The organism is Nonomuraea africana, assembly GCF_014873535.1.
Classification (GTDB): Bacteria; Actinomycetota; Actinomycetes; order Streptosporangiales; family Streptosporangiaceae; genus Nonomuraea; species Nonomuraea africana.
On the sequence record NZ_JADBEF010000001.1, the window covers coordinates 4,347,567 to 4,404,580 of the forward strand.

A 57,014-nucleotide genomic window follows, 5' to 3' on the forward strand; every position below is an offset into this window, starting at 1 on the left:
TGACGACCGCCGCGGCGCACAGCAGGACGGCCCGCGAGATGTACGACAGGTCGGGCGTGCCCGACTTCAGTCCCGTGTCGATCGTCTGCTGGACCGCGATGGGGACGATGATCTTGCCGATGGTGGCGACGATCGCCAGGACGAGCGTGCCGGCCAGTCCCTTGCGGAACTCCGGCGTGAACGACAGGCCCCTGCGCACGGTGGCCAGCGCCGACCTGTCGGCACCCTGGAACGCGACGCTCATGCCACGACCTCTTCCTCTTCCGCCGCGATCGCGGCCCTCTCGGCCTCTTCGCGCTCGTAGGCGGTGACCAGGTTGCGGTAGCCGGGGCAGCGCTCCAGCAGTTCCTCATGGGTGCCACGGTCGACCACGCTGCCGCGGTCGAGGTAGACCACCTCGTCGGCCAGCGAGATCGTGGCCAGCCGGTAGGCGACGACCACGACGGTCGAGCCCTCCTCGCCCTGGCCCGACTCCGTCTCTCCCACGTTCAGCGCGTCCCGCAGGCCGTGCAGGATCTTGGCCTCTACCTGCGGGTCCACGCTGGAGGTGGCGTCGTCGAGGATGAGCAGGCGCGGGCGGCGGACGAGCGCCCGCGCCAGCGCGATGCGCTGGCGCTGCCCGCCCGACAGCGTGGTGCCGCGCTCGCCCACCTTGGTGTCGAGGCCGGAGGGCAGCTTGGCGACGAACCCGTCGGCCTGCGCGAGGCGCAGCGCGGCCCAGACGTCCTCGTCGGAGATGTCGAGGCCGAGCGTGATGTTGCCGCGCACGGTGTCGTCGAACAGGAACGTCTGCTGCGGGACCAGCGCGACCATGTCGGGCAGGCCGCCGTAGGCGATCTCTCTCAGGTCGACCCCGTCGAGCAGCACCTCCCCCTTGTCCGGGTCCACCAGGCGCACCAGGGTCTGCACGAGCGTGGACTTGCCCGATCCGGTGGGCCCGACCAGCGCGACCGTACGGCCCGCAGGAACCTCGAAGGTGACGTCGTGCAGCACCTCGGCCGCGCCGTAGGCGTAGGACAGGCCGGAGACGCGCAACGCCGCGGGCGCGCCGCCGCGCAGGCTCGCCTCGCCGTACTCCATGGAGCCCGTCGCCTCAAGAACCGCCTGCACGCGCTGCCAGCCGACGACGCTGCGCGGCAGCTCGGCCAGCACCCAGCCGAGCGCGCGGATCGGGAAGGAGAGCAGCGTGAAGAGGTAGGCGACCTGGACCAGCTCGCCGGAGTTGATGGAGCCGCCCGACAGCCGCATCGCGCCGATCATCAGCACGATCAGCACGCCCAGAGTGGGCAGCGCCTCCAGCATGGGGTCGAACAGGCCGCGGACCCTGCCGACGGCGATGTTGGCGTCGCGCAGCTCGTGCGCGCGGCGCCGGAAGCGCTCGGTCTCGAGGTCCTCGCGGCCGAGGGTCTTGACGACGAGCGCGCCGTCGAAGCTCTCGTGCGCGATCTCGCTGACCTCGGCGCGCAGCTGCTGGGCGTGGGTGGCCAGCGGGCTCAACCTGCGCTGGTAGACCAGGTTCAGCACGGCGATCGCCGGGAAGATCAGGAAGCCGACGAGCGCGAGGACGGGGTCGGTGATCAGCATCGCGACGGCCGCGGTGAGGAGCATCACGACCACACCCACCGCCATGGGCAGCGGCGCGAGCGGCGCCCACGCCGCCTCGGCGTCGGCGCTGGCGTTCGACAGCAGCTGGCCCGTCGGGTGCCGGTGGTGCCACGCCAGGGGCAGGCGCAGGTACTGCTTGGTGACGTCGCGCCGCGACCTGGCCTGCATGCGGTACTGCAGGATGCCCGCCAGGATGCGCCTGCCCGCCACGCCGATCGCCTTGAGCAGGGCGGTGCCCACGATGAGCAGGACTCCCGTCCACAGCGCGGCGGCGGTGACGTCCCTCTGGCCGAAGGCGGGCAGCACGACGTTCTCGGTGGCCCAGCCGAGCGCCCACGCGGACGCGACGGTCATTCCCCCGTAGACGCTGCTGCTGATGACGGCGGCCGCGAAGACGGCCTTCTCCGTGCGGATGGCCACCCCAAGGACGCGGAGCCCTTGACGCATGACGGCTGAGGTGACCTTGGTCGCCACTCTAGGGAAGTCCTTCCAACGGGGAAATTTCTACTTAAGTCCCTATCATGGTCGATCATCTTGTTATTCCCTCGCCCCAGTAGAATCGTCTGGTGACCCACGCCCGCAGCGAACGCACCGCTCTGTGCGACCTGTTCGACCGGCTCGGCCCCGACGCCCCCACGCTGTGCACGGGCTGGAGCACCTACGACCTGGCCGCCCACCTGGTGCTGCGCGAGCGGCGGCTCGACGCCGGCGCGGGCATCGCCGTGCGAGCGCTGTCCGGCTACACCGACTCCGTCCAGCGGGGGCTGAAGGCCAAGCACCCCTTCCCCGAGCTGGTCGGCCTCGTGCGCACCCCCGGCGGCCTCTATGGCCTGCTGCCGGTGCTCGACGAGGCGGTCAACACGCTGGAGTACTTCGTCCACCACGAGGACGTGCGCCGCGCCCAGCCGTCATGGGAGCCCCGCGAGCTGCCCGACGACCTGGAGCGGCTGCTCTGGCGGCGCCTCGACATGGCCGCCAGGCTCATGCTGCGCAAGTCGCCCGTGGGCGTGGTGCTGCACCGCCTGGGCGGCGGGGTGGCCATCGGCGGCGCCAAGGACGGCCCGAAGGTGGAGGTCACCGGCAGGGCCAGCGAGCTGCTGCTGTTCTGCTTCGGACGGCAGGAGCACGCCAAGGTCGACCTCACGGGCGACCCCGACGCGATCGCCCGCCTCACCCACGCCCCGCTCGGCATCTGAGGCGCTTTACCTTCCGGTGCGCGCGTCTCCGCGCCAACTCATGCCGATGGCCGTACGATGGCCGGGTAAAGACGCCCCCCGGTTATGATCAAGAACATCTTCATAGAAGATGCCAGTGATCGCCCAGATCCGGGTATATACGGCTGGGAATGGACTGCAGGAGGCCCCCCATGCAGGTCAAGAAGGTCGTCACGTATCTGCTCGTGGCGTTCGTCGTCTTCTACCTGTTCACCCAGCCGAGAAACGCGGCGGCGGCGGTCAACAGCGTTTTTGACGGCATCGTGAACGGAGCCAACCAATTGGCCGTCTTCTTCACCAACGTCGTGACCTGACAGAGCCAACGGTCCGCCCTGCCGGCGGGTCGTGCGAGTTGACCGTCCACCTGGGATCGAAGAGCGTAGAGTCGGTCAGGTGGGGTGCCTATGAGAGATGTCATCGAACGGGCCGAGATCGAAGGGATCGAACTCGTCCGGTTCCTCTACGCCGACCATGGCGGGGTGATCCGCGGCAAGGCGACCTCACGCACGCGCCTGGCCGAGCGGCTCCACTCGGGCATCGGTCACACGGTGGCGATGATGGCGATGAACATGCTCGACCAGCTCCAGGAGGTCGAGCACTTCGGACCCGTCGGCGAGGTCCGGATCATGCCGGACCCGTCGACCTTCGTGCCGCTCCCCTACTCTCCCGGCGCCGCGGCCATGGCCTCCGACCTGGTCCAGCTCGACGGGTCCCCATGGGGCGCGTGCCCGCGCACCTTCCTCAAGGAGGCGATCGCCGCGCTCGAGTCCGAGGGCTACGCGCTGGAGGCGGCCTTCGAGCCCGAGTTCACGCTCGGCCACCGCGTTCCCGGCCCTGACGGCGGGCTCGACAGGTTCGCCCCGCTCGACGACAGCCTCTGCTACTCCACCATCGGCTTCGACGTCGCCCACGACTACGCGATCCGGCTGGTGCGCACGCTCGAGACCCAGGGGCTGCGGGTCGAGCACTACCACCCCGAGCTGGGCCACGGCCAGCAGGAGCTGTCGATACGGCACGCCCCCGCCCTCCGCGCCGCCGACAACCAGCTCCTCTACCGCGAGACCGTCCGCGGGGTGGCGCTGCGGATGTCCATGTGGGCCTCGCTGGCCCCCAAGCCCCTCGCCGACCAGGCGGGCAACGGCGCCCACCTGCACCTGTCGCTGTGGGATCCCGAGCATCACGCCAACCTCTTCGTCGGCGACCCCGACCTGATGGCCGCCTTCGTGGGCGGCCTGATCGCCCACCTGCCCGGCCTGACGGCGCTGACCTGCGGCACCGTCAACAGCTTCCGGCGGCTGGCGCCCCGCATGTGGGCCGGCGCCTACGCCGTCTACGGCCCCGACAACAGGGAGGCGGCCGTCAGGGTCTGCTCGCCCCTGGGGCAGACCGGCTCGGTCAACCTGGAGCTCAAGCCCTCCGACTCCTCGGCCAATCCGTACCTGTCGCTCGGCGCGGTCATCCACGCGGGGCTCGACGGGATCCGCCGCAAGCTCGACCCGGGCGACCCCGTGCTCGTCGACCCCGACACCAGGCCGGGCGCCTATCCCAGGCTGCCGTCGTCCCTGGACGAGGCGCTCGACGCGCTCGAGGCCGACGCGCTGCTGATGTCCGCGCTCGGGCCGCTGCGCAGCAGCGCCTACCTGGCGGTGAAGCGCTCGGAGGCGGCCGCCTTCAAGGAGCGCGACACCGCCTTCGAGCTCTTCCACCACCTGCGGGTCTTCTGACGACGGCTACCTGACCGGGTGGCCCGCCGCCCGGAGGGTCTCCTTCACCTCGGAGATCTTCAGCGTGCCGAAGTGGAACACCGAGGCCGCGAGCACGGCGTCGGCTCCGGCCGCGACCGCGGGAGGGAAGTCCTCCAGCCGTCCCGCGCCGCCGCTGGCGATCACCGGGACCCTGACCGCGGCCCGCACCGCGCGCAGCATCTCGAGGTCGTAGCCGTCGAGGGTGCCGTCGCCGTCCATCGAGTTGAGCAGGATCTCGCCGACGCCGAGCTCCTCTCCCCTGGCCGCCCACTCCACCGCGTCGATGCCGGTGCCCCTGCGCCCGCCGTGGGTGGTGACCTCGAAGCCCGACGGCGTGCCCTCGGCCCTGCGGGCGTCGACGGACAGCACGATGCACTGCGCGCCGTACCTGCGTGAGGCCTCGGTCAGCAGCTCGGGGCGGGCGATGGCGGCGGTGTTGAGCGACACCTTGTCCGCGCCCGCCCGCAGCAGCCTGTTGACGTCCTCGACCGAGCGGACGCCGCCGCCCACGGTGAGCGGGATGAAGACCTGCTCGGCGGTCCTGCGGACCACGTCGAACATCGTCTCGCGCTCGCCCGAGGAGGCGGTGATGTCGAGGAAGGTCAGCTCGTCGGCGCCCTCCTCGTCGTAGCGGCGGGCGAGCTCGACGGGATCGCCCGCGTCGCGCAGGTTCTCGAAGTTGACGCCCTTGACCACGCGTCCCGCGTCCACGTCCAGACACGGGATGACTCGAACCGCGACCGTCATGCCCGAAACGCCTCGATCTCGATCTCGACCAGCATGCGCGGGTCGATCAGACCCGCCACCTTCACGCCCGTGCAGGCGGGCCTGACGTGCCCGAGCACCTCGGACAGCGCGCTGCCCACCGCGTCGTAGTGGCTGTCGTCCACCACGTAGTAGCGCACCATGACCACGTCCTCCCTGGCCAGCCCGGCCGTCTCGACCGCCTCGAGCGCGATCTCGAAGGCCGTCATGGCCTGCTGGTAGGCGTCGCCGACATGCCGTACCTCGCCGTCGACCGTGGCGGTGCAGCCGGAGACCACGACTCTCGGGCCCGCCACCACCGCCCTGGCGTAGCCGTACTTCTCCTCCCAGACGCCGCCCGAGAAGATTCTTGTCCCCTCGCGCACGCAGCTTGCCTGGCCCATCACGCGTCCCTCCCTTGGGCCCTAGCCGCGAACCGCGGCGAGGGCGTCTTCCAGCGTGAAAGCCTGCGCGTACAGTGCCTTGCCCACGATCGCGCCCTCCACGCCGAGGGGCGTGAGAGAGGAGAGGGCGATGAGGTCGTCGAGAGAGGACACTCCTCCGCTCGCGACGACCGGCTTGTCCGTTCGATCGCAGACCTGGCGCAGCAGGTCGAGGTTCGGGCCGCGCAGTGTTCCGTCCTTGGTCACATCTGTCACCACGTACCGCGGGCAGCCGTCGGCTTCGAGCCTGTCGAGCACCTCCCACAGGTCGCCGCCCGCCTCGGTCCAGCCGCGTGCCGCCAGCGTAGTGCCTCGCACGTCGAGCCCGACGGCGATCTTGTCACCATACTCAGCGACTATCCTTCGGCACCAGTCCGGCTTCTCGATGGCGGCGGTGCCGATGTTCACCCGCCTGCACCCTGTGGCGAGCGCGGCCTCCAGCGAGGCGTCGTCGCGGATACCGCCGGACAGCTCGACGTTGATGTCGAGCTTGCCGACCACGTCGGCCAGCAGGCTCCTGTTGGATCCCCTGCCGAAGGCCGCGTCGAGGTCCACCAGGTGGATCCACTCCGCGCCCGCCTCCTGCCAGGCGAGCGCCGCGGTCAGCGGATCGCCGTAGCCGGTCTCTGTCCCGGCCTCTCCCTGCACGAGGCGTACGGCCTGGCCGTCGACGACGTCCACGGCGGGCAGCAGTACGAGCGACATCTTCTTCAGGTCCTCCGGTCAAAGGCGAGCGTGACGATCACAGGGACGAACAGCAAGGAGAGCACGAACACGGCGAGGCTGATCAGCCACGACGACCACAGCAGCCAGGCCAGGAGCTGGACGATCACGAAGAGCAGGGCGACGGCGCCGTTCTGGGCGCGCTGGCGGCGCGCGATCAGGCCGCCCTGCCTGGCGAAGCGGACGGGGCGAGGGGTCAGCCTGGCGACCAGCGCCCTGCGGCGGGACCTGCGGGCCATCCGCTCGGCGTTCAGCCGCGCCGCGCGCTCCCTCTCGGCCTCGCGTACGGCCCGCCGCCGCGCCCGCTCCTTGCTCAAAGCGTGCCGACCCAGTTCTTCAGCAGCACCGCGCCCGCGTCACCCGACTTCTCGGGGTGGAACTGGGTGGCCATGAGGGGGCCGTTCTCCACGGCGGCCACGAACGGCACGCCGTGCTCGGCCCAGGTCACCAGCGGGACGGCGAAGCCGTCGCCCGGCTTGAGCTCCCACTCGCGCACGCCGTAGGAGTGGACGAAGTAGAAGCGGGTGGCGGCGTCGAGGCCCGCGAACAGCACGCTGTCGGCGGGCGCCTTGACGGTGTTCCAGCCCATGTGCGGCAGCACCGGGGCCTCCAGGCGCTCGACCGTGCCCGGCCACTCACCGCAGCCCTCGGTCTCGACGCCGTGCTCGACGCCGCGCTCGAACAGGATCTGCATGCCGACGCAGATTCCGAGCACCGGACGGCCGGCCGACAGCCGGCGGCCGATGATCCGTTCGCCGCCCACGCTCCTCAGCCCCGCCATGCACGCCGCGAAGGCGCCCACGCCCGGGACGACCAGGCCGTCGGCGGCCATCGCCGCGTCGTAGTCGGCGGTGACCGTCACCTGGGCGCCGGTCCTGGCCAGCGCGCGTTCGGCCGAGCGCAGGTTGCCCGAGCCGTAGTCGAGGATGACGACGTTCTTGCTCACCACCAGAGCACCCCCGCTGTCAGCGCCATCGCGGCGCCGATTCCGCAGATCACCGCGCCGAGCTTCAGGCCCTGCTTGAGCAGCGAGACCACCCCGCCGATCAGGAAGAGCCCGATGAAGACCATCGCGACGGCCGTCCAGTTGCTGCTCATGCGGACTCCTTCGGGGTACCCCTGAGCAACTCGCCTGCTGTGCCGTTCACAGCACGCCCTTGGTGCTCGGCACGCCCGTGGCGCGCGGGTCGGGCTCGCTGGCCTCGCGCAGGGCCCTGGCCAGCGCCTTGAACTGGGCCTCGACGATGTGGTGGGCGTTGCGCCCGTACGGCACCCGCACGTGCAGGCAGATCGCCGCCTGCGCCACGAACGACTCGAGGATGTGCCTGGTCATCGTGGTGTCGTACTCGGGGCCGATCATCGGAGCCATGCCCTCGGGCTCGGCGTGCACCAGGTAAGGACGGCCCGACAGGTCGACCGTGACCTCGGCGAGCGCCTCGTCCAGCGGGCACGACGCGTTGCCGTACCGCCTGATGCCCGACTTGTCGCCCAGCGCCTCACGGAAGGCCGCGCCCAGCGCGAGCGCGGTGTCCTCGATCGTGTGGTGCGAGTCGATGTGCAGGTCGCCCTCGGTCTTGACGGTGAGGTCGAACAGACCGTGCTTGCCGAGCTGGGCCAGCATGTGGTCGTAGAACCCGACCCCGGTGGCGACGTCGACCAGCCCGGTGCCGTCGAGGTTCACCTCGACCAGAACCGACGTCTCCTTCGTCGTACGCTCGACGCGACCGATCCGGTGCCGGCCTCCTTCGTCGGCCACCCCCGGAACCAGGCTGTGCTGACTGGTTCGCTCCCTGCGCTCGCTCACAGAACCCCCTCCAGGGCGGCACGGAATGCCGACATCTCCTCGCTGGTGCCGATCGACACCCGCAGCCACTCGGGCGGCCCGACCTCGCGGATCAGGACACCTCGCTCGAGCAGCTTCTCCCAGATCGCGCGCCGGTTGGCGAATCGCCCGAACAACACGAAGTTGGCGTCCGAATCGGCCACCGTCAAGCCGAGGCCGCGTAGCCAGGCCACCGTGTCGTCGCGCTCGCGCCTGAGCGCGTCGACCGTGCCGAGCAACTCGGCCCGGTGCCGCAGCGCGACCCTGGCCGTCGCCTGCGTGACCGTCGACAGGTGGTACGGCAGGCGCACCAGCAGCATCGCCTCGACCACCGCGGGGTGCGCGGCCAGGTAGCCGAGTCGGGTGCCCGCCATCGCGAACGCCTTCGACATCGTCCGCGTCACGATCAACCTGGGGTGCTCGGGGAGCAGCGTCAGCGCGCTCGGCGTGCCGGTGCGGGCGAACTCGGCGTAGGCCTCGTCCACCACGACCATGCCGGGCGCCGCCGCCACGACCCTGGCGATCGTCTCCAGCGGGAGCGCGGTGCCGGTCGGGTTGTTCGGCGAGGTCAGGAAGACGATGTCGGGCCGGTGCTCCTCGACGGCGGCGACGGCCTTCTCCACGTCGAGGGAGAAGTCGTCCTCGCGCGCGCCCGAGACCCACTCGGTGCTGGTGCCCGTGGTGATGATCGGGTGCATGGAGTAGGAGGGCTCGAAGCCGAGCGCGGTGCGGCCGTGCCCGCCGAAGGCCTGCAGGATCTGCTGGAGCACCTCGTTGGAGCCGTTGGCGGCCCACAGCTGCTCGGTGGTGAGCCCGTGACCGAGATAGCCGGCCAGATCGGCGCGCAGGGCGAGGGCGTCCCTGTCGGGATAGCGGTTGAGGCTCGCCGCGTCGCGCCTGATCTCCTCGGCCAGGTCGTCGACCAGCGCCTTGGAGGGCGGGTACGGGTTCTCGTTGGTGTTGAGCTGGACGGGGACGTCGAGCTGGGGCGCGCCGTACGGCTTCTTGCCTCTGAGGTCGTCCCTGATGGGAAGGTCGTCGAGATTCACTGGTTCGGAATCTCCCAATCGAATCGGGCGCGGATCGCCGCGCCGTGCGCGGGCAGGTCCTCGGCGTCGGCCAGGACGCAGGTGTGCGCGGCGGCGCCCGCCAGCGCCTCGCGGCTGTAGTCGACCACGTGGATGCCGCGCAGGAACGACTGCACCGACAGGCCGCTGGAGTGGCAGGCGCAGCCGCCGGTGGGCAGCACGTGGTTGGAGCCCGCCATGTAGTCGCCCAGGCTCACCGGGCTGTAGGGCCCGACGAAGATCGCGCCGGCGTTCCTGACCTTCGCCGCCAGCTCGGCCGCGTTCGCGGTCTGGATCTCGAGGTGCTCGGCGGCGTAGGCGTCGACCACCCTGAGACCGGCGGCGAGGTCGTCGACCAGCACGATGCCCGACTGCCTGCCTGACAGCGCCTCGGCGATGCGCTCGGAGTGGCGCGTCGCGGCGACCTGGCCCGGCAGCTCCTTCTCCACGGCCTCGGCCAGCTCCACGCTGTCGGTCACGAGGACCGCGGCGGCGATGACGTCGTGCTCGGCCTGGCTGATCAGGTCGGCGGCCACGTGCCTCGGGTCGGCGGTGGAGTCGGCGAGGATGGCGATCTCGGTGGGGCCCGCCTCGGAGTCGATGCCGATGACACCCTTGAGCAGGCGCTTGGCGGCGGCCACCCAGATGTTGCCGGGACCGGTCACCATCGTGGCGGGGCGGCACTCCTCGGTGCCGTAGGCGAACATCGCCACCGCCTGCGCGCCGCCGACGGAGTAGACCTCGTCGACGCCGAGCAGCGCGCACGCCGCCAGGATCGTGGGGTGCGGCAGGCCGCCGAACTCCTTCTGCGCGGGGCTGGTGACCGCCAGCGACTCGACGCCCGCCTCCTGCGCGGGGACCACGTTCATGACCACGCTGGAGGGGTAGACCGCGCGCCCGCCCGGCACGTAGAGGCCGACGCGCTCGACGGGCACCCAGCGCTCGGTGACCGTGCCGCCGGGCACCACCTGGGTCGTGGTGTCGGTGCGCCGCTGGTCGCGGTGGACCATCCTGGCCCGCCTGATCGACTCCTCGAGAGCGGCCCTGACCTTCGGATCGAGGGTCTCCAGCGCCCGCTGGACCGTCTCCACGGGCACGCGGGCGGACTCGATCTCGACACCGTCGAACCTGGCGGTCAGCTCGCGTACGGCTGCCGCCCCGCGATGGCGCACGTCCTCGCAGATGGGCCGCACCTTCTCCAGGGCGGCCTCGACGTCGAGTTCGGCGCGGGGCAGCACGTCGCGCAGGTCCTCGGGAAGAGAGCCGCGCAGGTCGATACGGGAAATCACCCGTTCAGTCTACGGAGTCCCACCAGCGAATCCTGTTCTGTCCATCATGCGGGACGCGTTTCGTCCCAGAAGAGGTGGGGTTCGTCCCCTTTCACGACCACGGCGGGGACTTTCGTCCTGTGGGACGAAGCGCCGTCGCGCGCGCTGGCAGAGGGTGACGGGAACGCACCAGCGATCCGGAGGTCGCGCCTTGGGTTCCACCGAAACAACCGCCGTCCACCTCGACGAATGGACCCCCGCACGGGTACGCAGGACCGCGACCGTCACCGTCGGGCTGCTCATGGGCGTCTGGGTGGTCGACTACGTCGACCGCGTCATGATGGCCGTGGCGCTGCCGTCCATCGGGGCGGAGTTCGCGCTCAGCAAGACCGAGCAGGGCTGGCTCATCACCGTCTTCTCGCTGGTCTATCTCCTCTGCCAGATCCCCGGTGGCGTGCTCGCCGACCGGTTCGGCGCCCGCAGGCTGCTGGTGGTCTCGCTGGTGCTGTGGACGGCGTTCACCGCGCTGACCGGGCTCGCGTGGGGACTGGTGTCACTGCTGGTCATCAGGGCGCTGTTCGGCGTGGGCCAGGGGCTCTTCCCCGGCGCGTCGTTCAAGGCACTGGCCGAGCGCACCACCCCGGGTCGCAGGGCGACCGCGGCCGGGTCGATGCTCGCCTCGAACCAGCTCGGCGCCGGGCTGGCGCCACTGGTGGTGGCGCCGCTGCTGGTGGTCTTCGGCTGGCGGCACACGTTCTGGGTGGTCGCGGCGGCGGGCGTGCTGATCGGGCTCGCGCTGTGGGCCCTGCTGCCCAGGCCGCTGCCGGCCGCGCTCAGCGGCGCGGACCGGCTCGGCGCCAGGCCCACAAGCGGCGCGGGACTCGCCATGGTGATCCGCTCCCCCTCGGTGTGGAAGTTCGCGGCCCTGTTCTGCACGACCAACATGCTCGGCTACGGCATGATCACCTGGGTGCCGAGCTACCTCATGGAGGAGCGCGGCATCTCCCTGCTGAACACCGGCGTGCTCGCCGCCATCCCCGGCCTGGTGATGTGCCTGACCACCTTCGCCGGCGGCTGGCTGTTCGACAGGTTCTTCCACGACAGGGCGCGGCTGTACGTGATCCCGCTTCTGCTGTGCACCGCCGTCCTCCTGGTGCTGATGCTGCGGGCGGACAGCGCCGCGGGGTTCACGACCTACCAGACGCTCGCCCTGGCGGTGGCGGGGCTTTCGACGATGGGCATCCTGGGCATGCCGTTCCGGGCGCTGCCTCCCGCGGTCATCGGCTCGGGCATGGGCGTGGTCAACGTGGGCGGGCAGATGGCAGGCGTGCTCGCGCCCGTGCTGATGGGCTGGCTGGTGGACCGGTTCTCCTACACCGCGGCGTTCGGGCTGCTCATCGGCACGACCGTGCTCGGCGCGCTCATCGCGGTGATCGTGCCGCAGCGCCCCGAGCAGTTCTCTCTCGCGACGAAGGAGGCCGTGTGACGACCTACGACCTGGTTCTCAGCGGCGGCAGGGTGATCGACCCCGAGACCGGCCTCGACGCGGTGCGCGACGTCGGCGTCTCCGGCGGGCGGGTGCGGGAGGTGTCGGCCACCCCGCTGGACGGCGCCACCGTGGTCGACGTGCGGGGCCTGGTGGTCTGCCCCGGCTTCATCGACCTGCACAGCCACAGCGCCGACCAGGCCGGGCACCGGCTGCAGGCGCTCGACGGCGTGACGACCGTGCTGGAGCTGGAGGCGGGCAGCTACCCGGTGGCCGCCGCCTACCGGCAGGCGGCGGCCGAGGGGCGGCCGCTCAACTACGGCTTCGCCACCTCGTGGGCGGTCGCCCGCATGGCCGTGCTGGCCGGAGTGCGGCCAGGAGGCGGCCTCGACGACTTCATGGCCAACATCGGCCGCCCCGAGTGGCAGCGCCCCGCCCCGCCCGCGGCGGTCGGCCGGATCGTCGAGATGCTGGAGCGGGACCTGGCCGACGGCGCGCTCGGCATCGGCATCCTGGTCGGCTACGCGCCGCGGATCGACCCTTCGGAGTACCTGGCCGTCGCCGCGCTGGCCGCCCGCGCGGGGCTGCCCACCTACACGCACGCCCGCGAGCTGGTCGAACTCGACCCCACCACGCCGATCGACGGCGCCGAGGAGATCGTCAAGGCGGCGGCGGAGACCGGCGCGCACATGCACTACTGCCACGTCAACAGCACCTCGATCCAGCACGTGGACCGGGTCCTCGGGCTGGTCGAGCGGGTGCGCGCCGAGGGCGCGCGGGTCACCACCGAGGCCTACCCGTACGGCGCAGGCATGACCGGCGTCGGCGCCGCCTTCCTCGCCCCCGAGCTCCTGCGCCGCCGCGGCCTCACCCCGCACTCCCTCGGCCTGCTCGGCGCGGAAGGACGGCTGGCCGACGAGGCCGCGCTGCGCGAGGCCAGGCGGCGCGACCCGGGGGCGGCGGTCTTCGTCCACCTGCTCGACGAGGCCGACCCCGCGCAGTTCGCCTTCATCGAGCGTGCCCTCGCCTTCCCCGACGCCGCCGTCGCCACCGACGCGGTCCCGCTGCTCTGGAGGTCGGGCACGGCCGACCCCACGGCGTGGCCGCTGCCGGAGGGCGCCGTCTCCCATCCCCGTACGGCGGGCACCTACGGGCGCGTCCTCCGCGTCCTGGTGCGGGAGAAGGGCCTGCTGAGCCTGGCCGAGGCGGTCCGCCGATGCACGCTCGTGCCGGCGGACGTGGTGGGGGTGCCCTCGATGCGGCGCAAGGGCCGGATCCAGCCGGGCTGCGACGCCGACATCACGGTCTTCGACCCCTCGACGGTCGCCGACCGCGCCACCTACGAGTCGACGATCCTGCCCTCGGCCGGGTTCGCGCACGTGCTGGTGGGCGGTGAGTTCGTGGTCCGCGACGGCGAGCTGCTGCCGGAGTCGCTGCCCGGCAGGCCCGTCACCGCCCTCTGATCGTTACGGACGCGGGTGCCGTGAGCAAAGCTCGTTACGATCGGGTGCCGTGAGCAAAGCGAAGAAGGGCGGGCAGGGCACCCCCGCGACGGTCGCGCTGACCAAGGCGGGGGCCGACTTCACCCTGCACCCGTACGAGCACGACGCGAACGCGCAGGCCTACGGCGAGGAGGCGGCCGACGCGCTCGGCCTGCCGTACGAGCGGATCTTCAAGACGCTGGTGGCGGAGGTGGAGAGCGGGCTGGCGGTGGCGGTGGTGCCGGTGGCGGGCAAGCTCGACCTCAAGGCGTTCGCGGCGGCGCTGGGCAGCAAGCGGGCCGCGATGGCGGACGCGGCGAAGGTGGAGCGGGTCACGGGGTACGTGGTCGGCGGCATCAGCCCGCTCGGGCAGCGTAAGCAGCTGCCGACGGTGGTGGATTCCTCGGCGCTGGAGTTCGAGACGGTGTATTTCTCGGCGGGCAAGCGGGGGTTGCAGATCGAGACCTCGCCGAAGAACCTGGTCGATCTCACGAGGGCGACGACGGCGGCGATCGCCAAAACCGGCTGAAGCCGACGCCGGACTCCGGTCCCGTTCATCGAGGAGAAGCGGAGGCCGGACTTCGGTCCCGTTCTCTGGAGAGAACTCGGACAGTAGAGGGCCCGACCTCGGTTCCCTTCCCCAGAGGGAACCTCGGCAGAAGAGGCCGGCGTCGGTTCCGTGCTTTGGAAAGAGGCCGGGGAGGGGTGGCGTGGCTCTCCGGCGGGGCATGGGGCAGGATCGCAGGCGTGACCGAACTGCACTGCCTCACCGCCACCGAGATGGTCCGCCTGCTCATGGCCCGCGAAGTCAGCGCCGTTGGGCTGATGCGGGCCCACCTGGCGCGCATCGAGCAGGTCAACCCCGCCGTCAACGCCATCGTCACCCTCGTCGCCGAGCGGGCGCTCGAGGCGGCCGCGGCCGCCGACGCGAGCGAGCCGAAGGGCCCCCTGCACGGCGTGCCCGTCGCGCACAAGGACCTCGTCGACACCGCGGGCATCAGGACCACGTACGGCTCGCCGCTGTTCAAGGACAACGTGCCGGCGAAGGACGACCTCCTGGTCGAGAGGCTCAGGAACGCGGGCGCCATCGCGGTGGGCAAGACCAACACCCCCGAGTTCGGCACCGGCTCCCACACCGTCAACGAGGTCTTCGGCGCCACCCGCAACCCCTACGACCTGTCCAGATCGGCAGGCGGCAGCAGCGGTGGCGCCGCCGCCGCGCTGGCGACGGGCATGGTGCCGCTGGCCGACGGGTCGGACATGGGCGGCTCCCTGCGCAACCCGGCGAGCTTCTGCAACGTGGTCGGCCTGCGCCCCACGCCTGGACGGGTGCCCGACATCTCCGACACCGCGGCCTGGTACACGCTGGCCGTCTCAGGGCCGATGGCCAGGACGGTCGAGGACCTGGCGCTGATGATGAGCGTGATGTCGGGGTTCGACCCGCGCTCGCCGTACTCGATCAAGGAGCCGTTCGCCGTCGACCTCGACGGCGACGTGCGAGGGCTGCGGATGGCCTTCAGCCCCGACCTGGGCGGGCTGCCGGTGGATCGCGAGACCGCGGCCGTGACCGCCTCGGCCGCCAAGGTGTTCGAACGGCTCGGCGCGCACGTGGAGCAGGTCGACCTCGACCTGTCCGACGCCGACGACGCCTTCAGGATCTACCGCGCCTGGTACTACGCGCTGTCGTTCGGCGAGCTGCGCGGCCTGGGCGCCAACACCGCGTGGAACGTCGAGCAGGGCCGCAAGGTCACCGGGGCCGACCTGGCCCGTGCCGAGAAGCTGCGCAGCGGCCTCTACCAGCGGATGGCCGCCTTCTTCGACCGCTACGACGTGCTGGTCGCGCCGGTCAGCCAGGTGCCGCCGTTCCCCGTCGAGCAGCCGTACGTCGACGAGATCAACGGGGTGAAGCTGCCCGACTACCTGACCTGGATGCGCTCGGCCTACTGGATCAGCGTCCTGCACGCGCCCGCCGCGTCGGTGCCCGCCGGGTTCACCACGACGGGGCTGCCCGTGGGCGTGCAGATCGTCGGCCGGCCCTTCGACGACGCGGGCGTGCTGCGCGTGGCGCACGCCTTCGAGCAGGCCACGGGGTACGGCGCCCGCCGTCCCGCCCTATAGCCGCTCGATCTCCCCGTACGGCCGGCGCAGCGGCGACTCGCGATAGGCCACGATGGCCTCCATGGTCCCGTACAGGCCGACGGCCAGCAGCGGCCAGGTGACGAGCACGCCCTTGGCGGTCAGCTCCAGCGCCCCCGCCACCACCTTCACGCCCGGCCCGATCGCCTGAGCCTCCACGGTGACCGTACCGAGCGTGAAGGTGGTGCCCACCCACAGGGTGACGAACGCGGCGATCCCGCCGCCCGCGGCCAGCCCGAGCAGGACCTCGAGGCGCCGGGTGCGGGCCAGGTTCCACGCGACGACCGCGCAGGCCAGCGCGGGGACCCCGGTGACCACGGCGTACCAGCCGTCGGCGGCGATCAGCGTCTGGGTCGAGGGATCGGCCAGCACCGGCCCGTCGCCGGTGATCGCGTACGGAGCGCGCGGCGCGATCAGCGACCACACCAGCCCGGCGGGCACGCCGAGCACGGCGAGCGCGAGAACGGTCACCGCGAAAGCCCGCACATGCCCCACCAGGCCACTCCCCTCACAAGTGAGTCCGAACGTGGTCGATGGTATCCCCCGGTTAGGCTCGTGCCGTGATTGAAGACAAGGTCTGGCTGATCGAGCCCTCCGGTCCGCTGCGCGGCGACGTGGAGGTTCGCGGGTCCAAGAACGGCGTGTCGAAGCACATGGTGGCGGCCATGCTCGGCACCGGCGAAAGCAGCATCCACAACGCTCCCGAGGTGGGCGAGGTCGGCATCACCGCGGCGATGCTCGAAGCCCTCGGCATCCACGTGAAGATCAACGAACAGGAGATCAGGATCGAGAAGGGGAGGGAGATCAGGCCGCAGGTGCCACACGCCTTCAGCGGCCTGAACCGCATCCCGATCCTCATGCTCGGCCCCCTGCTGCACCTGGCGGGCGAGGCGTTCGTGCCCCTGGTCGGCGGCGACCCGATCGGCCGCCGTCCGGTGAACTTCCACGTCGAGGCGCTGCGCTCGATGGGCGCCGAGGTCGAGGTCGCCGAGGACGGCATCTTCGCCAAGGCCACCAGGCTGCGCGGCGCCAGGATCGAGCTGCCCTACCCGAGCGTCGGCGCCACCGAGACGATCCTCATGTCCGCGGTCCTGGCCGAGGGCAAGACCGTCATCAAGAACGCGGCCATGGAGCCGGAGGTCGTGGAGCTGGCGCTGTTCCTGCAGCGGATGGGCGCCAGGATCGAGCTCTCCCCCGACCGGCGGATCGTGATCGAGGGGGTGGCCGAGCTGCACGGCGCCCAGACCTGGCTGTCGGGCGACCGCATCGAGGCCTTCTCCTACCTCGCGGCCGGCCTCATCACCAGGGGTGAGGTGCGCGTCCACGGCTGCCCCCAGGACCGCCTGGTCACCGCGATCACCACGCTGGCCAGGATGGGCGCCCAGTTCGAGATCAACGACGACTACATCTGCGCGACCGCGCCGCCCGGGGGGCTGCGCTCGGCGGCGGTGCAGACCGACACGCATCCCGGGTTCATGACCGACTGGCAGACGCCGCTGATGGTGCTGTTCACCCAGAGCCAGGGCATGTCGGTGCTGCACGAGACGGTCTTCGAGAACCGCCTGGTCTACGTGCCCGCGCTGCAGGAGATGGGCTGCGAGATCGAGGTCTTCGACCAGTGCCTGGGCGGGCCCGCCTGCCGCTACCACGACACCAACGCCAAGCACTCGGCCGTGGTGCGCGGGGTGTCCAAGCTGCGCGGCGCCGACGTGATGCTGCCCGACATCAGGGCGGGGTTCTCGGCCGTGCTGGCCGCCGCGGTGGCCGACGGCACCTCCAGGCTGCGCGGCGTCCACCACATCGAGCGGGGCTATCACCAGCCGTTCGAGCAGTTCGCCTCGCTCGGTCTGAATATCCGCAGAGAAGGGTAAAGGCTGGAGGACCAGGCGTTTGGCAGGGTTGACCCGGTCGTACACCATCTGAGTGACTGTGATCAGATCCGTCGCCGGGCTGGGGTTGGCGGGGGCGCTCGGAGGTGTGCTCGCCGCGGCGGTGGCGATTCCCGCCGTCGGTGGAGCGGGGATCGCCACGCGTAACGTCGCCGCCACCTTCATCGACCTGCCTCCGGCCCCGCGCGAGGAGCCGTTGTCGCAGGTCACCACGCTGCTGGACAAGAACGGCAAGCGGTTCGCCCAGTTCTACGAGGCCAACAGGACCACCGTGCCCCTGGCGCAGGTCGCCCCCGTGATGCGCAGGGCCATCATCGCGATCGAGGACGCCCGCTTCTACGAGCACGGCGGCATGGACGTCAAGGGCACGCTGCGCGCGGTCATCACCAACACCCAGGCGGGCGGCATCAAGCAGGGCGGCTCGTCGCTCACCCAGCAGCTGGTGAAGAACATCCTGGTGGAGAACGCCGAGACCGAGAAGGAGCGGGAGGCGGCCCGCGCGCCGAACCTCTCGCGCAAGATCAGCGAGCTGCGCTACGCGCTGGCGATGGAGGAGAAGTACCGCAAGGACGAGATCCTCGAGCGGTATCTCAACATCGCCTACTTCGGGGCGGGGGCCTACGGCGTCGAGGCGGCGGCCAGGCGCTTCTTCTCCACCTCGGCGGCCAGGCTGACGCTGGCGCAGGCGGCGACGCTGGCGGGGGCGGTGCGCCTGCCGTACTCGACCGACCCTTCGCTGGGCAGGAGCCAGCAGGCGCGGCTGCGCGAGCGGCGCGACCTCGTGCTGGACCGGATGGCGGGGCTCGGCATGATCACTCACGCGACCGCGACGGCCACCAAGCGGGCGCCGCTCGACATCAGGCTGCGGCCCGAGCCCGGCGGCTGCGCCGAGAGCGCCTACCCGTACTTCTGCCTCTACGTGCAGCGCGAGCTGCTCACCAACCCCGTGTTCGGCGGCACGAGAGACGAACGGCAGCGCCGCATGGCCAGGGGCGGCCTGGTGCTGAAGACCACCCTCGACCCCGTGGCCCAGCGGGCCGCCGAGCGGGCGATCGCCGACCGGATCAGCGCCAAGGACACCGAGGTCGCGGCCGAGGCCATGGTCGAGCCGGGCTCCGGGCGTATCAGGGCCCTGGCGGCCAGCAAAAAGTTCGGCCGCAACCCGGGTGACCGGAACAACGGGCCGCGCACCACCTTCAACCTGGCGGCCGACGTGCAGCACGGCGGCGGCATGGGCTTCCAGGCCGGCTCGACGTTCAAGGTGTTCACCCTGGCCACCGCGCTCAAGCAGGGCTGGCGCTTCGACGAGGGCTTCAAGACGCCAGGGGTGTTCGTCCCCGCCGAGGGCTACCGCAACTGCGCGGGCAGACCCGTCAACGCGCCCTCCACGAGGATCTTCAACGCCAGCGGCGAGGGCAACGGCGGGCCCCACAGCCTGTCGACCGGCACCTGGAAGTCGGTGAACATCTTCTACATGATGCTGGAGCGCAGGGTCGGCCTGTGCAACGTGGTCGAGACGGCCAGGTCGCTCGGCATCTCCAGGGCGGACGGGACCCCGCTGCGGGAGGTGCCCACCTTCACGCTCGGCGTCAACGAGATGGACCCGCTCACCGTGGCCGCCGCGTTCGCCGCCTTCGGCGCCCGCGGCCGCTACTGCCGCCCCCTCGCGATCGTGGAGATCGTCGACAGGGAGGGGCTGCGCACCCACGTGCCCCCCGCCTGCGAGCAGGTGCTGGAGAGGGACGTCGCCGACGCGGTCAACCACGTGCTGTCAGGGGTGTTCTCCAAGGGCACGATGAAGGGGCAGAGCATCGGACGGCCCGCCGCGGGCAAGACCGGCACCAACAACGGCTACACCTCCGCCTGGTTCGCCGGCTACACCCCCGACCTGGCGGCGGCGGTGAGCCTGGGCGACATCCGCGGCTCCTACCGCTACCCGCTGCGCGGGGTGCGCATCGGCGACCAGTGGTACGGCCAGGTGCAGGGCGCGTCGCTGCCGGGACCGATCTGGGTGGAGTCGATGACGTCGGCGCTGCGCCACACCCGCCCGGCGTCCTTCGCCCGCCCGAACATGGCACGCTTCGGCGGCGGCTACACCCCCGGACTGTCCGAGGCCATGGCCGCGGAGAAGCGCGCCGAGAAGCGCGCGGAGGCCAGGCGCCACTTCAAGAAGCTCCGCCAGAGGTACCGCGACTACTTCCGCTGGCTACAGCGCCGCCACCGCCACTGACGCTAGCCGCCGAGGCAGGCCGGGCCGAGGAGCTCCTTGAGGTCGCCCATGAGGGCGGGCGACTGCGTCACCCGTAGCCGGTCCTCCACCCGCATGACCGTGGTCTTGGGGCCGTTGTGCACCTGGAGGTGCACCTCGGAGGTGCCGGGGTGGGTGACGAGGATCTCCTTCAGCCGGCCGACCACCGGCGGGGTGCAGCGGCTCAGCGGCAGGCTGACCAGCAGCGGGCCACCCGACTCGACGGTGAGGTCGGGCGCCGTCACCTCCATCGCGATGATCTTGGCGACGTCTTCGCGCTTGTCGATGCGGCCCTTGACGAAGACGATGGCGTCCTCGGCGAGGATCGTCGAGCACAGCTGGTACGCCGACGGGAAGATCATCACCTCGATGGCGCCTTCGAGGTCCTCCAGCTGGGTCAGCACCCAGGTGTCGCCCTTCTTGGTGACCTTGCGCTGCACGCCCGACAGGATGCCGCCGACCGTGACGACCTGACCGTCGGCCCGGCTCTCGTCCTGCAGCGCGGCGATCGAGCAGTCGGCCCCCGAGGCCAGGATGTGCTCCACGCCGAACAGCGGGTGGTCGGAGACGTAGAGGCCGAGCATCTCGCGCTCGAACTGCAGCAGCGTGTTCTTGTCCCACTCGCCCAGGGGGACCTGCACGTCGAAGGTCTGATCTTCGCCGCCGTCGACGGCGCCGAACAGGGAGTCCTGGCCGATGGCCTCGTTCTTCTTGATGTCGATGATCGCGTCGACGGCCTGCTCGTGCACCATGACCAGGCCCTTGCGGACGTGGCCGAGGGAGTCGAAGGCACCCGCCTTGATCAGCGACTCGATCACCCGCTTGTTGCAGACGATCGCGGGGACCTTGCGCAGGAAGTCCTTGAAGTCGGCGAAGCGGCCCTTCTCCTTGCGGGCGGTGATGATGCCGTCGACGACGTTGCCGCCCACGTTGCGGACGGCCGACAGGCCGAATCGGATGTCGGTGCCCCGCGGGGTGAAGTCGAAGTCGGAGTCGTTGACGTCCGGCGGGAAGACCTTGATGCCCATGCGGCGGCACTCGTTGAGGTAGAGCGCCGACTTGTCCTTGTCGTCCTTGACGCTCGACAGCAGGGCGGCCATGTAGGCGGCCGGGTAGTTGGCCTTGAGATAGGCGGTCCAGTAAGCGACCAGGCCGTAGCCCGCGGTGTGGGCCTTGTTGAAGGCGTAGTCGGAGAAGGGCAGCAGGATGTCCCAGAGGGCCTTGATGGCGGCGGCGGAGAAGCCGTTCTCCCGCATGCCCTTCTCGAAGAACTCGTACTGCTTGTCCAGCTCGGACTTCTTCTTCTTGCCCATCGCGCGGCGCAGCAGGTCGGCGCCGCCGAGCGAGTAGCCGGCGACCTTCTGCGCGATCGCCATGACCTGCTCCTGATAGACGATCAGGCCGTAGGTCGTGTCGAGGATCTCCTTGAGCGGCTCTTCCAGCTCCGGGTGGATCGGGGTGATCTCCTGCTGGCCGTTCTTGCGCAGCGCGTAGTTGGTGTGGGAGTTGGCGCCCATCGGGCCCGGCCGGTAGAGCGCGAGGGCCGCGGAGATGTCCTCGAAGTTGTCGGGGCGCATCAGGCGCATCAGCGAGCGCATGCCGCCGCCGTCGAGCTGGAAGATGCCCAGCGTGTCGCCGCGGGCCAGCAGCTCGTAGGTCTTGACGTCGTCGAGCGGCAGGTCGAGCAGCTCGATCTTCTCGCCGGTGGTGAGCTCGATGGCCTTCAGGCAGTCGTCGATGATCGTGAGGTTGCGCAGGCCCAGGAAGTCCATCTTCAGCAGGCCGAGCGTCTCGCAGGTCGGGTAGTCGAACTGCGTGATGATCGCGCCGTCGGAGTCGCGGCGCATGATGGGGATGTAGTCGGTGAGCACCTCGGCGGACATGATGACGCCCGCGGCGTGCACGCCGGTCTGCCTGATCAGGCCCTCCAGGCCCCTGCCGAGGTCCATCGTCGCCTTGACGTCGACGTCTTCCTCGTAGAGCCTGCGCAGCTCGCCGGCCTCGGCGTAGCGCGGGTGGTCCTTGTCGAAGATGCCCGCCAGCGGGATGTCCTTGCCCATCACCGCGGGAGGGAAGGCCTTGGAGACCTTGTCACCGAGCGCGTAGGGGTAGCCGAGGACGCGGCCCGCGTCCTTGATGGCGGCCTTCGCCTTGATGGTGCCGAAGGTGGCGATCATGGCGACCTTGTCGGCGCCCCACTTCTCGGTGACGTAGCGGATCACGTCGGCGCGCCTGCGCTCGTCGAAGTCGATGTCGACGTCGGGCATGGAGACGCGCTCGGGGTTGAGGAAGCGCTCGAAGATCAGGCCATGGGGGATCGGGTCGAGGTCGGTGATGCCCAGCGCGTAGGCGACCAGCGAACCGGCGGCCGAACCACGGCCGGGGCCCACGCGGATGCCGTTGTTCTTGGCCCACATGATGAAGTCGGCGACCACGAGGAAGTAGCTCGGGAAGCCCATCTGGATGATGACCCCGAGCTCCTTCTCGGCCCAGGCGCGGTGCTCCTCGTCGATCCCGTTGGGGAAGCGCCGCTCCAGGCCCTTCCACACCTCCTGGCGGAAGAACTCCTCCTCGGTCATCCCTTCGGGGACGGGGAAGGTCGGCATGAGGTTCTTGAACTCGAAGAACCCGGTGGGATCGACCTTCTCGGCCACGAGCAGCGTGTTGCGGCAGCCCTCGAGCCAGAGGTCGGAGGAGTCGACCGCGCGCATCTCGTCGGCGTTCTTGATGTAGTAGCCGGAGCCGTCGAAGCGGAAGCGGTCGGGGTCGGACAGCTGCTTGCCCGTCTGGATGCACAGCAGGGCGTCGTGGGAGGCGGCGTCGGACTCGTAGGTGTAGTGCGAGTCGTTGGTGACCAGCGGCGGGATGGCCAGTTCCTTGCTGATCCTGGTCAGCCCGTCGCGGACCCTGCGCTCGATGTCGAGACCGTGGTCCATGATCTCGAGGAAGTAGTTGTCGCGGCCGAAGATCTCCTGGTATCTCGCCGCGGCCTTGACCGCCTCGTCGTACTGGCCGAGGCGCAGCCTGGTCTGCACCTCGCCCGAGGGGCAGCCGGTGGTGGCCATGAGGCCCTCGGAGTGCTCGGCGAGGATCTCGGCGTCCATGCGCGCCCACTTGCGCACGAAGCCCTCGGTGTAGGCGCGGGAGGACAGCCGCATCAGGTTGTGCAGGCCCGCCTTGTTGCGCGCCCAGATCGTCATGTGGGTGTAGTAGCCGCCGGCGGAGACGTCGTCCTTCTTCTGGTGCGGCTCGCCCCACAGCACGGGCTTCTTGTTCTGCCGCAGCTCGGGCGCGACGTAGGCCTCGATGCCGATGATCGGCTTGATGCCCGCGCCGGTGGCCTGCTTGTAGAAGTCGTAGGCGCCGTGCATGTTGCCGTGGTCGGTGATGGCGATGGCGGGCATGCCGAGTTCGCCGACCTGTTTGAACATCTGCTTGAGGCGCGCGGCCCCGTCCAGCATGGAGTACTCGGTATGCACGTGCAGGTGTACAAACGAGTCGCTGGACGACATGGAGCGGCGCCTCCTCGATCGAGACCGGATGTGCAGGCTCTGAGCCTAGTGGCCCGCACCGACTTTTCCGGCCCGCGCCACCAGCCTCTGACGAGGTGTACGGCCTCGGCTACAGACTGCACGACGTGCCCCGAAAACGCACTCCACCTGCACGGATACCGTGTCCGTGACGAAGCGGAAACGCTGCGCGCACACCCTCTCTGGAGCGCGGTCAGCGCTCCTCGGCCAGCCGCAGCCCCGCCTCGATCACCGCGTTCATGATCGGCGCCAGCCGCTCCTCGCCCAGCTTGGGAGCGCGCAGCGCCATCGCCGCCACGAGCTGACGCTCGCGCTCCATGTCGCGCCCGGCGAACCCGCCGACGGGCTTCAGCGACTGCACGACGCCCGCCAGCTCGGCCCGCCGTTCGAGCAGGGTGGCGAGGGCGGCGTCGACCCTGTCGATGGCCGCGCGCGCCTCAGGCAGGGTGGTGGGGGGCTCGTGCCCGGCCAGCGCCCCGAAGAGGGTCACCGCCTCGCGGGCGGCGGCGACGTCGGCGTCGGAGGCGGAGGGCGACAGCAGCAGGCCGTCCGCGCCGGCGGCGATCGCGGCGGGCGCCAGCGAGGGGTCGCCGGAGACGTCGGCGAGGACGGGCCGGCCCGAGCGGGCCTTCGCGGCGCGCAGCAGGGTCAGATCGAGGGCCACGTGCTCCAGATGCGTGCGGGTGCCGCTCTCACAGAGCACCACCTGGTCGTTGCCCTCGGCGACGCAGTAGTCGGCGACGCCCAGCCACTCCTCCAGCGTCGCCGAGTGGCCGCGCTGCACGATCACCGGCAGCCCGAGCCTCGCCACGGCGCGCACCAGTTGGAAGTCCTGCATCCACGCCGACCCGATCACCACGCCCGCCGCGCGCTCGGCGATCGCCGGCAGGTCGGCCGCCGAGAACGGCTCGACGTACAACGGGCCGTCGACCAGGTCTTCGGCGGGCACCTGCCCGTGGTGCGGACGCAGGCTGACCCAGCGGGTGACGGTCCGCGTCTCGAGGGTGGAGGTCATCTCGGCTCCCAATGCTCAAGCCGGTCCCGGTGGAGCCGGCGGGGTCTCCAGGAAACAAAAAGGGCAGAGACCTCGGGTCTCTGCCTGTCGCCGGCTCCAGGTGGTCGCTACCGCTCGACCGGCCCTCCGGGAGCCGGCTCGGTAAACGTGTAGCGAGGAGTCATGGATCTAAGACTACACGGGTCGCTGCTACCCGATCCCTATGGGAGTATTTCTAGGCTTAGAAGGGGGTTTGAGGCCGTTGATGTCGGATGGACAGCAGCATGCCGGACGCCGCATCGCCGGTCGGTACCACCTGAAGGAGCCGATCGGCAAGGGCGGCATGGGCATCGTCTGGCGGGCCCATGACGAGCTGCTCGACCGCGAGGTCGCGGTCAAGGAGGTCCGTTACGCGGCCGTGCTGGGCGACGAGGTGCAACTGCTCAACCGCCGCACCATGCGGGAGGCGCGGGCGGCCGCCAGGTTCACGCATCCGAACGTGATCGTCGTCCACGACGTCATCGAAGAGGACGACCGCCCCTGGATCGTCATGCAGCTGGTCCCCTCCCGCTCGCTCGGACAGGTCATCAAGGCCGAGGGACCGCTGCCGCCGAAGAAGGTGGCCGAGATCGGCCTGGCCGTCCTCGACGCGCTCAGGGGCGCCCACGAGGCGGGCGTGCTGCACCGCGACGTCAAGCCGGAGAACGTGCTGCTGGCCGAGGACGGCCGGGTCGTGCTGACCGACTTCGGCATCGCCACGCTGGAGACCGAGACCGCGCTGACCATGACCGGACTGGCGGGCACGCCGGCCTTCATCGCGCCCGAGCGGCTCAAGGGCCTGCCCGCCAGGCGGGAGTCCGACCTGTGGTCGCTGGGCGCGACGCTCTACACCGCGGTCGAGGGCAGGGCGCCGCACGAGCGCGGCATGGCGATGGCGACCATGATGGCCGTACTCAACGACGACCCCGAGCCGCCGAAGAGGGCCGGAGCGCTCAAGCCGGTCCTCGCGGGCCTGCTGGCCAAGGAGCCCGACGAGCGTCTGGGCTTCGACGAGACCGCCAGGCTGCTGCGCAGGGCCGCCGCCGAGTCCGGGAACGAGACCGTGCGTGTCACGCGGCCCGCCCCCGTGATCGACGTCGACGACACCCCGACCGACCCCAGCCTCCCCGCCATCGCGAGCCCGGTGCCCTCCCCCGCCCCGTCCTCGCCGCCGCCCCCTCCGCCGACCGTGGCGAAGGAGCGCGCCGAGGAGATGGTGGAGACGGGCATGCGCCTGCCCGACGCCACCACGCCCGGCGCGACGCCCACCCCTGCCGCCCGGCGCGCGCTCCCGGTCATCGCCGCCGTCGTCGGTGTCGTCGTGGTGGGCGGCGTCGCCGGCATCCTCGGCCTGCGCTCGGCCGGCCAGGCCGGGCCCGAGACGAGCAAGCGTCCCACGCAGGAGGTGACCACCACGGTCACCGCCACCGCGACGGCGACGTCCTCCCCCGACCAGCCCGCCCCCTCTCCCAGCCCGTCGCCCTCGGCGTCGAAGACCGAGTCGGCGCTGCCGGACGGCTGGCGGATGTACAAGGACAAGGAGCTCGACTTCTCCGTCGGCCTGCCCAAGGGCTGGGACGTCTACGACCGCAGGGGCAACCAGGTCTACTTCCGCGGCCCCGGCGCCTCCTCCAACTCCTTCCTGCTGATCGAGCAGGCCACCGACCCCGGCGACGACCCGTACAAGGACTGGAAGCAGCAGGAGCCGGGCGCCAGGGGCAACTTCGGCGGCTACAAGCTGATCGGCATCGAGAAGGTCGACTACATGAAGGCCGCCGCCGACTGGGAGTTCACCTGGAACACCAACACGGGGAAGACCAGGGTGCGCAACCGGGGGTTCATCACCGACAACGGCCGCGGCTACGCGATCTACTGGCACACGCTGGAAAAGAACTGGAAGCGCGACCTGCGGTTCTTCGACACGTTCGCGGCGACCTTCAAGCCCTCCAAGTAAGCTTCGCTGGTGCGAGTAGGGAACAGGTACCGCCTGCTGGAGCCCATCGGCGAGGGTGGCATGGGCATCGTCTGGCGCGCCCACGACGACCTGCTCGACAGGACCGTGGCGATCAAGGAGGTCCGCTACACGGGCATCGGCGAGGAGCGGCGCGCCCAGCTCAACCAGCGCACCGTCAGGGAGGCGCGGGCGGCGGGCCGCCTCGACCACCCCAACGTGGTCGTCGTCCACGACGTCATCGAGGAGGACGGCAGGCCCTGGATCGTCATGCAGCTGGTGCGCTCGCGCTCGCTGGCCGCGGTGGTCAGGGAGCGAGGCCCGATGCCGGTGAGCGAGGCGGCGCGCGTCGGCGGGGCCGTGCTGGCCGCGCTGCGCGCCGCCCACGCGGCCGGGGTCCTGCACCGTGACGTCAAGCCGGAGAACGTGCTGCTGGCCGACGACGGCAGGGTGGTGCTGACCGACTTCGGCATCGCCGCGATGGAGGCCGAGGCGGGGCTCACCGCGACGGGCAACCTGGTCGGCACGCCCGCCTACATGCCGCCCGAGCGCCTCAACGGCCTGCCCGCCACCCCCGCCTCCGACCTGTGGTCGCTGGGGGCGACGCTGCACACGGCCGTGGAGGGCCGCGCGCCGTACGAGAGGGACTCGTGGGCGGCCACGGTCGCCGCGGTGCTGCGCGACGCGCCCGAGCCCCCGCGGCTGGCGGGCGCGCTCGCCCCGGTGATCTCGGGGCTGCTCTGCCGCGACCCGGCCATGCGGATGGGCGCGCAGGAGGCGGCCGCCAGGCTGGCCGCGCTCGCGGGAACGTCGTCGCCGACCATCGAGCGGCCCGCGCCGGCCAGGCGCGCGCCGCTGCGGTGGATCGTGCCGGCGGCGCTCGTGACCGCCACCGTGGCGGGCGGCGCGGTGTGGGCCGCCACACGGGCGGAGGCCCCACCCGTCGCCGAAGCCTCCGCCACGCCCTCGGCGCCCTCGGCCACACCCACGGCGCCCTCGGCGACGCCCTCTCCCTCCGGCAGCCCGAGCCCCGGCCTGCCGGAGGGCTGGCGCAGGCTCAGCAACGCCACGGGCGGCTTCTCCGTCGCCGTCCCCCGCGAATGGAAGGCGACCAGGATCCCCGGCCGCGACAGCGTCAGCGTCAAGGGGCCGGGCACGCCCGGCGAGCTGATCATCGAGTGGACCGAGTCGGGCAAGACCGGCCTCACGCCGAAGCAGGAGTGGGAGAGCCTCGAGCAGGAGATCCAGGCCAAGGGCCAGTTCAGCGGCTACACCAGGCTCGGCATCGTCGAGCTCACCTACCTCGGGGTCGAGGCGGCAGACTGGGAGTTCACCAGGAACAAGGGGGGCGAGATGATCCACGTGCTGAACCGCGGCTTCCGGCTGGGCGACGGCCGTCCCTTCGCGCTCTACTGGGAGACCCCCGACCGGCTCTGGACCGAGAGCAGGGCCACCCTCGACACCATCCTCGAGACCTTCAGGCCGACGTGAGCGAGCAGGCGCGCTTCTGGCGGCACCCGGGGGTGCCGGAAGTCGACCTGCTCAAGGCCCGTTACGTCACCCATCGCTTCTCCCGTCACGTCCACGACGGCTACGCCATCGGCGTGATCACCTCGGGCGTGGAGGAGTTCGACTACCGGGGCAGGCTGCTGCGCGCCGGGGCGGGCGACGTGGTGCTGGTCAACCCCGAGCACGAGCACACCGGTCAGGCGGGCGTGCCGGGCGGCTGGTCCTACCGCATGCTCTATCCGTCGATCGAAGCGCTGGGAGCGGGGCGCGGCACGCCGTACTTCCCCGAGCAGGTGGTGCGCGACCCCGATCTGGCCAGGCTGCTGGTCAGCGCGCACCTGGCCACCGAGCGCGGCGACCGGCTCGCCGCCTCCACGCTGATGCGCGCGCTGTTCGCGCGCCTGCTGTCCAGGCACGCGGGCGTGCGGCCGCCCCTGGAGGCGGCGTCCGGCCAGGGCGCGGTACGGCAGGCCATCGACCTGCTGCACGAGCGCATGACCGACCCGCCCACGCTGGAGGATCTCGCGCAGGCCGTCCAGGCCAGGCCGTTCCCGCTGCTGCGCGCGTTCAAGGCGGTCACGGGCCTGCCCCCGCACGCCTACCTCACCTCCCTGCGCGTACGGCAGGCCCGCCGCCTCCTGGAGACCGGCCTGCCGCCCGCCCAGGTCGCCGCCGAGGTGGGCTTCACCGACCAGGCCCACCTCGGCCGCCACTTCAAGCGCGTCGTCGGCATCCCGCCCGCCGCCTACCAGCGCGCCGCAGGAACGTACAAGACTCGCCAATCCCCCTCGTCCTAGCCTCGGGTGGCATGAACACCGCAACAAGGGACGGACTAGGCGTCGGAGTCGCCGTCGGCCTGTCGGGCGCCGCGTTCGGCGCGGCGGCCGTCACCGCAGGACTCGACGTGGCGCAGTCGTGCGTCCTCAGCCTTATCGCCTTCACCGGCGCTTCGCAGTTCGCGCTGGTCGGCGCGGTCTCCGGCGGCGGTGACCTGCTGGCGGCCGCGGCGGGCGCGCTCCTGCTCGGCGGCCGCAACACCCTCTACGGCCTGCGCCTGGCCGACCTGCTCAAGGTGCGCGGCGGCAGGCGGCTGGTGGCCGCCCACGGGGTGATCGACGAGACGACCGCCGTCGCGCTGGCCCAGCCGACTCCCGAGACCGCCCGCACGGCGTTCACCGCGACCTTCGCCAGCCTGTACCTGATGTGGAACCTGACCACGCTGATCGGCGCGCTCGGCACCTCCGCGCTCGGCGACCCCGGCGTGCTCGGGCTGGACGCGGTGGGCCCCGCCACCTTCCTGGCCATCCTCTGGCCCCGCCTGGCGAGCGAGCCGGGCCTGCGCGGGCTGGCGCTGGGCGGCGCCGCGATCGCGCTGCTCGCCACCCCCTTCGTCCCCTCGGGCGTGCCCGTCCTGCTGTCGGCCGTCGTCGTGCTGGCGGTGGTGCTCCGATGACGCTGTGGTGGGCGATCGTCCTGGTCGGCCTGGGCTGCTACGCGCTGAAGCTGGGCGGGCTCGCCGCTCCCCGCCGGGTGCTCGACCACCCCGCGGTGCGCAGGTTCGCCGAGCTGGTGCCCGTCGCGCTGCTGGCCGCGCTGATCGCGGTGCAGACCTTCACGCACGAGGGAGCGCTGCAGTTCGATCTCGCCAGGACGGCCGGTCTCGGCGCGGCGGCCGTCGCCCTCGTGCTTCGCGCGCCGTTCCTCGTGGTGCTGGCGGCGGCGGCCGTGGTCACGGCGCTTGTTCGAGCCTTTACGGGGTAGCCCGTCCCACATGTCCGAATCTTCGGGGATCATCGGTGGGCGTTATCGGTTGCTCAGAACCATCGGACGGGGCGGCATGGGCACCGTGTGGGAGGCTCACGACGAGGTGCTCGGCCGCGACGTCGCGGTCAAGGAGGTGCTGCCGCCGCCCGACCTGAGCGGTCCCGAACGCGAGGTCTTCATGGTGCGCACCTTCCGCGAGGCGAGAGCCGCCGGGCGGGTCGCCCATCCCGGGGTGGCGACCATCTTCGACGTGGTCCAGGAGGGGGGACACCCCTGGATCGTCATGGAGCTGGTCCGCTCGCGGACGCTCGGCTCGCTGGTACGCGAGCGAGGTCCGCTCGAACCGGCCAGGGTGGCCGAGATCGGGCTGGAGATCCTTGCCGCGCTGCGCGCCGCCCACGCCGCGGGGGTGCTCCATCGCGACGTGAAACCGGACAACGTGCTGCTGGCCGAGGACGGTAGGGCGGTGCTGACCGACTTCGGCATCGCCACGACCGAGGACGAGGCGCCGGTGACCAGGACCGGCATCCTCGTGGGCACGCCCGCCTACATCGCGCCGGAACGCGCGGCGGGCGGCAGCGCCGAGCCGGCCTCCGACCTGTGGTCGCTGGGCGTCACGCTCTACACGGCGGTGGAGGGGCACTCGCCCTTCCAGCGCGGCCACGCCCTGGCGACGCTGGCCGCCGTGATGCACGACGAGCCGCTGCCCATGTCGGCCGCGGGACCGCTCGCCCCTGTCGTCCACGGGCTGCTGCGGAAGGACCCCGCGCTGCGGATGGGGATCGACGAGGCGGAGCGGCGGCTGCGGGAGATCGTGCTCGGCCTGGCCCCCGAGCCGACCGCCCCCGTGGCCGTGCCTCCGGCGCTGCCCGCCTCCGCCGTACGGCCTGCGACCCGGAGGCGGCGGCGGCCACCTCCGCTGGTCGCGCTGGCGGCCGCGGCGACCGCCGTGGCGCTGGTGACCGGCGGGATGGCGTGGATGTCGGGCCGCACGGAGACTCCTCAGCCGAAGCAGTCGGCCTCCGTGCCGTCCGTGGCGCGCACGCCGACGGCGACCTCGGCGCCGCCGCCCACGCCCACTCCCACGCCGGCGGGCTCTGGCGAAGAGGGCGGCACCCCGTTACAGCAGGCCCCGCCCCCCACCGACTCGTGGGGTGAGCCGAGGCAGACCAGGTCGCCTGAGCGCGCCGATCGGCAACGGCCCGATCCGAAGCCGACCAGGAGCAAGGCGAAGCAGACCTCGCCACCCGGCGAGCCGACCGAGGAGCCGACCGCCGAGCGCGGCTCCGACGACGACCCCGGTCAGGTCGAGCCCGAGGAGGGCGAGGACGAGCAGCGCCAGAAGGGCAAGATCAAGGCCAAGGGCAAGGGCAAGGCCGAGGACGAGGGCTGAGGTCAGGACTCCGCGCGCACGATGTCGAGCGCCTTCTGCAGGTCGTCGGGGTAGTCGCTGCTGAAGGACATCCACTCGCCGCTGGAGGGGTGCTCGAAGCCGAGCGACACCGCGTGCAGCCACTGCCTGGTCATCCCGAGCCTGGCCGCGAGCGTGGGATCGGCGCCGTACATGAGGTCGCCCACGCACGGGTGGCGCAGCGCGGCCATGTGGACGCGGATCTGGTGCGTGCGCCCGGTCTCCAGCTTGATGTCGAGCAGCGAGGCGGCCCTGAAGGCCTCGACCGTGTCGTAGTGGGTCACCGACGGCTTGCCGCCCGCCACCACGGCGAACCTGCCGTCGCCGGAGGGATGGCGGTCGATGGGCGCGTCGACCGTGCCTCTGAACGGGTCGGGGTGGCCCTGGACCAGCGCGTGGTAACGCTTGTCGACCGTGCGCTCCTTGAAGGCGCGCTTGAGGACGGAGTAGGCGTGCTCGCTCTTGGCCACGACCATCGCGCCCGTGGTGTTGGCGTCGAGGCGGTGCACGATGCCCTGCCGTTCGGCCGCGCCGCTGGTGGCCACCGTGTGCCCGGTGCCGAGCAGGCCGCCGATCACCGTGGGGCCGGTCCAGCCGACGGTCGGGTGGGCGGCGACGCCGATGGGCTTGTTGACCACCACGATGTCGTCGTCCTCGTAGATGATCGCCATCCCGGGGACGGGCTCGGCCACCGGCATGGGCGTCGTGATCGGCGGCGGGAGCGTGACGTCGAGCCACGCGCCCGCGTGCACCCTGTCGGACTTGGCCCCCTGGGAGCCGTCCACCAGCACGTCGCCCGCGCCGATCAGCTCGGCAGCGCGGGTGCGGGAGAAACCGAAGAGCCGCGACAGTGCGGCGTCGAGTCGTTCGCCTTCGAGCCCGTCGGGGACGGGCAGGCTGCGCTGTTCAGCCATTCTTGCTGGTCACCTCCCTGGTGCCGTCGATCTGGTAGCCGCGCCAGGCCAGGAAGACCGCCACGATGCCGCCGCACACGATCGCCGAGTCGGCGATGTTCCAGACGGGGAAGTGGCCGGGGAAGGTCTCGATGAAGTCGACCACGTGCCCCTGCAGCTGCCCCGAGGCGGGACGGCCGAAGCCCGCGGGATAGCGCAGCAGCCGGTCGGTGAGGTTGCCGAGCGCCCCGCCCAGCATAAGGCCGAGCGTGAGCGTCCACGGCAGGCTGCGCAGTTTGCGCGCCGTGCGCAGGATCGCGACCACCACCCCGGCCGCGACCAGCGTGAAGACGAAGGTCATCCCGGTGCCGATGCTGAAGGCCGCACCAGAGTTGAAGATCACCCTGAACTGGAGCAGGCCGGGGATCACCACCAGCGGGTCCTCGCGCTCCAGCGTCCGCAGCACGAGGGTCTTGGTGAACAGGTCGAGCCCGTAGATCACCACGGCGATCAACGCGAGAAGGCCGATCAGGCGTCGCCCGATCGGCCTCGCGGCTGTCTCACTGTCAGCGCTCAGCGGCGTTCCTCCCGCTGCTTGCATGTCACGCACAGCGTCGCCCTCGGGAACGCCTGCAGACGCTCCTTGCCGATCGGCTTGTGGCACGATTCGCACACTCCATAGGTCCCTGCGTCGATCCTGGCGATCGCACGTTCGTTCTGCGCGACCAGGTCGCGTGTGTTCAGGGTAAGGGCGATCTCGCGTTCGCGCTCATACGTCTTGGCCCCGGCGTCGGCCTGGTCGTCGCCCGCCCCCTGGGTGACGTCCCCGGAGGCGATCTCCGTCTCGTGCCGGAGGATGTCGGCCTCGAGCTCGGCTATTTCCTGAACGAGGGTGTCGCGTACCTCGGCCAGCTCCTCTGCCGACCACATCGAAGGGGTCGCGGTCTGCGTGACTGCCGCCATGGCTGCCTCCATGCTGATCAAGGCTCAAACGGTGCGGGCAGCTTAGGCCGTGAATAACGACTCGGCAAACGACCCGCCGTACGGTTTACCCCTCCCGTACTATCCCGCCACGCCGGATCAACTCCTCAACATAGGCATCCATTCCCGGATCTTTGTCGCAATTTGCTGAGGTGGATATCGGGAAGCGTTCGCCCTCCACTCTGCGTTATGGTTTTAGCCTGCAAGGCGTTGACGGAGCCCTGTGATGCGAATCACAGGGATATCACTCCCGAGCCGCCGGAAGAACGGCTCGCCAGAGCTCACTAGAACCGGCCGCAGACCAAATGAAGTGGGTCCCTCCGGGGGTCAAGAGGGGTGGTACCGCGGAGCCGGACGGCTTCGTCCCTTCACATCGTCGCCGTTTCGACACCGTGGAGGTCCCGCCCGAGATGTCCCACTATTTCCGCTCTCTACCCGCGCAGGTCGACCTGCCCGCGCTCGAGCGTGAGGTCCTCGACCGATGGCGGGACGGGAAGATCTTCGAGCGCTCCGTCGAGCAGAACGAAGGCGCCCCCGCCTGGGTCTTCTACGAGGGCCCGCCCACCGCCAACGGCCTGCCCGGCGTCCACCACGTCGAGGCGCGCGTCTTCAAGGACCTCTTCCCCCGCTACAAGACCATGCGCGGCTTCAGCGTGCCGCGCAAGGCCGGCTGGGACTGCCACGGCCTCCCGGTCGAGGTCGGCATCGAGAAAGAGCTCGGGCTGACGGGCAAGAAGGACATCGAGGCGTACGGCATCGCCGAGTTCAACGCCAAGTGCCGCGAGTCGGTGCTGCGCCACGTCGACGCCTTCGAAGAGCTGACCGAGCGCATGGGCTACTGGATCGACCTGTCCCAGGCCTACCGCACGATGGACCCCGAGTACGTGGAGTCCGTCTGGTGGTCGCTCAAGGTCATCTTCGACAAGGGCCTGCTGTTCCGCGACTTCCGCATCACGCCGTACTGCCCGCGCTGCGGCACCGGGCTGTCCGACCACGAGCTGGGCCAGCCCGGCGGCTACGAGACCGTCTCCTCGCCGTCCGTCTACGTCCGCATGCCCGTGACCTCCGGCCCGCTCGCGGAGCTCGACGCCTCGCTGCTGATCTGGACGACCACGCCCTGGACGCTGGTGTCCAACACGGCGGTGGCCGTCCACCCCGAGGTCACCTACGTCGCCGCGCGCACCGCGGACGGCGAGGTGCTGGTCGTGGCCGAGCCGCTGCTGCCGGTCCTCGGCGAGGGCGCCACCGAGGTGGCCCGCTTCTCCGGGCGCGAACTCGAGCGCACCGCCTACTCCCGCCCGTTCGACCTGGTCGACATCCCCGGCGCGCACTACGTGGTCCTGGGCGACTACGTCACCGTCGAGGACGGCACCGGCCTGGTCCACCAGGCCCCCGCCTTCGGCGCCGACGACATGACCGTCTGCAAGACGTACGGCATGCCGATCGTCAACCCGATCGGCCCCGACGGCCGCTTCCTGCCCGACGTGCCGATGGTGGGCGGCCAGTTCTTCAAGGACGCCGACGAGGGCCTGACCGAGGACCTGGCCGGGCGCGGCCTGCTGTTCCGCGGCGGCCACTTCGACCACAGCTACCCGCACTGCTGGCGCTGCCACACCCCGCTGCTCTACTACGCGCTGCCCGCCTGGTACATCCGCACCACCGCGGTCAAGGACACGATGCTCGCGGAGAACGAGAAGACCAACTGGTTCCCCGAGACCATCAAGTGGGGCCGCTTCGGCGAGTGGCTGCGCAACAACGTCGACTGGTCGCTGTCGCGCTCGCGATACTGGGGCACGCCGCTGCCGCTGTGGGTGTGCTCGGCCGACGAGTCGCACGTCACCTGCGTCGGCTCGCTGGAGGAGCTCGGGTCCCTGGCGGGCCAGGAGCTGTCGAACCTCGACCCGCACCGGCCGTACGTGGACGACATCTCCTTCCCCTGCCCCTCGTGCGGCGCCGTCGCCCAGCGCGTGCCCGACGTCATCGACGCGTGGTACGACTCGGGCTCCATGCCGTTCGCCCAGTGGGGCGCCAAGGGCAAGCCCGACGGCGTCTACCCCGCGCAGTTCATCTGCGAGGCGACCGACCAGACGCGCGGCTGGTTCTACTCGCTGATGGCGGTCGGCACGCTGGTCTTCGAGCAGTCCTCCTACGAGAACGTGCTCTGCCTCGGCCTCATCCTGGCCGAGGACGGCCGCAAGATGAGCAAGCACCTCGGCAACGTGCTCGAGCCCATCTCGCTGATGGACCAGCACGGCGCCGACGCGCTGCGCTGGTTCATGGCCGCCTCCGGCTCGCCGTGGGCGGCGCGGCGCGTGGGCCACAACGCGCTGGAGGAGATCGTCCGCAAGGTCCTGCTGACCTACTGGAACACCGCCTCCTTCTTCACCCTCTACGCCAACGCCGAGTCGTGGTCGCCCTCGATGGCGGACGAGGCGCCCCCCGCCGCGGAGCGCCCGCTGATCGACAGGTGGGCTCTGGCCGAGCTGCACCGGACGGTGTCGGAGGTCACGGCCGCGCTCGACGCCTTCGACACCGTGCGCGCGGGCCGCAGGCTCGCCGAGTTCCTCGACGACCTGTCCAACTGGTACGTCAGGCGCTCGCGGCGCAGGTTCTGGCAGGGCTCGCAGGAGGCGTTCGCGACGCTGTACGAGTGCCTGGAGACGGTCACCAGGCTCATGGCGCCGATGACGCCGTTCGTCACCGACTATCTCTGGGATGTGCTGCGCGGCGTGGACGCGCCGTCGTCGGTGCACCTGGCCTCGTGGCCGTCGGTCAAGGAGGAGCTGCTCGACCCGTCGCTGTCGGCGCAGATGGCGCTGGTGCGCAGGCTGGTCGAGCTGGGCCGGTCGGCCCGCGCCGCCTCCGGGGTCAAGACGCGCCAGCCGCTGGGGCGCGCCCTCGTGGGCGCTCCCGGCTGGGCGTCGCTCTCCCCCGAGCTGCGCGACCTCATCGCGGACGAGCTGAACGTCCAGGCTCTGGAAGACATGTCCGGATTTAGTACGGATTTGGTGTCTTTCACCGTCAAGCCGAACTTCAGGGCGCTCGGCAAGCGGTTCGGCTCGCAGACCAAGCTGGTCGCGGCGGCGGTCTCGGCCGCCGACGCCGCCTCGCTGGCCGCGACGCTGCGCTCGGGCGCACCCGTCTCGGTGGAGGCGGGCGAGCTGGGCACGGTCTCGCTCACCGCCGACGAGGTGATCGTCACCGAGCAGCCCAAGTCGGGCTGGGCGGTCGAGACGGGCGCGGTCGACACCGGCACCGGCGAGACGGTCGCGCTCGACCTGGCCATGACCGACGAGCTGCGCAGGGCCGGGCTCATCCGCGAGGTCATCCGCCTCGTCCAGGACGCCCGCAAGTCGACCGGCCTCGCCATCACCGACCGGATCGACCTGTGGTGGTCGGCCTCGTCGGCGGACCTGGCCGAGGCGCTGCGCGCGGACGGCTCGCTGGTGGGTGAGGAGGTCCTGGCCGCCAGCCTGAGCGAGGGCACGTCCGCGGACCTGCCCGTCCACACCGACGCCGACCTGGGCCTGAGCTTCCAGCTCAGGCGCGCCTGAACAACCGACGGCGCGGCCCCTCACCCGAGGCGCCGCGCCGTCGCCATGCACGCACCCGGCCCAACGGATCCCCGTGGACCACGGGTGAGATCCCGGCAAGCTTCTGGAACGGTCACACTCCACGCCCAGCGACTGATCGGCGGCTCCACCGCCTCGTCCGCGGTGATCACCGGCCTGATCATCGCCGTGATGACCATCGGCTGGGCCACCAGCTTCCTGAAACCGCCGGCGGCCGAGAGGGCAGCAGAGCCGTCAGCGCCGGCGGAGCCGTCCCCCGAACTCGCGTAACACCCCTGGCGGAGCCGTCCTCGAGCCCGCGTATCACCACCCGGTGGAGCCCGTCTCCGGAGCCCGCGTAACACCACCAGGCAGACCCGGCCCCAAGCCCGCGTTCGCGGCTAGAGCGAGACGCGCATGGTGATCGACCTTGGACAGGAAGACACTTGGAAGGCACCGTGAACGAACTGTCGGGCGTCGTCGATGCGGGCCGTCGGCGGCGCCCAAGAGCGCGGGGCCCCGGCCATGTCGGCGAGATGTCGACGAAGCCGGGGCAATGCTGCTGGACGCGGTGGCGTGCGGCTTCGAGAGGCCGGAGCCGGGAAAGAGGTCGGCGCCCGCTACACCGATCTCGGTTCCGGATACAACGCGTTCTGGCGGCACTGCCTCGACAAGATCGAGCGTCGGGGCGGAGGTCAGCCGACTCGCTGGTGGTCGTGCTGGCAGACCGAGCAGGGGGTGAGCCCCTTCGACTCGGCCTCGGCCTTCTGCATCGTCTGGATGCTGCCCGGCTCCGCCCCCTTGATCAGGGGGCAGGACGAGCTGTGGAAGCGCCGCGTGCCACCGATCACCTTGACGACACCGGGACGGTCGAGCCTGACCGTCTCGTTCGCCCCTGAAGGCGTGTCCTCGTCGGCGGCGGGTGCGCCTGCCTTGCCCGGGGCTGAGGTGGAACCGGGGACGACCGGAGGCCCGGCGCGCCCGGGTGCGGTCGCCTCCGGCCCCACCGGCTCCGCGTCCAGCGACTCCGGACGGTCGAACCACCCGCCACCGGACTCCCTGGTCCGAGCAGCGCCGCTGCGGCGCTCGGCGTCGGGCTCCTGTCCGGAGGTGGAAGCCTTGGCGGCGGGCTTCGCCTCCGCGTTCCGCACCGCGGCCACAGGTGGGCGCAGCCTCTGGGTCATCTCGGACGAGGTGTCCTCGGCCCCATCGGGCTCAGCGGACCCCTCCCGAGCGGAACCCACGGAGGCGCGATCCTTCGCGGCGCCCGGGGCGGGCGCATCCTGCGCTGATCCCGCCGAGGGGCCACCCTTCGCGGGACCTGCTGACGGTCCGCCCTGAGGGGAACCGGCCGAGAGGACGCCCTTCGCGGAAGCCGGGGAGCCCTCCTGCGGGGACCCCTTCGAGGGACCATCCTGCGACGAACCCGAGGAGCGGTCCTGAGCGGAAGCCCCAGGACGGTCCTGAGCGGAACCCGAGGAGCGGTCCTGAGCGGAAGCCGCAGGGCGGTCCTGTGTGGGCGCCGCAGAGGGGCGGCCGTCCTTCGAAGAAGCCGACGAGGGAGCGTTCTGGGGAGAAGTTGTCGAGGGAGCGTTCTGCGGAGCAGCCTGGGAAGGGCGGGCCTGCCGGGTGTCGTCCGCTGCGGGACCGCTCTTGGGCGCCTCAGGGGAAGGGCCGCTGGAGGCGGGGCGTGGTGCGGCGCCGGGGGTGCCGGCCACGAGCGTGCCAGGTGCGGGTTTCGGCTGCGAGCCGCCCGCCGTCCCGTCGGGGCGCCGAGCAGCCGCCCCCTCGGAGCGCTCAGAAGCCACGCCCGCCGAGGGAGACTCGCCACGCTCGGACGGCGCCTGCGCGCTCGACGCGGGAGATTCGGCACGAGAGGCAGGGGACTCACCACGAGAAGCCGACGAATCACCGCGAGGAGCCGCCGACTCACCGCCAGAAGACGTCGACTCGGCCCGAGAGGCGACGGACTCGGCCCGAGATGACGGGGACTCACTGCGAGAAGCAGGAGATTCGCCGCGCGATGACGCGGACTCGGCGCGGGAGGCGGTAGAGCCGGTGGGCGCGCCGGGAGAGGTAGCGCCGTCATCAGCGTCGCCCGGGCGTCCGGAGGACTCAGATGAGGTGTCGCGCGAGGCGGCGGAACCGCCCGTCGAATCGGTCGCTCTGCCCTGCGACGCCGGACGACCGGAGGAGTCCGGGCCGCCGGCCTGCGTCGGCGTACGACCAGAAGGTTCAGAGGTGCCGGCCTGTGACGCCGGACCACCGGAAGACCCGGCGGGGCCCGCCTGCGACGCCGTACGGCCTGCGGGGGCGGGCGGAGGGGCGGTGGGGCGGGCGGAGGGGTTCGAAGGCCCGGAGGGCTCGCCCGAGACGGCGGGAGAGGCGCCGGAGAGGGGGGCGGGAGCGCCGGAGGCGCCCGGGGCCGGGCCGGAGGGGCGCGCAGGTGTGCCGGGCTGGCCGGGGGAGGTGACAGGGCGGCCGACGGGGTCGGTGTCCCTGCTGGCGGAGGCGGCCGGATAGGGGGCGCGGCCGACGCCAGGCTGTTCGGGGGCAGGGGGCACCTGCCGCCCGCCGAGCGCGGCGTCGGGCAGGCACGTCGTGCAGGGCGTGAAGCCCTCCTCGCGCGCCTCCTCGTAGGTGAGCTCCTCGTGATCTCGTCCACTGAGCTGACGGCAGCCGGCCACGTGGTAGCGCTTGCGTCCGGGGATCACCATGACGATCGCGTCGGGCGAGATGCCGCGCGCCGCGACGGGCCGTGGACGGGGCGCCGCGTTCGGCACGGTCGCCGTCTGCTGCCTCATCCCCGTGGGCGCGGGGATCGGCGGCCGGGGTGCCATCGGCTGCGGCGCCGTCCCAGCTGGGGCGACGCCCGCGGGCGTCGTCGCCTTCGGAGTGACAGGCGCGGACGGCTCCCGCGGCGCCTGCGCCCCGGCACCACCGCCGCCGGGGAACAGCTCGTGACGCCGCAGGAACGCCCCGATCACCAGGAAGAGCGCGGACAGCACGCTGACCACGATCGACCACATGATCAGGAACGGTTCAGCCATGACGAAGCCCGCGATCAGCAGAATGACCGCCGCGAGCACCAGACCAGCGCTGATGAGGATCACAGGGGGCTCTTTCGAGTGACGGATCAGAAGCGAATCTGACCCGTTACCTTACCGGCGTTAGCGGCGGTCGTTGTGCTGGCCGTCGGCGCCCTGGAAGGCACCCTGGTGCTGCGACTGGTCGCCACCGAACGGGTTGGGCCCGCCGGGAAGGGGCTGCTGGCCGCCCTGCGGCACCGAGTGGGTCATGGCGGGGGCGCCACCGCCCATCGGAGCGCTGGGGATCACGGGAAAGCCGCCACTGCCGCCCTCCGCGGAGACGTTCAGCTCGGCGAGCTGGTTCTCCAGGTAGAGCTTGAGCCTGCTGCGGTACTCGCGCTCGAAGCTGCGCAGTTCCTCGACCTTGCGCTCGAGCTCGTCGCGGGTCTGCACGAGGGAGCCCATGGCCTGACGGTGGCGCTCCTGGGCGTCGCGCTCCAGCGTCTCGGCGCGGGCCCTGGCGTCACCGATGACCTGCTCGGCCTGGCGGCGAGCCTTGGTCAGGATGTCGTCGGCCTCGCGGCGGGCGCGGGTGACGGTCTCGTCCGCCTCGCGGCGGGCGTCGGCGATCGCCTGGTCGGCCGTCTGCTGGGCGAGGGCGAGCACGCGGGCCGCGGTGTCCATGTTGTCCTCGGCGGGAGGCATGTTCATGGCAACGGGGACCGGCTGCGGCTGCGGCGGGGCCTGCATGGGCTCCGGCTGCGGCGGCGCCATCATCTCCGGCTTGGGCTGCTCCTGCACGGGGGCGGAGGCCATCGGCATGTTCATGCCGCCGGGCACCTTGCCCCGCAGGCACTCGGCCAGCTTGGCGCGGAGCTCCTCGTTCTCTTGGATCAGGCGGTCAAGCTCAGCCTCGACTTCGTCGAGGAAGGCATCCACCTCTTCCTCGTCGTAACCCGGTCGCAACCGGGTGGTACTGAATTGCTTGTTCCGCACATCAGCGGGCGTCAGCGGCATCTTTTTGGTCTCCTTGGCGCGCTTGGAGTCTGTCCGGAGGGACGGTACCCGATCACTACAGCGCGGACACGAGTTGGATCATGACCAAGACCACAATGAAGAGCACTGTGAAGCTTAGGTCAAAGGCCACCGTACCCAACCGGAGGGGAGGAATGAAACGGCGGAGAAACTTGAGAGGTGGGTCTGTTGCGGTGTATGTGGCTTCCGCCAGCACCAGAACGAACCCGGAAGGCCGCCACTGCCGGGCGAACGCCTGCACCGTCTCGAAGATCATTCTGCCGATGAGCAACACCAGATAGAGAGACAGGACAACGACCAAGATCTCGCCAACGATCCCCACGGTCCGGCCGCGCCTCCACTTCTGGGTGCCCCTTCCGGTCCCGAGGACCCGGTCGGGTAGGTAGTCATACAGAGACTCTAACTCTGGTTGAAGAATCCGCGTTCCGCGATTCGGGCCTTGTCCTCGGCGGTCACCTCGACATTGGCTGGGGACAACAGGAACACCTTGTTGGTAACACGTTCGATGCTGCCGTGTAGGCCAAAGACGAGACCTGCCGCGAAATCGACAAGTCGCTTGGCATCGCTGTCAACCATCTCGGTCAGGTTCATGATGACCGGGGTGCCGTCGCGGAAGTGCTCACCGATCGTCCGCGCCTCGTTGTAGGTCCGCGGGTGCAGCGTCGTGATGCGCGCCAGGTCGGTCGTGCGGCGCTCCAGCACGGTCGTCGCCGGTCTGGGCGCGGGGACACCGGGGTCGGTGTCGTCGTCGCGGTCGTGCGCCGTCGCGGGACGGTCCTGCTCGGCCCGACGCGACTCCTCCTCGTAGTCGTAGTCGTCGTCGGTGTAGGCCTCGTACCTCTCGTAGCGGTCGTCCTCCACGAGGCCGAGGTAGACCGCCATCTTGCGCATCGCGCCGGCCATCGCTAAGTCGTCCTCCTGCTCATGGTCGCACTCGCTCGAGCGATCCGCACTCGAGGCGGCAGCCGTACCCCCTTGGAGCTCACCGCTGATCGACCTCTACTTCGTTCGCGGGCCCAAGGCCCACTTGAGGGGACATTACCTGACGAAGGGCTTGCGGCGACCGAGCAACGCCGTACCGACTCGCACGTGTGTCGCACCGTGCGCCACGGCTTCGGCCAGATCGCCGCTCATCCCCGCCGAGATTATGGTCGCACCAGGATGCCCGGCCTGTACGGCCAGCGCCAGATCCCGCAGCCTCGCGAACGCCTTGCCCGGTTCCTCCCCGAGCGGCGCGACGGCCATGAGCCCGCCGAGCCGTACGCCCTCCGTCGCCGCGATCTCGTCGGCCAGCCCCGGCACGTCGGCGGGGCGCGCCCCGCCGCGGCCCGGGTCGTCGTCGAGCGCCACCTGCACGAGACAGCCGATCTCCCGCCCGGCCCGTACGGCCTCGCGTCCGATGGCCGCCACCAGCCTGGAGCGGTCGACGGAGTGGATCAGGTCGGCGTACCCGACCACAGAGCGCACCTTGTTGGTCTGGAGCTGACCGACGAAGTGCCACGTGAGCGGCAGGTCAGCGCAGGCGCGGGCCTTCTCCGCGGCCTCCTGGTCGCGGTTCTCGCCCACCTCGGTCACGCCGAGCCCGGCCAGGATCCGTACGTCCTCGGCCGGGTAGGTCTTGGTCACCGCGATCAGCGTGACCTCCTCGCGGGAGCGCCCCGCGGCCCGGCAGGCCGCGGAGATCCGCGTCTCGACCTCGGCCAGCCCGGCCGCGATCTGCTGTTTGCGAGCTATGTCCACAAGAAACCCATCGTGCACCCTTCGCGGATGGACCGCGAACCGGGGCCCCGAGACGCACCGAACCCCCACCGCGTCGACCCCGAGGTCTCGCAGCGGGGGTGTGATCCCCTCTCCCGGAGCAGGGGCCGGGTGAGGAATCTCACTTCAGGAAGTCGGGCACGTCCAGCTCTTCTTCTTGCTCCTCGAAGACCACGGGGCGCCGCCTGGCGGGCTCCGACATGCGGGAGGAGATCGGGGTGGGCGGGTTGGTCACCTCGGGCGCCGGCCGCGGGATCGACACGGGCGCGGGCGGCTCCTCGACCGGCGTGGGCACGGCGGCCGCGGGTGCGGGCGCGGGTGCCGGCGCGGGCGGGGGCGTCTCGACGGCCCGCACCGGCTCGGGGCGCGGCTCAGGCCGCACCTCGGGGCGGGGCTCGGGACGCGGCTCCGGCCTCGGCGGCTCGGCCTTCACGCTGGGCGCCGGGGCGGGCGCGGGGCGTACGGGCCCGGCGGCCGGGGGAACCGCCGACGGCGCGGCGGCGGGTCTGGGCTGCTGACGCGGCTGCTGCAGCGCGGGCTTCTCGACGGGAGCGATCTCGTCGAACCCGGCGGCGATCACCGTGACCCTGACCTCGTCGCCGAGGGCGTCGTCGATGACCGTACCGAAGATGATGTTGGCGTCGGGCGCCGCGGCGTTCGAGACGAGCTGCGCCGCCTCGTTGATCTCGAACAGACCGAGGTCGGACCCGCCCGCGATCGACAGCAGCACGCCGTGCGCGCCGTCGATCGAGGCCTCCAGCAGCGGGCTGGAGACGGCCATCTCGGCGGCGGCGACCGAGCGGTCGTCGCCCCTGGCGTGGCCGATGCCCATCAGCGCCGAGCCCGCGCCCGACATGACCGACTTGACGTCGGCGAAGTCGAGGTTGATCAGACCGGGCGTGGTGATCAGGTCGGTGATGCCCTGGACACCGGACAGCAGCACCTGGTCGGCCGCCTTGAAGGCGTCGAGGACGCTGACCTGCCTGTCGGAGATCGACAGCAGCCGGTCGTTGGGGATCACGATGAGGGTGTCGACCTCGTCGCGCAGGGTCTCGATTCCCGCCTCTGCCTGCATGGCGCGGCGGCGGCCCTCGAAGCTGAAGGGCCTGGTGACGACTCCTATGGTCAGAGCACCGAGAGACCGGGCGATGTTGGCCACCACGGGGGCGCCGCCGGTGCCCGTGCCACCTCCCTCGCCCGCCGTGACGAAGACCATGTCGGCCCCCTTGAGGACCTCCTCGATCTCCTCACGGTGGTCCTCGGCCGCCTTGCGGCCGACATCGGGATTGGCGCCGGCCCCGAGGCCGCGCGTGAGCTCCCTGCCCACGTCGAGTTTGACGTCGGCGTCACTCATCAGCAGCGCCTGGGCGTCGGTGTTTATCGCGATGAACTCGACGCCCTTGAGTCCCTCCTCGATCATCCGGTTGACGGCGTTCACTCCGCCGCCGCCAATGCCGACGACCTTGATGACCGCGAGGTAGTTCTGCGGTGCTGCCACGACGAGGGGCCTTTCCGCTCGTTGACTTGCCATTTCAATGGTGCTCGAAAAACTCTCAACCTCAAGTTGAGATTCAGATTTATGTCAACCTGAGGATTGATACGGACAGTAGGAGTCCCCTACCGGGCGGGTCAACTAACCGCGCCGCAAGCCCGTCCGGCGTGTCGCGCGCTGTCCCATTCGCGACCACCCTCTCATTTCATGGAGACGACGTCGGGCGAACTGACGTCGTAAACCTTTGCCGTGCGCGGGAGCAGCGCCTCGAGGACGCGAGCCTTGTCCTCGCCCCTGTCGGCGCCGCCCCACACGACCGTGCGTCCGTTGGTCAGCCGGAAGGAGATGCCCTCGGGCGAGGTGGCGCGCACCTCGTCGATCTTCATGAGCAACTCTTCGGGCAGCCCGCCGATGACCTTGATGGCGGCCACCGTCGCGGGGTCGCCGGGTCCTGGCCGGTCCACCCGCAGCACCGGAAGCTCGGGCGGCGCGCTCGCGCGCACCTCGGTCACCACGCCGCCGCGGTCGATCAGCGCCGCCTTGTCGCCGACGGGGACGACCGCGACCGGCTTGCGCTCGACCACCAGGATCTTGAGTGTGCTCGGCCACGCGCGCTCGACCCTGGCCGAGGCGAGCTGCCTGATCGCCAGCACCCTGCCCTCGACCTCGCCGAGGTCGACGGTGGCCAGCGGGTGCAGCTCGGCCACGCCGGCCTGCTTCTTGATCTGGTCGGCCGGCACTGTGAGATTTCCCACGATCTCCACCGATCTGACGCCCAGGACCGGCGAGAAGAACACCAGCCACACCGTGCTGCCCACCACACCGGCGGTGAGCAGCGCCACGAACGCCTGCCGGGCTTTCACCTCGCGGACAGCTCCGCCACGATCTTCGGCCCGAGCTCGGTCACGTCCCCCGCCCCCATCGTCAGGACGATGTCGCCGGTCTTGGCCAGCGTCGCCACCAGGGCGGGCACCGCCGCCTTGTCGGGCGCGTAGACCACCTGCGCCTCGGGGAGTGGCACGCGGGAGGCGACCATGGCGCCGGAGACGCCGGGCTCGGGGTCCTCCCTCGCGCCGTAGACGTCGAGCACCACGGCCTGGTCGGCCAGCCCGAGCGCGGCGCCGAACTCGTCGGCGAAGAACCTGGTGCGGGAGTAGAGATGCGGCTGGAAGACCGCGATCACCCGGCCGTCGCCCGAGTAGGAGGCGACGACGTCGCGGGCGGCGCGCAGATCGGCGGCCAGCTCGGTCGGGTGGTGGGCGTAGCTGTCGAAGACCGCCACGCCGCCCGCCTCGCCCTTGGCCTCGAAGCGCCGCTTGGCCCCTGTGAAGGCCGACAGGCCCTCCCCGATCTCCTCGAACGGCAGACCCAGCTCGTCGGCCACGGCGATGACCGCGGTGGCGTTGAGCGCGTTGTGGGCGCCGGGGACCGACAGGCGCACCTCGCCCTTGCCGACCACCTCGAACAGCACACCGAAGCCGTCGGGCCGCACGTCGGCGATCCGGTAGTCGGCGCCCTCGGCCTCGCCGTAGGTGACCACGCGAAGGCCGCGTCCGCGCGCGGGCTCGATCAGCGCGGCGGCGCCGGGATCGTCGGCGCACACCACCAGCGTGTGCCCGATGCGCTCGACGAAGCGGGCGAAGCTGTCGTGGACGGCCCGCGGGTCGCCGTAGTTGTCGAGGTGGTCGGCCTCCACGTTGGTGACGACCGCGATGTCGGGCGCGAGCATGAGGAAGGAGCCGTCGCTCTCGTCGGCCTCGGCCACGAACACCCCGCCCGAGCCCTCGTCGGCGCCGAGCCCGGTGGTGACGAGCTGGCCGCCCACGCAGTAGGACGGGTCGGCGCCGCACTTCTGCAGCGCCACCGTCAGCATCGAGGTGGTGGTGGTCTTGCCGTGGGTGCCGGCGATCGCCACACCCGTGCGCCCCGCCATGACCGAGGCCAGCGCGGCGGCCCGCGGGATGATGCGCAGCCCCTGCTTGATCGCCTCGCCCAGCTCGGGGTTGGAGTCGCGGATGGCGGTGGAGACGACCACGGTGTCGATGTTCTTGATGTGCGAGGCGGCGTGGCCGATGTGCACGCTGGCGCCGAGCTCACGCAGCTCGGTCACCATGTCGGAGCCGCGGGCGTCGCTGCCGGAGACCTTCACGCCCCGCTTGAGCAGGATGCGCGCGATGCCGGACATGCCGGCGCCGCCGATGCCGATGAAGTGGACCCTGCCGAGCTCGCCGGCCGCCACGGGGGCGACCAGCCGTACCAGGCTCATGAGCGGCCTCCCGCGATCTCGAGCACCTTGCGGGCGAGGGCGACGTCGGCGTCCCTGCGTCCCATCGCGGCGGCGGCCTCCGACATGGTGGCGACCCGCTCGGGGTCGCGGAGGATGGGCAGCACGTTCTGGATGATCCAATCAGGTGAAAGGTCGGAGTCGTCGATCACGAGCCCGCCGCCGCGCTGCGCGATCGGCGTGGCGTTGAGCCCCTGCTCGCCGTTGCCGTGCGGCAGCGGCACGTACGCGGCGGGCAGGCCGACGGCGGTCAGCTCGGCGCACGTCATCGCCCCGCTGCGGCACAGGGCGAAGTCGGCGGCGGCGTAGGCGAGGTCCATGCGGTCGACGTAGGGCAGCACGACGTACTGCGGGTCGCCCGGAGGCGGCTCCTCTGCCAGGGTGTTCTTCGGGCCGAGCACGTGGAGGACCTGCACGCCCGCCCTGCGCAGCGCGGGCCCGGCGGCCAGCGCGGCCTGGTTGAGCGAGCGGGCCCCCTGCGACCCGCCGAAGACCAGCAGCGTCGGCAGGTCGGTGCGCAGGCCGAACCACGAGCGGGCCTTGTCGCCCATCGACAGCCTGTCGAGCTGGACGATGTCCCTGCGCAGCGGGATGCCGATGTACTCGGCCTTGGACATGGAGCTCTGCGGGTGCCCGGTGAAGACGTGGTCGGTCAGGCGCGCGCCGAGCCTGTTGGCCAGCCCCGGCCGGGCGTTGGCCTCGTGGACGACGATCGGCAGCCCTCGCCGCCTGGCCGCCAGGTAGGCGGGGGTGGCGACGTAACCGCCGAAGCCGACCAGGATGTCGGCGCGCGTCCTGTCCATGATGGCCGCTGCGGCGTTGATGGCGCCCGCCAGCCGTCCGGGAACGGTCAGCAGCTGCGGCGTGAGCGCCCTCGGGAGCGGTACGGCGGGCACGAGCTGCAGCTCGTACCCCCTGGCGGGCACCAGCCTGGTCTCCAGGCCGCGCTCGGTGCCGAGGCAGGTCACGCCGATGCCGGGCTCCAGCCTGCGCAGCGCGTCACCCAGGGCCAGAGCCGGTTCGATGTGACCGGCCGTCCCGCCACCGGCGAGGACCACCCTCATATCGGTTACTCCCTACTAATGAGAAACGTGCCGCCCTAACGTTCCGCATCTGGCCCGACTCGTCCAGTAGGCACGTTCCTTGTTAGTCGTCTCGGTCGGCCCCGTTGCGCTCCCCCCAGGCCCAGCCAGCTTAGAGCCCGCGCGGCCGGTCCGGGGCCACGCGCCGCCAGAGCCTCCCTGGCGCCGGGTTCTCGTTTGGCGAATGACAACAACATGCCAAGCGCGGCGAGCGTCGGCAACAGCGCCGAACCTCCGTAGGAGACCAGGGGCAGCGGGATGCCCGTGATGGGCAGCACGCCGATGACCGCGCCGATGTTGACGATGGCCTGTCCGGCCACCCAGGCGACGATCGCGGAGGCGGCCAGCCTGATGAAGGCGTCGCTGACGCGCATCGCCACGCGCAGGCCCGCGTAGCCGAGCAGGCCGAACAGCGCGATCACCGACAGCGTGCCCATCAGCCCGAGCTCCTCGCCGAGGATGGAGAAGATGAAGTCGCTCTCGGCATGTGGGATCCAGCTCCACTTCTGGCGGCTGCTGCCGAGGCCCAGCCCGAACCAGCCGCCCGAGCCCATCGCGATCTGCCCCTGCACGGCCTGGTAGCCGGCGCCCTGGGCGTGGCCCCACGGGTCGAGCCAGCCGGTGATGCGGTCGGACCGGTAGCCCTCCGTGGTGATCATGAAGATCACCGCCACCGTCATCATCGCGATGATGCCGCCGAACAGCTTGAGCGGCGCGCCCACCACCCACAGCAGCGACAGGAAGATCAGCATCAGCACGAGCGTGGTGCCGAGGTCGCGGCCGAGCATGACCATGACGGCCAGGATCGCGGTGCCGGGCAGCAGCGGGATCAGCAGGTTGCGCCACTCGATCCGGCCGCCGCGCGCCTTGCGGGCCAGCAGGTCGGCCCCCCACAGCGCCAGGCCCAGCTTGGCGGGCTCGGACGGCTGCAGGTAGATGGGGCCGAGGTCGATCCAGCGCTGGGCGCCGAGCTGCGACTCGCCGGCGAAGATCACGATGCCGAGGCCGATGATCGACAGAGCCATGAGCGGGTAGCCCGCCCACCTGAAGAAGCGGTGCGGCAGCCGCGAGCAGACCCACATCACCGGCACGCCGAGCGCGGCCGACATCGACTGCTTGACGAACCAGTAGAACGGGTCGCCGGTCTTCTGCAGGGCCTCGATGCTGGAGGCCGAGAGCACCATCATGAGCCCGAGCGCCAGCAACAGCGCGCTGCACCCGATGATCAGGTAGTAGGTGGTCAGCGGCCGGTCGAGCAACTCCTTGAGCGCGGCGGCCTGCTCCTTGGCCCAGCCGGTGGGGCCCTCGACCGGGCTCTCGGCCGCGGTGCTCACGCCTTCTCCCTCAGTTTCCTCACGGCGAGCGCGAAGGCCTCCCCCCGAGCCGGGTAGTTCGCGAACATGTCGAGGGAGGCGGCGGCGGGAGCCAGCAGCACGGTGTCCCCGGGGGCGGCGAGCCTGGCGGCTTCGGTGACGACACGGTCCATCACCCCAGTGTCTCGATCGGCCAGGTCGACCACAGGGACATTCGGCGCGTGTCGCGCGAGTGCCTCGGCGATCCTCGCCCTGTCGACCCCGATGAGCACCACGCCGCGCAGCCTCGGCGCGGCCTGGCGGACGAGGTCGTCGACGTCGAGGCCCTTCAGCTGCCCTCCCGCGATCCAGACGATCGAGGGGTAGGCGGCCAGCGAGGCCGCGGCCGCGTGGGTGTTGGTGGCCTTGGAGTCGTCGATGTAGTCGACCTCGCCCACCCTGCCGACGTGGGTCATGCGGTGCGGATCGGGCACGAAGTCTCGCAGGCCCTGCCGTACCGCCTCGGGAGGGACGCCGAAGGCGCGGGCCAGCGCGGCGGCGGCCAGGGCGTTGGCGACGTTGTGCGGGGCGAAGGGGTGCACGTCGTCGAGCGTGGCCAGCTCCTCCGCCTGCCGTACGGGGTCGGCCACGTAGGCGCGGTCCACCAGCAGGTCCTCCACGACGCCGACCTGGCCGGGCCGCGGCACCTGGAGGGTGAAGCCCACGCCCCCTGCGTACGGCTCGGCCAGCGCGGCGGCGATCGGGTCGTCGGCGTTGTAGACCACCGTGCCGGCCCGCTCGAAGACGCGAGCCTTCGCCCTGGCGTACTCCTCGAGGGATCCGTGCCAGTCGAGGTGGTCGGGCGCGATGTTGAGGATGGCGGCGGCGTGCGGCGCCAGGCTGCTCGACCAGTGGAGCTGGAAGCTGGACAGCTCGACGGCCAGCACGTCGTAGGGGCCGCTCACGGCTTCGACCACGGGCACGCCGACGTTGCCCACCGCCAGCGCCTTGTGCCCCGCGGCCAGCAGCATCGAGGTCAGCATCCGTACCACGGTGGTCTTGCCGTTGGTGCCGGTCAGCGCCAGCCACGGCGCGGCCCGCTCGGGCCGCAGCCGCCAGGCCAGCTCGACCTCGCCGACCACCTCGACGTCCGCCGCGAGGGCGGCGGCGATCAGCGGATGGTGCGGCGCCCAGCCCGTGGTGACCAGCGCGGAGGCTCCCGAGGGCAGCTCCATGGTCCCGAAGCGCACCTCGACGCCGAGCTCGGCCAGCTCCGCCGCCACGACGCGCTGGCGCTCCCCCTCGACGCCTTCGAGGACGACGACGCGCTCGCCCCGCTCGGCCAGCACCCTGGCGGCGGCGGTTCCCGAGACGCCGAGTCCGGCTACGACGATCATGGCTTGGGCATCCACTCCACGTAGAACAGACCGAGGCCCACGGCCGCGCAGAGCCCCGCGATCAGCCAGAACCTGATCACGATCGTGGTCTCCGCCCAGCCTTTCAGCTCGAAGTGGTGCTGCAGCGGAGCCATGCGGAACACCCGTTTGCCGGTCATCTTGAAGAAGCCGACCTGGATGATCACTGACAGCGTGATGATGACGCAAAGACCGGCCAGGATGACCAGCAGCCACTGCGTGCGGGTAGTGATGGCCAGTCCGGCCAGCACACCGCCCAGCGCCAGCGAGCCGGTGTCGCCCATGAAGATGCGGGCGGGCGGGGCGTTCCACCACAGGAAGCCGATGAGCCCGCCGAGCACGGCGGCGGCGACCACCGCGAGGTCGAGAGGGTCGCGCACCCAGTAGCAGTTGGGGCCGAGGTTGTCGATGCAGTTGTTGCGCAGCTGCCAGTTGCCGATCAGCACGTAGGCGCCCAGGACGGTGGCGGTCGCGCCCGAGGCCAGGCCGTCGAGGCCGTCGGTCAGGTTCACCGCGTTGGAGAAGCCCACGATCATGATGAGGACCCATGCGGTGAACAGGATGATGCCGATCGAGGGGCCGAAGTCGCGCAGGAAGGACATCTTGGTCTGCGCCGGTGTGATGCCGTAGACGTTGGGGAAACGCACGACCAGGACCGCGAAGACCGCGCCCACGACGAGCTGGCCGAGCGCCTTGGCACCGCTGCGCAGGCCGAGGCTGCGCTGCTTGTAGATCTTGATGAAGTCGTCGAGGAAGCCCACCGCCCCCAGGCCGGCCATCAGGAACAGCACCAGCATTCCCGAGATGGTCGGCGGTTCGAGGGTGGCCAGGTGGGAGGCGGCGTAGGCCAGCAGCGCCGCCAGCACGAAGACGGTGCCGCCCATCGTGGGCGTGCCCTTCTTGCTGAGGTGCGCCGAAGGGCCGTCGTCGCGGACCTCCTGCCCGTAGCCCCGCCGGGAGAAGAGCCTGATCGCCAGGGGGGTGCCGAGCATCGAGAGGATCAGGCCCACCGCACCGGCGATGATGATGTTGGTCACTTGGTGGCCCTCCCAAGGACCAACTCGGCCGTGCGCTGCAGATTCATCGCGCGCGGGCCCTTCACCAGCAGCACGTCACCGGGCCTCAGCCAGGCGGCCACCTGCGCCGCCGCGGCCTCGGCGTCGGCCACGTGCACGATCGGCGGCGCCTCCTTGTAGTACGGCGCGCCGCCGGCGCCCACGCCCTCCACGACCGCCTGCTCGGCCGCTTCGACGGCGGCGAAGGCCCCGCGCAGCACCGGCTCGGCGTCGGGGCCCGCGACCACGAGCCCGCTCAGCCCGGAGGCGCCCGCCAGGCGGCCGACGCCCTCGTTGAGATGCTCGCTCTCGTCGCCGAGCTCGCGCACCGCGGCGATGACGGCGAAGCGGCGGCGGTCCTTGCCGAGCACGCCGAGCGTGCGGAAGGCGGACCGCATCGAGTCGGGGTTGGCGTTGTAGGCGTCGTTGATGACGGTGACCCCGTCGGGGCGCTCGGTGACCTCCATGCGCCACCTGCTGCGCGGCTCGGCCTCTGACAGCTCGTCGGCGATGGTCGCCACGGGCAGACCGAGCTCGTAGGCGGCGGCCGCGGCGGCGAGCGCGTTCTCCACGGCGTGCTCGCCGTACAGCCTGAGCGCGACGTGCGCGGCGCCCGAAGGGGTGCGCAGCGTGAAGGAGGCGCGCCCCCGCTCGTCGACGACGATGTCCTCGGCCCGGACGGCGGCGTCCTCGCTCCTGCCGAAGTAGGTGACCCGCGCCTTGGAGCGGGAGGCCATCTGGCGCACCAGCGGGTCGTCGGCGTTGAGCACCGCCACCCCGTCGGACGGCAGCGCCTCGACCAGCTCGCCCTTGGCCTGCGCGATGGCCTCCTTGCCGCCGAACACGCCGATGTGCGCGGTGCCGACGTTGAGCACCACGCCGATGCGCGGCGGCGCGACGCGCGCCAGGTGCGCGATGTCGCCCGCGTAGCGCGCGCTCAGCTCGAGCACCAGGAACCTGGTCTCGTGGTCGGCCTTCATCACGGTGAGCGGATGGCCGATCTCGTTGTTGAGCGAGCCGACCGGCGCGATGCTGGGACCCATCCGCGCGGTCAGCCTGGCCAGCAGGTCCTTGGTGGTCGTCTTGCCGGCCGAACCCGTGATGCCGACCACGGTGGCGTTCGGGAGCGCGGCCGCCACGGCCGTGCCGAGCGCGGCCAGCGCGGCGAAGATGTCGGTCACGATCACCGCGGGCGCCGCGACCGGCCTGGTGGCCAGCACCGCCACGGCGCCCGCCTCGATCGCCTGGGCGGCGTAGTCGTGACCGTCGACGCGAGCGCCCTTGATCGCCACGAACAGGGATCCCGGCTCGACCTCCCGCGAGTCGATCACGACGGGACCGCGCACCACGGCGCGGGGGTCGGCCATGCCCGACAGGGCGCCGGAAGTGATGTCGGCGATCCTGGCCAGCGGCAACGGGATCATAGGTTCTTCCTGCTTTCCTTGCGTGCGTCGATCGCCCCGGCGACGACGGCCCTGTCGTCGAAGGGGATCACCTCACCTGAGATGTACTGGCCCTGCTCATGGCCCTTGCCCGCCACGACGACCACGTCGCCGCGCTGGGCGGTGCCGATCGCCAGGCCGATCGCCGCGGCCCTGTCGGGCTCGACGATCACGTGGGCGCGCGTGCCGGGCGGCACCCGCAGCGCTCCGTCCATCATCGCGGCCAGGATCGCCAGCGGGTCTTCCGAACGCGGGTTGTCGCTGGTGAAAATCGCCACATCGGCCAGCCTCGCGGCAGCCTCGCCCATGAGCGGGCGCTTGCCCTTGTCGCGGTCGCCGCCGCAGCCGAGCACGATGGTCAGCCGGCCCGCGGTGATGGCGCGCAGCGACTCGAGCACGGACTCGACGGCGCCCGGTTTGTGAGAATAGTCGACCACGGCCTGGAACTCGGCGTCGGCGGCGGTGATGCGCTGCATCCGGCCGGGCACGCCGGTCATCGAACCCACCCCGTGGACGGCGGCGCGCAGCGGCACCCCCGCCTCGACCAGCGTGACGATCGCGCCGAGCGCGTTGGCGACGTTGAACGGTCCGGGCAGGGAGATCGCCACGTCGTCCTCGACGCCGCCGGGGCCGACCACCCTGAAGGCGCTCCCGTCGGCGCCGAGCCTGACGTCGAGCGCGCGCCAGTCGGCCTCGGGATCGCCCGCGGCGGAGAACGTGGTCATCGGGATCGCGGCGAGTTTCAGCAGCTCACGGCCGTGGCGGTCGTCGAGGTTGGTCACGCCCGTCCTGCTGAACTCGGGCTGGAACAGCTTCACCTTGGTGGCGAAGTAGTCGTCGAGGTCCTTGTGGAAGTCGAGGTGGTCCTGGGAGAGGTTGGTGAACAGGGCCACGTCGAAGAAGACGCCGTCGACCCTGCCGAGCGCCAGCGCGTGGCTGGAGACCTCCATGGCCGCGGCGGTGACGCCGCGCTCGCGCATGAGGGCGAACAGGCCGTGCAGGTCGGTGGCCTCGGGCGTGGTCAGCTTGGGTTCGATGACCAGGTCGGCCGCGTGGACCTCGACGCCGCCGACGAGGCCCGTGGTGTGGCCCGCGGCGCGCAGCCCGGCCTCCAGCAGGAACGTGATGGTCGACTTGCCGCTGGTGCCCGTGACGCCGAGGACGGAGATGTCGTGGGCGGGCTGGCCGTACACCCAGGAGGAGATCTGGCCGAGCACGCGGCGGGGGTCGCCGAGGACGAGGACGGGCAGGCCCGTGGCGGCCGCGGCGTCGCGGCCGGCCGGGTCGGTCAGGATCGCCACCGCGCCGCTCGCCATCGCCTGCGCGGAGAAGTCGGCGCCGTGGGCGCTGTTGCCGGGCAGCGCCACGTAGAGGTCGCCGGGGACGACCTGGCGCGAGTCGATCGTGACGCCGGTGACGGCGGCCAGCGGTGAACGTGAGCTGCCTGACGGGGCGTCAAGCATGGCCGCCAGCCCGCTCAGTGGCCGGGGCGGGCTGGTCTTGGGGCGCATAGACGACGGGGGACGCACGGCGAGAGCGTACCCTCCCTGTTCATTGTCCGGCGCCGATCCGCGCGGGTGACGCGGACGGGCCTGTGGGCGGAATCTTCCTGCTCTTGATGGCGAACGTCATCACGTCCTTGAACACAGGGGCCGCGATGTGCCCGCCGTAGATGTCCTTGGCCGGCTTCTGCACCACCGCGAGCACCACGAGCTCGGGCTTGTCCGCGGGGGCGAAACCAACGAAAGAGGCGGTGTAGCCGTTGTAGCGGCCCAATTGCTGATCGTATCGGTTCGCGGTGCCTGTCTTGCCCGCCACCCGGTATCCGGGGATGGCGGCAAGGGTACCGGTGCCCTCCGCGCTGACCGCGCCCTCGAGCATGGACGCGATCTCGCCTGCCGTGGCCTGGCTGACCACCCTGGTCTGCTTACCCGGGCGGGAGGGGACGAACCTGCCGTTCGGGCCGGTCGTGCCCGCCACGATCTGCGGCTGGATCCTGACCCCGCCGTTGGCGATGGTCTGGTAGACGCTCGCGGTCTGCAGCGCGGTCACCGACACGCCCTGCCCGTAGGCCACCGTGCAGCGCTGGGTGCCCGACCAGCTCGTGTGGTTCGGCAGCAGGCCCGCCTCCTCGCCCGGCAGGCCGAGGCCGGGCCGCGAGCCGAAGCCGAAGTTCCTCAGCATCGTGTACAGCCCCTGGTCACCTACCCGGCGCGCGGCGTGGATGGTGCCGACGTTGCTGGAGGTCTCGACGATCTCCTTGAACGTCATGACTTTCGTCGGGTGCGGATGGGAGTCCTTCAGCGTCTGGTCGGCGCACCTGATGTGGTCGGCCACCCTGAAGGTCGTCTGGGGCGTGACGGCTCTCGCCTCGATCGCGGCGGCCGCGGTGATGACCTTGTTGGTGCTGCCCGGCTCGAAGACCTCCGACACCGCGCGGTTGACGTAGGAGGTGTCGCCCGCCTTCTGCCAGTTGTTCAGGTCGAGCTCGGGGGCGTTGGCCATGGCGATGATCTGGGCGGTCTTGACGTCCATCACGATCACCGTGCCGCTGAGGGCGCCGCTGGCGGCGACCTGCGCGGTGATGGCCTTCTGGGCGGCCCACTGGACGTCGCGGTCGATGGTCAGCCGCACGTCGCTGCCCTCGACCGGGGCCTGGCGCTGGCTGCGGGTCATCGGGATGCGCTGGCCGTCGCGGCCCTGCTCCACGCTCTGCTTGCCGTCGCGGCCCGCCAGCACGGAGTTGCGCATCTGCTCGACGCCCTCGAGGCCGGTGCCGTCGTTGCCGACGAAGCCGATCAGCGTGCCGGCCAGGTCGCCCGCGGGATAGGTCCTGCGGTAGGTCTTCTTGGTGGTGACCGCGGGCAGCTCCTGCTCCAGCAGCCGGTCGGCGACGACGGGGTCGACGTCGCGGGCGATCAGCTCGTACCGCGAGGTGACCCTGGCCAGCTTCGCGGTGACCTCGGCGGGAAGCTTGTTCAGCTCCTTGGCCAGCACGGCGGCCACGTGGGCGCGCCGGGCGGCGGGCACCTTGCTCGGGTCGATCGCGACCTCGCGCGCCTCGATCGTGACGGCCAGCTCGTGCCCGTTGACGTCGGTGATCGAGCCGCGCTTGGCCTGGATGGTCTCGCTGATCACCCGCTGGTCGGCCGCCTTGGCCTGGTAGATCTTGGAGTCGAGGCCCTGCAGCTGGATGAGCCGCCCGGCGAAGATCGACAGGATGAAGGTCATGCCGATCAGGCCGATGTTGATCCGCCTGCGCGGGTTGCCCAGGCGCAGTACCAGCGGGGGGCGGGGCGGCGGCGGCGGCCTGCGCCCCTGCCGGCGGGAGTCGGCCCTGGGCGGGCCCTGGGGCGGACCCTGCGGGGGCCGCGGCCCGCGCCGCTGTGCGCCGGCCCGCGGCTGGGGCACGGTGTCCTCGGCACGGGCGCGCCTGCTCTCCTGCGCCGCGGCCCCGGTGAGACCCCTCGGCAGGTCGAAGGGATCGTCCCCGCGGGCCTGACGGCCCTTGCGGCGCTCGGTGTCGTCCTGGCGGGGACGGCCGGCGTCGTCAGGACGGTCGCGGCGGCCGGCGTCGTCCGGCCGGCTCCGGCGGTCGGCGTCGTCGGGTCTGGGGCGACGGTCGGTGTCGTCGGGTCTGTTGCGGCGGGGTGGATCGTCGGGCGAGGGACGGCCCGCCCCGCCCTGCCGTCCCGACCGTCCGGGACCTCCGGGCGTACGACGAACGGCGCCGGGCCCTCCCTGAGAGCCGGCGCCGGAACCGCCACGACCGGGACCCTGCCCCCGGCCGCCTGTCTCCCTCACCTGTTCGCGCCTACCTCGATCGAGTTGGCCGTCGGGTCCCACGCCTGGCCCTGCTTCTCCGCCTTGTCGGCCAGGGCGCCCGGCTGCTCCTCGCGGATGATCTGCTGCTCGAGGCTGCTGCTCTCGCGCTGCAGCTGGGCGATCTCGTCGCGCAGCGTGCTCTGGGTGAAGGAGTCGCGGTTGAGCACGGTGTTGAGCAGGAGCAGGCTGATCAGGCCACCGCAGAGCAGCCCGACGACGAGCAGCACGAAGGGCGCGCGCTGCTTGCGCGGCATCGGCCGCCGCACGCGCGCGGCCCCGGCCGCTCCCTCCGCCGGGCGCGGGCGCGTCGTCGCGGGACGGGCCGAGGTGCCGGGCCGGGTCACGGTCCTGGTCGCGGCCTTGCTCGCGGTCTGCGCCGCCTCCGCGGCGGGCGCGTTCGGCCTACGCGCGCCGGTCTTCGCCGGAGCGGTCCTGGGCACGCCGGCCCGAGCGGGCGCACCCCGCCTGATCTCCTGCTCAGTACTCGTCAACACGGATCCTCTCTGCCGCCCGTAGCCGGGCCGAGGCCGCCCGCGGATTGCGGGCGAGCTCTTCGTCAGTCGGGAGCTCGGCTCCCCTCGTCAGGAGGCGGAACCGCGGCTGGTGAGCCGGCAGCGGGACGGGCAGCCCCGGCGGGCTGGTGTCCCTGGTTCGCGCCGCGAGAACCTGCTTGGTCAGCCGATCCTCAAGGGAGTGGTAGGAGAGCACGACGACTCGCCCACCCAGCGCCAGCGCGTCGAGGGAGGCCGGGAGCGCTGTCTCGAAAGCAGTCAGCTCCGCGTTCACCTCGATGCGCAACGCCTGAAAAGTC

General features: G+C 71.2%; 54 protein-coding genes and 1 pseudogene (2 of these 55 cut by a window edge). 20 read left to right on the plus strand and 35 right to left on the minus strand.

Going from position 1 to position 57,014, the window contains the following annotated elements; translation table 11 throughout:
- Window positions 1–244: the 5' portion of an ABC transporter ATP-binding protein gene (locus H4W81_RS20510; protein ID WP_192776291.1), read on the minus strand. It extends 1,532 nt beyond the left edge of the window; 244 of the gene's 1,776 nt are visible here — the first part of the coding sequence; its start codon is at window positions 242–244; its stop codon lies beyond the left edge, outside the window.
- Window positions 241–2,052, minus strand: a complete 1,812-nt coding sequence (locus tag H4W81_RS20515; RefSeq protein ID WP_192780938.1) for an ABC transporter ATP-binding protein — start codon at window positions 2,050–2,052, stop codon at window positions 241–243. Before H4W81_RS20515 ends, H4W81_RS20510 begins: the two co-directional genes overlap by 4 nt.
- Window positions 2,053–2,171: 119 nt before the next feature.
- Here H4W81_RS20515 and H4W81_RS20520 point away from each other — a divergent pair, with 119 nt between their 5' ends.
- The 3 genes from H4W81_RS20520 to H4W81_RS20530 all read left to right on the plus strand — a co-directional run bounded on the left by H4W81_RS20520 (window position 2,172) and on the right by H4W81_RS20530 (window position 4,543).
- Window positions 2,172–2,801, plus strand: coding sequence for a TIGR03085 family metal-binding protein (locus H4W81_RS20520; RefSeq protein ID WP_318781849.1), 630 nt, complete (start codon window positions 2,172–2,174; stop codon window positions 2,799–2,801).
- A 170-nt stretch (window positions 2,802–2,971) separates the two neighbouring features.
- Window positions 2,972–3,133, plus strand: a complete 162-nt coding sequence (locus tag H4W81_RS20525) for a hypothetical protein (protein ID WP_192776292.1) — start codon at window positions 2,972–2,974, stop codon at window positions 3,131–3,133.
- A gap of 90 nt (window positions 3,134–3,223) precedes the next feature.
- On the plus strand, window positions 3,224–4,543 hold the full coding sequence (locus tag H4W81_RS20530) for a glutamine synthetase family protein (protein ID WP_192776293.1): 1,320 nt from the start codon (window positions 3,224–3,226) through the stop codon (window positions 4,541–4,543).
- 6 nt (window positions 4,544–4,549) lie between these two features.
- On the opposite strand, the gene hisF is transcribed toward H4W81_RS20530, so the two are convergent.
- From hisF to hisD, 9 genes are read right to left on the minus strand one after another with little or no spacing between them, the layout of a single operon-like run.
- A complete protein-coding gene (gene hisF / locus H4W81_RS20535; RefSeq protein WP_192776294.1) occupies window positions 4,550–5,311 on the minus strand; it encodes an imidazole glycerol phosphate synthase subunit HisF in 762 nt (253 codons plus the stop codon).
- A complete protein-coding gene (locus tag H4W81_RS20540; protein WP_192780940.1) occupies window positions 5,308–5,712 on the minus strand; it encodes a Rid family hydrolase in 405 nt (134 codons plus the stop codon). The genes hisF and H4W81_RS20540 overlap by 4 nt, the downstream gene beginning before the upstream one ends.
- 21 nt (window positions 5,713–5,733) lie before the next feature.
- Window positions 5,734–6,456 carry a bifunctional 1-(5-phosphoribosyl)-5-((5-phosphoribosylamino)methylideneamino)imidazole-4-carboxamide isomerase/phosphoribosylanthranilate isomerase PriA gene (priA, locus tag H4W81_RS20545; RefSeq protein ID WP_192776295.1) on the minus strand — a complete coding sequence of 241 codons (723 nt, stop codon included), beginning with the start codon at window positions 6,454–6,456 and terminating at the stop codon, window positions 5,734–5,736.
- A 5-nt stretch (window positions 6,457–6,461) separates the two neighbouring features.
- Entirely contained in the window at window positions 6,462–6,791 is a 330-nt protein-coding gene (locus H4W81_RS20550) for a hypothetical protein (protein WP_192776296.1), read from the minus strand.
- Window positions 6,788–7,420 carry an imidazole glycerol phosphate synthase subunit HisH gene (gene hisH / locus H4W81_RS20555; RefSeq protein ID WP_318781850.1) on the minus strand — a complete coding sequence of 211 codons (633 nt, stop codon included), beginning with the start codon at window positions 7,418–7,420 and terminating at the stop codon, window positions 6,788–6,790. The genes H4W81_RS20550 and hisH overlap by 4 nt, the downstream gene beginning before the upstream one ends.
- Window positions 7,417–7,572 carry a hypothetical protein gene (locus H4W81_RS20560; RefSeq protein WP_192776298.1) on the minus strand — a complete coding sequence of 52 codons (156 nt, stop codon included), beginning with the start codon at window positions 7,570–7,572 and terminating at the stop codon, window positions 7,417–7,419. Before H4W81_RS20560 ends, hisH begins: the two co-directional genes overlap by 4 nt.
- 46 nt (window positions 7,573–7,618) lie before the next feature.
- Window positions 7,619–8,230 (minus strand): imidazoleglycerol-phosphate dehydratase HisB, encoded by a 612-nt coding sequence (gene hisB / locus H4W81_RS20565; protein ID WP_397127653.1) that lies wholly within the window; start codon window positions 8,228–8,230, stop codon window positions 7,619–7,621.
- A 44-nt stretch (window positions 8,231–8,274) separates the two neighbouring features.
- Entirely contained in the window at window positions 8,275–9,345 is a 1,071-nt protein-coding gene (locus tag H4W81_RS20570; RefSeq protein WP_192776299.1) for a histidinol-phosphate transaminase, read from the minus strand.
- Window positions 9,342–10,652, minus strand: coding sequence for a histidinol dehydrogenase (hisD, locus tag H4W81_RS20575; RefSeq protein WP_192776300.1), 1,311 nt, complete (start codon window positions 10,650–10,652; stop codon window positions 9,342–9,344). Before hisD ends, H4W81_RS20570 begins: the two co-directional genes overlap by 4 nt.
- A 190-nt stretch (window positions 10,653–10,842) precedes the next feature.
- On the opposite strand from hisD, the gene H4W81_RS20580 reads away from it, so the two are divergent.
- The 4 genes from H4W81_RS20580 (at window position 10,843) to H4W81_RS20595 (ending at window position 15,716) form a co-directional block, all read left to right on the plus strand.
- Window positions 10,843–12,117 carry an MFS transporter gene (locus tag H4W81_RS20580; RefSeq protein ID WP_225958720.1) on the plus strand — a complete coding sequence of 425 codons (1,275 nt, stop codon included), beginning with the start codon at window positions 10,843–10,845 and terminating at the stop codon, window positions 12,115–12,117.
- On the plus strand, window positions 12,114–13,580 hold the full coding sequence (locus H4W81_RS20585) for an amidohydrolase family protein (protein WP_192776301.1): 1,467 nt from the start codon (window positions 12,114–12,116) through the stop codon (window positions 13,578–13,580). Before H4W81_RS20580 ends, H4W81_RS20585 begins: the two co-directional genes overlap by 4 nt.
- Before the next feature lie 49 nt (window positions 13,581–13,629).
- The gene (gene ybaK / locus H4W81_RS20590; RefSeq protein WP_192776302.1) at window positions 13,630–14,127 is read left to right on the plus strand and encodes a Cys-tRNA(Pro) deacylase; all 498 of its coding nucleotides are present in this window, start codon (window positions 13,630–13,632) and stop codon (window positions 14,125–14,127) included.
- A 218-nt stretch (window positions 14,128–14,345) separates the two neighbouring features.
- Window positions 14,346–15,716, plus strand: coding sequence for an amidase (locus tag H4W81_RS20595; RefSeq protein ID WP_192776303.1), 1,371 nt, complete (start codon window positions 14,346–14,348; stop codon window positions 15,714–15,716).
- Here the strand turns inward: H4W81_RS20595 and H4W81_RS20600 are convergent.
- A complete protein-coding gene (locus H4W81_RS20600) occupies window positions 15,711–16,220 on the minus strand; it encodes a hypothetical protein (protein ID WP_318781851.1) in 510 nt (169 codons plus the stop codon). The two genes, H4W81_RS20595 and H4W81_RS20600, sit on opposite strands and share 6 nt — an antisense overlap.
- Before the next feature lie 74 nt (window positions 16,221–16,294).
- Here H4W81_RS20600 and murA point away from each other — a divergent pair, with 74 nt between their 5' ends.
- A complete protein-coding gene (murA, locus tag H4W81_RS20605; protein ID WP_318781852.1) occupies window positions 16,295–17,605 on the plus strand; it encodes a UDP-N-acetylglucosamine 1-carboxyvinyltransferase in 1,311 nt (436 codons plus the stop codon).
- Between the two features lie 52 nt (window positions 17,606–17,657).
- Entirely contained in the window at window positions 17,658–19,853 is a 2,196-nt protein-coding gene (locus H4W81_RS20610) for a transglycosylase domain-containing protein (RefSeq protein WP_192776305.1), read from the plus strand.
- A 2-nt stretch (window positions 19,854–19,855) separates the two neighbouring features.
- Here H4W81_RS20610 and dnaE read toward each other — a convergent pair whose 3' ends face one another.
- From dnaE to H4W81_RS47400, 3 genes and pseudogenes are all read right to left on the minus strand, one after another.
- Window positions 19,856–23,383, minus strand: coding sequence for a DNA polymerase III subunit alpha (dnaE, locus tag H4W81_RS20615; RefSeq protein WP_192776306.1), 3,528 nt, complete (start codon window positions 23,381–23,383; stop codon window positions 19,856–19,858).
- A gap of 211 nt (window positions 23,384–23,594) precedes the next feature.
- Complete coding sequence (locus H4W81_RS47395) at window positions 23,595–23,873, minus strand: chorismate mutase (RefSeq protein ID WP_225959938.1); 279 nt, start codon at window positions 23,871–23,873, stop codon at window positions 23,595–23,597.
- A gap of 129 nt (window positions 23,874–24,002) precedes the next feature.
- Window positions 24,003–24,416, minus strand: a pseudogene (locus tag H4W81_RS47400) (hypothetical protein); the annotation flags it as partial.
- A 244-nt stretch (window positions 24,417–24,660) separates the two neighbouring features.
- Between H4W81_RS47400 and H4W81_RS20625 the strand changes: the two are divergent.
- Genes H4W81_RS20625 through H4W81_RS20645 form a run of 6 tightly spaced genes read left to right on the plus strand, consistent with a single transcriptional unit; the run spans window position 24,661 to window position 31,051 of the window.
- Window positions 24,661–26,388 carry a serine/threonine-protein kinase gene (locus tag H4W81_RS20625; RefSeq protein ID WP_192776308.1) on the plus strand — a complete coding sequence of 576 codons (1,728 nt, stop codon included), beginning with the start codon at window positions 24,661–24,663 and terminating at the stop codon, window positions 26,386–26,388.
- Between the two features lie 9 nt (window positions 26,389–26,397).
- Entirely contained in the window at window positions 26,398–27,876 is a 1,479-nt protein-coding gene (locus H4W81_RS47405) for a serine/threonine-protein kinase (protein WP_318781853.1), read from the plus strand.
- Window positions 27,873–28,691, plus strand: coding sequence for an AraC family transcriptional regulator (locus tag H4W81_RS47410; protein ID WP_318781854.1), 819 nt, complete (start codon window positions 27,873–27,875; stop codon window positions 28,689–28,691). Before H4W81_RS47405 ends, H4W81_RS47410 begins: the two co-directional genes overlap by 4 nt.
- Before the next feature lie 11 nt (window positions 28,692–28,702).
- The gene (locus tag H4W81_RS20635) at window positions 28,703–29,347 is read left to right on the plus strand and encodes an AzlC family ABC transporter permease (RefSeq protein WP_192776310.1); all 645 of its coding nucleotides are present in this window, start codon (window positions 28,703–28,705) and stop codon (window positions 29,345–29,347) included.
- Entirely contained in the window at window positions 29,344–29,655 is a 312-nt protein-coding gene (locus H4W81_RS20640) for an AzlD domain-containing protein (protein WP_192776311.1), read from the plus strand. Before H4W81_RS20635 ends, H4W81_RS20640 begins: the two co-directional genes overlap by 4 nt.
- A 10-nt stretch (window positions 29,656–29,665) precedes the next feature.
- The gene (locus H4W81_RS20645; protein WP_192776312.1) at window positions 29,666–31,051 is read left to right on the plus strand and encodes a serine/threonine-protein kinase; all 1,386 of its coding nucleotides are present in this window, start codon (window positions 29,666–29,668) and stop codon (window positions 31,049–31,051) included.
- 2 nt (window positions 31,052–31,053) lie between these two features.
- Here H4W81_RS20645 and H4W81_RS20650 read toward each other — a convergent pair whose 3' ends face one another.
- Genes H4W81_RS20650 through H4W81_RS20660 form a run of 3 tightly spaced genes read right to left on the minus strand, consistent with a single transcriptional unit; the run spans window position 31,054 to window position 32,925 of the window.
- Window positions 31,054–31,983: an RluA family pseudouridine synthase gene (locus tag H4W81_RS20650; RefSeq protein WP_192776313.1), complete on the minus strand. Its 930-nt coding sequence runs from the start codon at window positions 31,981–31,983 to the stop codon at window positions 31,054–31,056.
- Entirely contained in the window at window positions 31,976–32,476 is a 501-nt protein-coding gene (gene lspA, locus H4W81_RS20655; RefSeq protein ID WP_225958721.1) for a signal peptidase II, read from the minus strand. Before lspA ends, H4W81_RS20650 begins: the two co-directional genes overlap by 8 nt.
- Before the next feature lie 59 nt (window positions 32,477–32,535).
- A complete protein-coding gene (locus tag H4W81_RS20660) occupies window positions 32,536–32,925 on the minus strand; it encodes a TraR/DksA family transcriptional regulator (RefSeq protein WP_183659094.1) in 390 nt (129 codons plus the stop codon).
- A 428-nt stretch (window positions 32,926–33,353) separates the two neighbouring features.
- Between H4W81_RS20660 and ileS the strand changes: the two genes are divergently transcribed.
- Both ileS and H4W81_RS20670 read left to right on the plus strand, forming a co-directional pair.
- Complete coding sequence (gene ileS, locus H4W81_RS20665) at window positions 33,354–36,497, plus strand: isoleucine--tRNA ligase (RefSeq protein WP_192776314.1); 3,144 nt, start codon at window positions 33,354–33,356, stop codon at window positions 36,495–36,497.
- Window positions 36,498–36,581: 84 nt separating this feature from the next.
- The gene (locus H4W81_RS20670; RefSeq protein WP_192776315.1) at window positions 36,582–36,785 is read left to right on the plus strand and encodes a hypothetical protein; all 204 of its coding nucleotides are present in this window, start codon (window positions 36,582–36,584) and stop codon (window positions 36,783–36,785) included.
- Between the two features lie 404 nt (window positions 36,786–37,189).
- Here H4W81_RS20670 and H4W81_RS20675 read toward each other — a convergent pair whose 3' ends face one another.
- Window positions 37,190–37,678, minus strand: a complete 489-nt coding sequence (locus tag H4W81_RS20675) for a hypothetical protein (protein ID WP_192776316.1) — start codon at window positions 37,676–37,678, stop codon at window positions 37,190–37,192.
- A 1,057-nt stretch (window positions 37,679–38,735) separates the two neighbouring features.
- On the opposite strand from H4W81_RS20675, the gene H4W81_RS20680 reads away from it, so the two are divergent.
- From H4W81_RS20680 to H4W81_RS20690, 3 genes are all read left to right on the plus strand, one after another.
- Window positions 38,736–39,017 (plus strand): hypothetical protein, encoded by a 282-nt coding sequence (locus H4W81_RS20680; protein ID WP_192776317.1) that lies wholly within the window; start codon window positions 38,736–38,738, stop codon window positions 39,015–39,017.
- Between the two features lie 192 nt (window positions 39,018–39,209).
- Window positions 39,210–39,458, plus strand: a complete 249-nt coding sequence (locus H4W81_RS20685; RefSeq protein WP_192776318.1) for a hypothetical protein — start codon at window positions 39,210–39,212, stop codon at window positions 39,456–39,458.
- Window positions 39,455–39,646, plus strand: a complete 192-nt coding sequence (locus H4W81_RS20690; RefSeq protein ID WP_192776319.1) for a hypothetical protein — start codon at window positions 39,455–39,457, stop codon at window positions 39,644–39,646. The genes H4W81_RS20685 and H4W81_RS20690 overlap by 4 nt, the downstream gene beginning before the upstream one ends.
- 18 nt (window positions 39,647–39,664) lie before the next feature.
- On the opposite strand, the gene H4W81_RS20695 is transcribed toward H4W81_RS20690, so the two are convergent.
- The 16 genes from H4W81_RS20695 to rsmH form a co-directional block, all read right to left on the minus strand.
- Window positions 39,665–40,540 (minus strand): DivIVA domain-containing protein, encoded by an 876-nt coding sequence (locus H4W81_RS20695; protein WP_192776320.1) that lies wholly within the window; start codon window positions 40,538–40,540, stop codon window positions 39,665–39,667.
- Between the two features lie 55 nt (window positions 40,541–40,595).
- Window positions 40,596–40,880 (minus strand): YggT family protein, encoded by a 285-nt coding sequence (locus H4W81_RS20700; protein WP_183659086.1) that lies wholly within the window; start codon window positions 40,878–40,880, stop codon window positions 40,596–40,598.
- 77 nt (window positions 40,881–40,957) lie between these two features.
- Complete coding sequence (locus H4W81_RS20705; RefSeq protein WP_192776321.1) at window positions 40,958–41,461, minus strand: cell division protein SepF; 504 nt, start codon at window positions 41,459–41,461, stop codon at window positions 40,958–40,960.
- A gap of 135 nt (window positions 41,462–41,596) precedes the next feature.
- Window positions 41,597–42,298 (minus strand): YggS family pyridoxal phosphate-dependent enzyme, encoded by a 702-nt coding sequence (locus H4W81_RS20710; protein WP_192776322.1) that lies wholly within the window; start codon window positions 42,296–42,298, stop codon window positions 41,597–41,599.
- Window positions 42,299–42,437: 139 nt separating this feature from the next.
- Complete coding sequence (gene ftsZ / locus H4W81_RS20715; RefSeq protein WP_192776323.1) at window positions 42,438–43,814, minus strand: cell division protein FtsZ; 1,377 nt, start codon at window positions 43,812–43,814, stop codon at window positions 42,438–42,440.
- A gap of 194 nt (window positions 43,815–44,008) precedes the next feature.
- Window positions 44,009–44,671: a cell division protein FtsQ/DivIB gene (locus H4W81_RS20720; RefSeq protein ID WP_192776324.1), complete on the minus strand. Its 663-nt coding sequence runs from the start codon at window positions 44,669–44,671 to the stop codon at window positions 44,009–44,011.
- On the minus strand, window positions 44,668–46,074 hold the full coding sequence (gene murC, locus H4W81_RS20725) for a UDP-N-acetylmuramate--L-alanine ligase (protein WP_192776325.1): 1,407 nt from the start codon (window positions 46,072–46,074) through the stop codon (window positions 44,668–44,670). Before murC ends, H4W81_RS20720 begins: the two co-directional genes overlap by 4 nt.
- Complete coding sequence (gene murG, locus H4W81_RS20730) at window positions 46,071–47,156, minus strand: undecaprenyldiphospho-muramoylpentapeptide beta-N-acetylglucosaminyltransferase (RefSeq protein ID WP_192776326.1); 1,086 nt, start codon at window positions 47,154–47,156, stop codon at window positions 46,071–46,073. The genes murC and murG overlap by 4 nt, the downstream gene beginning before the upstream one ends.
- Before the next feature lie 35 nt (window positions 47,157–47,191).
- Window positions 47,192–48,508 carry a putative lipid II flippase FtsW gene (ftsW, locus tag H4W81_RS20735; RefSeq protein WP_192776327.1) on the minus strand — a complete coding sequence of 439 codons (1,317 nt, stop codon included), beginning with the start codon at window positions 48,506–48,508 and terminating at the stop codon, window positions 47,192–47,194.
- Window positions 48,505–49,863, minus strand: a complete 1,359-nt coding sequence (gene murD / locus H4W81_RS20740) for a UDP-N-acetylmuramoyl-L-alanine--D-glutamate ligase (protein ID WP_192776328.1) — start codon at window positions 49,861–49,863, stop codon at window positions 48,505–48,507. Before murD ends, ftsW begins: the two co-directional genes overlap by 4 nt.
- Entirely contained in the window at window positions 49,860–50,918 is a 1,059-nt protein-coding gene (gene mraY, locus H4W81_RS20745) for a phospho-N-acetylmuramoyl-pentapeptide-transferase (protein WP_192776329.1), read from the minus strand. The genes murD and mraY overlap by 4 nt, the downstream gene beginning before the upstream one ends.
- Window positions 50,915–52,360 carry a UDP-N-acetylmuramoyl-tripeptide--D-alanyl-D-alanine ligase gene (locus H4W81_RS20750; RefSeq protein WP_192776330.1) on the minus strand — a complete coding sequence of 482 codons (1,446 nt, stop codon included), beginning with the start codon at window positions 52,358–52,360 and terminating at the stop codon, window positions 50,915–50,917. Before H4W81_RS20750 ends, mraY begins: the two co-directional genes overlap by 4 nt.
- Entirely contained in the window at window positions 52,357–53,889 is a 1,533-nt protein-coding gene (locus H4W81_RS20755) for a UDP-N-acetylmuramoyl-L-alanyl-D-glutamate--2,6-diaminopimelate ligase (protein ID WP_192776331.1), read from the minus strand. Before H4W81_RS20755 ends, H4W81_RS20750 begins: the two co-directional genes overlap by 4 nt.
- 40 nt (window positions 53,890–53,929) lie before the next feature.
- Complete coding sequence (locus H4W81_RS20760; protein WP_192780945.1) at window positions 53,930–55,609, minus strand: peptidoglycan D,D-transpeptidase FtsI family protein; 1,680 nt, start codon at window positions 55,607–55,609, stop codon at window positions 53,930–53,932.
- Between the two features lie 569 nt (window positions 55,610–56,178).
- Complete coding sequence (gene ftsL / locus H4W81_RS20765; protein WP_192776332.1) at window positions 56,179–56,697, minus strand: cell division protein FtsL; 519 nt, start codon at window positions 56,695–56,697, stop codon at window positions 56,179–56,181.
- Window positions 56,681–57,014, minus strand: partial view of a 16S rRNA (cytosine(1402)-N(4))-methyltransferase RsmH gene (rsmH, locus tag H4W81_RS20770; protein ID WP_192776333.1) — the 3' end only. The gene runs 644 nt beyond the window's last position; the window shows 334 of its 978 coding nt (coding positions 645–978); the start codon falls outside the window, past its right edge; it ends in the stop codon at window positions 56,681–56,683. Before rsmH ends, ftsL begins: the two co-directional genes overlap by 17 nt.

Bases quoted from the DNA above. Each gene is read 5' to 3' on its own strand.
- H4W81_RS20515 (WP_192780938.1), bottom strand. From the start codon at position 2,052: ATGCGTCAAGGGCTCCGCGTCCTTGGGGTGGCCATCCGCACGGAGAAG.
- H4W81_RS20525 (WP_192776292.1), top strand. From the start codon at position 2,972: ATGCAGGTCAAGAAGGTCGTCACGTATCTGCTCGTGGCGTTCGTCGTC.
- H4W81_RS20530 (WP_192776293.1), top strand. From the start codon at position 3,224: ATGAGAGATGTCATCGAACGGGCCGAGATCGAAGGGATCGAACTCGTC.
- hisF (WP_192776294.1), bottom strand. From the start codon at position 5,311: ATGACGGTCGCGGTTCGAGTCATCCCGTGTCTGGACGTGGACGCGGGA.
- H4W81_RS20540 (WP_192780940.1), bottom strand. From the start codon at position 5,712: ATGGGCCAGGCAAGCTGCGTGCGCGAGGGGACAAGAATCTTCTCGGGC.
- priA (WP_192776295.1), bottom strand. From the start codon at position 6,456: ATGTCGCTCGTACTGCTGCCCGCCGTGGACGTCGTCGACGGCCAGGCC.
- H4W81_RS20560 (WP_192776298.1), bottom strand. From the start codon at position 7,572: ATGAGCAGCAACTGGACGGCCGTCGCGATGGTCTTCATCGGGCTCTTC.
- dnaE (WP_192776306.1), bottom strand. From the start codon at position 23,383: ATGTCGTCCAGCGACTCGTTTGTACACCTGCACGTGCATACCGAGTAC.
- H4W81_RS20625 (WP_192776308.1), top strand. From the start codon at position 24,661: ATGTCGGATGGACAGCAGCATGCCGGACGCCGCATCGCCGGTCGGTAC.
- H4W81_RS20635 (WP_192776310.1), top strand. From the start codon at position 28,703: ATGAACACCGCAACAAGGGACGGACTAGGCGTCGGAGTCGCCGTCGGC.
- H4W81_RS20640 (WP_192776311.1), top strand. From the start codon at position 29,344: ATGACGCTGTGGTGGGCGATCGTCCTGGTCGGCCTGGGCTGCTACGCG.
- H4W81_RS20645 (WP_192776312.1), top strand. From the start codon at position 29,666: ATGTCCGAATCTTCGGGGATCATCGGTGGGCGTTATCGGTTGCTCAGA.
- H4W81_RS20650 (WP_192776313.1), bottom strand. From the start codon at position 31,983: ATGGCTGAACAGCGCAGCCTGCCCGTCCCCGACGGGCTCGAAGGCGAA.
- H4W81_RS20660 (WP_183659094.1), bottom strand. From the start codon at position 32,925: ATGGCGGCAGTCACGCAGACCGCGACCCCTTCGATGTGGTCGGCAGAG.
- ileS (WP_192776314.1), top strand. From the start codon at position 33,354: ATGTCCCACTATTTCCGCTCTCTACCCGCGCAGGTCGACCTGCCCGCG.
- H4W81_RS20675 (WP_192776316.1), bottom strand. From the start codon at position 37,678: ATGACCCAGAGGCTGCGCCCACCTGTGGCCGCGGTGCGGAACGCGGAG.
- H4W81_RS20685 (WP_192776318.1), top strand. From the start codon at position 39,210: ATGACGATCGCGTCGGGCGAGATGCCGCGCGCCGCGACGGGCCGTGGA.
- H4W81_RS20695 (WP_192776320.1), bottom strand. From the start codon at position 40,540: ATGCCGCTGACGCCCGCTGATGTGCGGAACAAGCAATTCAGTACCACC.
- H4W81_RS20705 (WP_192776321.1), bottom strand. From the start codon at position 41,461: ATGGCCGGCGCGATGCGCAAGATGGCGGTCTACCTCGGCCTCGTGGAG.
- murC (WP_192776325.1), bottom strand. From the start codon at position 46,074: ATGAGCCTGGTACGGCTGGTCGCCCCCGTGGCGGCCGGCGAGCTCGGC.
- murG (WP_192776326.1), bottom strand. From the start codon at position 47,156: ATGAGGGTGGTCCTCGCCGGTGGCGGGACGGCCGGTCACATCGAACCG.
- murD (WP_192776328.1), bottom strand. From the start codon at position 49,863: ATGATCGTCGTAGCCGGACTCGGCGTCTCGGGAACCGCCGCCGCCAGG.
- H4W81_RS20750 (WP_192776330.1), bottom strand. From the start codon at position 52,360: ATGATCCCGTTGCCGCTGGCCAGGATCGCCGACATCACTTCCGGCGCC.
- H4W81_RS20755 (WP_192776331.1), bottom strand. From the start codon at position 53,889: ATGCGCCCCAAGACCAGCCCGCCCCGGCCACTGAGCGGGCTGGCGGCC.
- H4W81_RS20760 (WP_192780945.1), bottom strand. From the start codon at position 55,609: ATGACCTTCATCCTGTCGATCTTCGCCGGGCGGCTCATCCAGCTGCAG.